The 52,333-nt window shown below is 73.0% G+C and carries 47 protein-coding genes and 3 pseudogenes; 29 read left to right on the top strand and 21 right to left on the bottom strand.

Annotated elements, in window-relative coordinates; all coding sequences use genetic code 11:
- Both ACWC9T_RS26905 and ACWC9T_RS26900 read left to right on the top strand, forming a co-directional pair.
- Nucleotides 1-352 (top strand): annotated as a pseudogene (locus ACWC9T_RS26905) (hypothetical protein); the annotation flags it as partial.
- An 88-nt stretch (nucleotides 353-440) separates the two neighbouring features.
- Entirely contained in the window at nucleotides 441-2,033 is a 1,593-nt protein-coding gene (locus tag ACWC9T_RS26900) for a tryptophan halogenase family protein (RefSeq protein ID WP_449823626.1), read from the top strand.
- Nucleotides 2,034-2,093: 60 nt separating this feature from the next.
- Here the strand turns inward: ACWC9T_RS26900 and ACWC9T_RS26895 are convergent, their stop codons facing one another.
- Genes ACWC9T_RS26895 through ACWC9T_RS26885 form a run of 3 tightly spaced genes read right to left on the bottom strand, consistent with a single transcriptional unit; the run spans nucleotide 2,094 to nucleotide 6,219 of the window.
- On the bottom strand, nucleotides 2,094-2,498 hold the full coding sequence (locus tag ACWC9T_RS26895) for a nuclear transport factor 2 family protein (RefSeq protein WP_449823625.1): 405 nt from the start codon (nucleotides 2,496-2,498) through the stop codon (nucleotides 2,094-2,096).
- A gap of 11 nt (nucleotides 2,499-2,509) precedes the next feature.
- Nucleotides 2,510-3,463 (bottom strand): NAD-dependent epimerase/dehydratase family protein, encoded by a 954-nt coding sequence (locus tag ACWC9T_RS26890; protein ID WP_449823624.1) that lies wholly within the window; start codon nucleotides 3,461-3,463, stop codon nucleotides 2,510-2,512.
- Entirely contained in the window at nucleotides 3,460-6,219 is a 2,760-nt protein-coding gene (locus tag ACWC9T_RS26885; RefSeq protein ID WP_449823623.1) for an AMP-binding protein, read from the bottom strand. Before ACWC9T_RS26885 ends, ACWC9T_RS26890 begins: the two co-directional genes overlap by 4 nt.
- A 568-nt stretch (nucleotides 6,220-6,787) precedes the next feature.
- Here ACWC9T_RS26885 and ACWC9T_RS26880 point away from each other — a divergent pair.
- The 3 genes and pseudogenes from ACWC9T_RS26880 to ACWC9T_RS26870 form a co-directional block, all read left to right on the top strand.
- Nucleotides 6,788-7,534: a LuxR C-terminal-related transcriptional regulator gene (locus tag ACWC9T_RS26880; RefSeq protein ID WP_449823622.1), complete on the top strand. Its 747-nt coding sequence runs from the start codon at nucleotides 6,788-6,790 to the stop codon at nucleotides 7,532-7,534.
- Between the two features lie 97 nt (nucleotides 7,535-7,631).
- Nucleotides 7,632-8,381 carry a LuxR family transcriptional regulator gene (locus tag ACWC9T_RS26875; RefSeq protein WP_449823621.1) on the top strand — a complete coding sequence of 250 codons (750 nt, stop codon included), beginning with the start codon at nucleotides 7,632-7,634 and terminating at the stop codon, nucleotides 8,379-8,381.
- 248 nt (nucleotides 8,382-8,629) lie between these two features.
- Nucleotides 8,630-9,049: pseudogene (locus ACWC9T_RS26870) on the top strand (AfsR/SARP family transcriptional regulator); the annotation flags it as partial.
- Nucleotides 9,050-9,123: 74 nt separating this feature from the next.
- Here the strand turns inward: ACWC9T_RS26870 and ACWC9T_RS26865 are convergent.
- A complete protein-coding gene (locus ACWC9T_RS26865) occupies nucleotides 9,124-9,324 on the bottom strand; it encodes a hypothetical protein (RefSeq protein WP_449823628.1) in 201 nt (66 codons plus the stop codon).
- A 96-nt stretch (nucleotides 9,325-9,420) separates the two neighbouring features.
- Entirely contained in the window at nucleotides 9,421-9,648 is a 228-nt protein-coding gene (locus ACWC9T_RS26860) for a DUF6269 family protein (protein ID WP_449823620.1), read from the bottom strand.
- 385 nt (nucleotides 9,649-10,033) lie between these two features.
- On the opposite strand from ACWC9T_RS26860, the gene ACWC9T_RS26855 reads away from it, so the two are divergent.
- The 9 genes from ACWC9T_RS26855 (at nucleotide 10,034) to ACWC9T_RS26815 (ending at nucleotide 18,016) form a co-directional block, all read left to right on the top strand.
- Nucleotides 10,034-10,351 (top strand): hypothetical protein, encoded by a 318-nt coding sequence (locus tag ACWC9T_RS26855; RefSeq protein ID WP_449823619.1) that lies wholly within the window; start codon nucleotides 10,034-10,036, stop codon nucleotides 10,349-10,351.
- A 2-nt stretch (nucleotides 10,352-10,353) separates the two neighbouring features.
- The gene (locus ACWC9T_RS26850; protein ID WP_449823618.1) at nucleotides 10,354-11,931 is read left to right on the top strand and encodes a hypothetical protein; all 1,578 of its coding nucleotides are present in this window, start codon (nucleotides 10,354-10,356) and stop codon (nucleotides 11,929-11,931) included.
- 31 nt (nucleotides 11,932-11,962) lie between these two features.
- Nucleotides 11,963-12,334, top strand: coding sequence for a hypothetical protein (locus tag ACWC9T_RS26845; protein WP_449823617.1), 372 nt, complete (start codon nucleotides 11,963-11,965; stop codon nucleotides 12,332-12,334).
- Nucleotides 12,331-12,798: a hypothetical protein gene (locus ACWC9T_RS26840; protein WP_449823616.1), complete on the top strand. Its 468-nt coding sequence runs from the start codon at nucleotides 12,331-12,333 to the stop codon at nucleotides 12,796-12,798. Before ACWC9T_RS26845 ends, ACWC9T_RS26840 begins: the two co-directional genes overlap by 4 nt.
- A 115-nt stretch (nucleotides 12,799-12,913) precedes the next feature.
- Nucleotides 12,914-13,756: an ABC transporter ATP-binding protein gene (locus tag ACWC9T_RS26835; RefSeq protein WP_449823615.1), complete on the top strand. Its 843-nt coding sequence runs from the start codon at nucleotides 12,914-12,916 to the stop codon at nucleotides 13,754-13,756.
- Nucleotides 13,741-15,729, top strand: coding sequence for a hypothetical protein (locus ACWC9T_RS26830; RefSeq protein ID WP_449823614.1), 1,989 nt, complete (start codon nucleotides 13,741-13,743; stop codon nucleotides 15,727-15,729). Before ACWC9T_RS26835 ends, ACWC9T_RS26830 begins: the two co-directional genes overlap by 16 nt.
- A 97-nt stretch (nucleotides 15,730-15,826) precedes the next feature.
- Nucleotides 15,827-17,125 (top strand): histidine kinase, encoded by a 1,299-nt coding sequence (locus tag ACWC9T_RS26825; protein ID WP_449823613.1) that lies wholly within the window; start codon nucleotides 15,827-15,829, stop codon nucleotides 17,123-17,125.
- A complete protein-coding gene (locus ACWC9T_RS26820) occupies nucleotides 17,089-17,745 on the top strand; it encodes a LuxR C-terminal-related transcriptional regulator (protein WP_449823612.1) in 657 nt (218 codons plus the stop codon). Before ACWC9T_RS26825 ends, ACWC9T_RS26820 begins: the two co-directional genes overlap by 37 nt.
- Nucleotides 17,735-18,016 carry a helix-turn-helix domain-containing protein gene (locus ACWC9T_RS26815; protein WP_449823611.1) on the top strand — a complete coding sequence of 94 codons (282 nt, stop codon included), beginning with the start codon at nucleotides 17,735-17,737 and terminating at the stop codon, nucleotides 18,014-18,016. The genes ACWC9T_RS26820 and ACWC9T_RS26815 overlap by 11 nt, the downstream gene beginning before the upstream one ends.
- A gap of 19 nt (nucleotides 18,017-18,035) precedes the next feature.
- Here the strand turns inward: ACWC9T_RS26815 and fdhD are convergent, their stop codons facing one another.
- The 3 genes from fdhD to ACWC9T_RS26800 form a co-directional block, all read right to left on the bottom strand.
- On the bottom strand, nucleotides 18,036-18,980 hold the full coding sequence (gene fdhD / locus ACWC9T_RS26810) for a formate dehydrogenase accessory sulfurtransferase FdhD (protein ID WP_449823610.1): 945 nt from the start codon (nucleotides 18,978-18,980) through the stop codon (nucleotides 18,036-18,038).
- 193 nt (nucleotides 18,981-19,173) lie between these two features.
- Entirely contained in the window at nucleotides 19,174-19,653 is a 480-nt protein-coding gene (locus ACWC9T_RS26805; RefSeq protein WP_449823609.1) for a GreA/GreB family elongation factor, read from the bottom strand.
- 18 nt (nucleotides 19,654-19,671) lie between these two features.
- Nucleotides 19,672-21,882, bottom strand: a complete 2,211-nt coding sequence (locus ACWC9T_RS26800; RefSeq protein ID WP_449823608.1) for a UvrD-helicase domain-containing protein — start codon at nucleotides 21,880-21,882, stop codon at nucleotides 19,672-19,674.
- 477 nt (nucleotides 21,883-22,359) lie between these two features.
- On the opposite strand from ACWC9T_RS26800, the gene ACWC9T_RS26795 reads away from it, so the two are divergent.
- Nucleotides 22,360-23,802, top strand: a complete 1,443-nt coding sequence (locus ACWC9T_RS26795) for a glyceraldehyde-3-phosphate dehydrogenase (protein ID WP_449823607.1) — start codon at nucleotides 22,360-22,362, stop codon at nucleotides 23,800-23,802.
- A 279-nt stretch (nucleotides 23,803-24,081) separates the two neighbouring features.
- Nucleotides 24,082-24,897, top strand: a complete 816-nt coding sequence (locus ACWC9T_RS26790; protein WP_449823606.1) for a hypothetical protein — start codon at nucleotides 24,082-24,084, stop codon at nucleotides 24,895-24,897.
- A gap of 40 nt (nucleotides 24,898-24,937) precedes the next feature.
- Here the strand turns inward: ACWC9T_RS26790 and ACWC9T_RS26785 are convergent, their stop codons facing one another.
- Nucleotides 24,938-25,267 carry a hypothetical protein gene (locus ACWC9T_RS26785; RefSeq protein ID WP_449823605.1) on the bottom strand — a complete coding sequence of 110 codons (330 nt, stop codon included), beginning with the start codon at nucleotides 25,265-25,267 and terminating at the stop codon, nucleotides 24,938-24,940.
- A 255-nt stretch (nucleotides 25,268-25,522) separates the two neighbouring features.
- Here ACWC9T_RS26785 and ACWC9T_RS26780 point away from each other — a divergent pair, with 255 nt between their 5' ends.
- From ACWC9T_RS26780 to ACWC9T_RS26770, 3 genes are all read left to right on the top strand, one after another.
- Complete coding sequence (locus ACWC9T_RS26780) at nucleotides 25,523-26,560, top strand: hypothetical protein (RefSeq protein ID WP_449823604.1); 1,038 nt, start codon at nucleotides 25,523-25,525, stop codon at nucleotides 26,558-26,560.
- 112 nt (nucleotides 26,561-26,672) lie between these two features.
- On the top strand, nucleotides 26,673-28,544 hold the full coding sequence (locus ACWC9T_RS26775; protein WP_449823603.1) for an HSP90 family protein: 1,872 nt from the start codon (nucleotides 26,673-26,675) through the stop codon (nucleotides 28,542-28,544).
- Entirely contained in the window at nucleotides 28,544-31,453 is a 2,910-nt protein-coding gene (locus ACWC9T_RS26770; RefSeq protein ID WP_449823602.1) for a hypothetical protein, read from the top strand. The genes ACWC9T_RS26775 and ACWC9T_RS26770 overlap by 1 nt, the downstream gene beginning before the upstream one ends.
- 53 nt (nucleotides 31,454-31,506) lie before the next feature.
- On the opposite strand, the gene ACWC9T_RS26765 is transcribed toward ACWC9T_RS26770, so the two are convergent.
- From ACWC9T_RS26765 to ACWC9T_RS26750, 4 genes are all read right to left on the bottom strand, one after another.
- Nucleotides 31,507-32,820 (bottom strand): carbohydrate-binding protein, encoded by a 1,314-nt coding sequence (locus ACWC9T_RS26765; protein ID WP_449823601.1) that lies wholly within the window; start codon nucleotides 32,818-32,820, stop codon nucleotides 31,507-31,509.
- Between the two features lie 285 nt (nucleotides 32,821-33,105).
- On the bottom strand, nucleotides 33,106-34,086 hold the full coding sequence (locus ACWC9T_RS26760; RefSeq protein WP_449823600.1) for an Lrp/AsnC family transcriptional regulator: 981 nt from the start codon (nucleotides 34,084-34,086) through the stop codon (nucleotides 33,106-33,108).
- Nucleotides 34,076-34,384, bottom strand: coding sequence for a hypothetical protein (locus ACWC9T_RS26755; RefSeq protein WP_449823599.1), 309 nt, complete (start codon nucleotides 34,382-34,384; stop codon nucleotides 34,076-34,078). Before ACWC9T_RS26755 ends, ACWC9T_RS26760 begins: the two co-directional genes overlap by 11 nt.
- A gap of 31 nt (nucleotides 34,385-34,415) precedes the next feature.
- Nucleotides 34,416-35,294, bottom strand: coding sequence for a LysR family transcriptional regulator (locus tag ACWC9T_RS26750; RefSeq protein WP_449823598.1), 879 nt, complete (start codon nucleotides 35,292-35,294; stop codon nucleotides 34,416-34,418).
- A 107-nt stretch (nucleotides 35,295-35,401) separates the two neighbouring features.
- Here ACWC9T_RS26750 and ACWC9T_RS26745 point away from each other — a divergent pair, with 107 nt between their 5' ends.
- The 6 genes from ACWC9T_RS26745 to ACWC9T_RS26720 all read left to right on the top strand — a co-directional run bounded on the left by ACWC9T_RS26745 (nucleotide 35,402) and on the right by ACWC9T_RS26720 (nucleotide 41,630).
- Complete coding sequence (locus ACWC9T_RS26745) at nucleotides 35,402-36,328, top strand: DMT family transporter (RefSeq protein WP_449823597.1); 927 nt, start codon at nucleotides 35,402-35,404, stop codon at nucleotides 36,326-36,328.
- A 123-nt stretch (nucleotides 36,329-36,451) separates the two neighbouring features.
- A complete protein-coding gene (locus ACWC9T_RS26740) occupies nucleotides 36,452-37,396 on the top strand; it encodes a GNAT family N-acetyltransferase (protein WP_449823596.1) in 945 nt (314 codons plus the stop codon).
- Nucleotides 37,389-38,177, top strand: a complete 789-nt coding sequence (locus tag ACWC9T_RS26735) for an aminotransferase class IV (protein WP_449823595.1) — start codon at nucleotides 37,389-37,391, stop codon at nucleotides 38,175-38,177. The genes ACWC9T_RS26740 and ACWC9T_RS26735 overlap by 8 nt, the downstream gene beginning before the upstream one ends.
- A gap of 182 nt (nucleotides 38,178-38,359) precedes the next feature.
- Nucleotides 38,360-38,833, top strand: a complete 474-nt coding sequence (locus ACWC9T_RS26730) for a hypothetical protein (protein ID WP_449823594.1) — start codon at nucleotides 38,360-38,362, stop codon at nucleotides 38,831-38,833.
- Nucleotides 38,830-40,440, top strand: a complete 1,611-nt coding sequence (locus ACWC9T_RS26725) for a multicopper oxidase family protein (RefSeq protein ID WP_449823593.1) — start codon at nucleotides 38,830-38,832, stop codon at nucleotides 40,438-40,440. Before ACWC9T_RS26730 ends, ACWC9T_RS26725 begins: the two co-directional genes overlap by 4 nt.
- Nucleotides 40,441-40,715: 275 nt before the next feature.
- Nucleotides 40,716-41,630: a DUF6891 domain-containing protein gene (locus ACWC9T_RS26720; protein ID WP_449823627.1), complete on the top strand. Its 915-nt coding sequence runs from the start codon at nucleotides 40,716-40,718 to the stop codon at nucleotides 41,628-41,630.
- A 156-nt stretch (nucleotides 41,631-41,786) separates the two neighbouring features.
- On the opposite strand, the gene ACWC9T_RS26715 is transcribed toward ACWC9T_RS26720, so the two are convergent.
- Nucleotides 41,787-42,695, bottom strand: a complete 909-nt coding sequence (locus tag ACWC9T_RS26715) for a diacylglycerol kinase (protein ID WP_449823592.1) — start codon at nucleotides 42,693-42,695, stop codon at nucleotides 41,787-41,789.
- Nucleotides 42,692-44,314: an FAD-linked oxidase C-terminal domain-containing protein gene (locus tag ACWC9T_RS26710; RefSeq protein WP_449823591.1), complete on the bottom strand. Its 1,623-nt coding sequence runs from the start codon at nucleotides 44,312-44,314 to the stop codon at nucleotides 42,692-42,694. The genes ACWC9T_RS26715 and ACWC9T_RS26710 overlap by 4 nt, the downstream gene beginning before the upstream one ends.
- A gap of 20 nt (nucleotides 44,315-44,334) precedes the next feature.
- On the opposite strand from ACWC9T_RS26710, the gene ACWC9T_RS26705 reads away from it, so the two are divergent.
- The gene (locus ACWC9T_RS26705) at nucleotides 44,335-44,985 is read left to right on the top strand and encodes a TetR/AcrR family transcriptional regulator (RefSeq protein WP_449823590.1); all 651 of its coding nucleotides are present in this window, start codon (nucleotides 44,335-44,337) and stop codon (nucleotides 44,983-44,985) included.
- The gene (locus ACWC9T_RS26700; RefSeq protein WP_449823589.1) at nucleotides 44,982-46,562 is read left to right on the top strand and encodes a glycerol-3-phosphate dehydrogenase/oxidase; all 1,581 of its coding nucleotides are present in this window, start codon (nucleotides 44,982-44,984) and stop codon (nucleotides 46,560-46,562) included. Before ACWC9T_RS26705 ends, ACWC9T_RS26700 begins: the two co-directional genes overlap by 4 nt.
- A 239-nt stretch (nucleotides 46,563-46,801) precedes the next feature.
- Here ACWC9T_RS26700 and ACWC9T_RS26695 read toward each other — a convergent pair whose 3' ends face one another.
- The 5 genes from ACWC9T_RS26695 to ACWC9T_RS26675 all read right to left on the bottom strand — a co-directional run bounded on the left by ACWC9T_RS26695 (nucleotide 46,802) and on the right by ACWC9T_RS26675 (nucleotide 48,953).
- On the bottom strand, nucleotides 46,802-47,383 hold the full coding sequence (locus ACWC9T_RS26695; protein ID WP_449823588.1) for an MFS transporter: 582 nt from the start codon (nucleotides 47,381-47,383) through the stop codon (nucleotides 46,802-46,804).
- 82 nt (nucleotides 47,384-47,465) lie between these two features.
- A complete protein-coding gene (locus tag ACWC9T_RS26690) occupies nucleotides 47,466-47,855 on the bottom strand; it encodes a VOC family protein (RefSeq protein ID WP_449823587.1) in 390 nt (129 codons plus the stop codon).
- Between the two features lies 1 nt (nucleotide 47,856).
- A complete protein-coding gene (locus ACWC9T_RS26685; RefSeq protein ID WP_449823586.1) occupies nucleotides 47,857-48,039 on the bottom strand; it encodes a CopG family transcriptional regulator in 183 nt (60 codons plus the stop codon).
- A 114-nt stretch (nucleotides 48,040-48,153) separates the two neighbouring features.
- Nucleotides 48,154-48,567 (bottom strand): hypothetical protein, encoded by a 414-nt coding sequence (locus ACWC9T_RS26680; RefSeq protein WP_449823585.1) that lies wholly within the window; start codon nucleotides 48,565-48,567, stop codon nucleotides 48,154-48,156.
- 92 nt (nucleotides 48,568-48,659) lie between these two features.
- Nucleotides 48,660-48,953, bottom strand: coding sequence for a hypothetical protein (locus tag ACWC9T_RS26675; protein WP_449823584.1), 294 nt, complete (start codon nucleotides 48,951-48,953; stop codon nucleotides 48,660-48,662).
- Nucleotides 48,954-49,238: 285 nt separating this feature from the next.
- Between ACWC9T_RS26675 and ACWC9T_RS26670 the strand changes: the two genes are divergently transcribed.
- A complete protein-coding gene (locus tag ACWC9T_RS26670; RefSeq protein WP_355672404.1) occupies nucleotides 49,239-49,814 on the top strand; it encodes a TerD family protein in 576 nt (191 codons plus the stop codon).
- A gap of 67 nt (nucleotides 49,815-49,881) precedes the next feature.
- Here ACWC9T_RS26670 and ACWC9T_RS26665 read toward each other — a convergent pair whose 3' ends face one another.
- Nucleotides 49,882-51,111, bottom strand: a complete 1,230-nt coding sequence (locus ACWC9T_RS26665; protein ID WP_449823583.1) for an FAD binding domain-containing protein — start codon at nucleotides 51,109-51,111, stop codon at nucleotides 49,882-49,884.
- A gap of 250 nt (nucleotides 51,112-51,361) precedes the next feature.
- Between ACWC9T_RS26665 and ACWC9T_RS26660 the strand changes: the two are divergent.
- A pseudogene (locus tag ACWC9T_RS26660) lies at nucleotides 51,362-52,285 on the top strand (2,4-dienoyl-CoA reductase FMN-binding domain-containing protein); the annotation flags it as partial.
- Between the last annotated feature and the right edge of the window lie 48 nt (nucleotides 52,286-52,333).

The raw sequence follows: 52,333 nt of genomic DNA, 5'->3' as shown, positions 1-52,333 counted from the left end.
CCTGGACCTGACGGGCCACACCGTCGTCCCCGGCTTCGTCGACCTGCACGTCCACGGCGGCGGCGGCGCCTCCTACGCCTCCGGCATCGCCCCCGCGGCGGTCGACCCGGCCGGACCGGTGTCGCGACGATCACCCGCAGCCACCGGCGTGACCGAAGTCCAGACTGCGCGCCGGCATCGGCGCTGCCATCACCAACAGGTCCGGGTCGGTGAGCAGAAGTTCGAGGTCGATGTAATCCGGCCATGCCGGGTCGGTCGCAGCGATGTCGATGGTCGTCGTTTCCATGGTGGCCTCCGGTTCCGTCTCGCGGATTTCCTGGTCGCGAGAAGAGAATCCGCCCGGTGGCTATGACGTCCCTATGAAGGTCCTGCGGCCCGGCGGCGGTCTCCCGACAGCCGCCCTATAGAACTCCTATGGGCCGCTCGGGCAACGTCCCGACGTGGACACCAGCATCAGGGACGTGATCGTGCTCGGCAGTGGGCCGGCGGCCTGGATGAGCGCGGCCTATCTCGGCCGGGAACTCCAGGGCACGGTTTCCGTGACGGTTCTCGAAGAGCCGGAGAGCGCGGTCGGGAACAGCGTGGAAACAGTGCTCCCGTCCTTCTCCGGGGCGTTTCTGGACGTTGTCGGAATCGCCGAGCACGACTGGGTGCGGGCCTGCGCGGCGACCTTCCGCACGGCCGACCGCTACGTGAACTGGCGGACGGCGGGCTCCGCCGAAGCACGCCCCCGCGTGCTGCCCGGAGCCCGGCCCGATGCGTTCTACCACTCGTTCGGGCTGCTCCCAGAGCACGACCGGCTACCGCTCTCGCACTACTGGCAGCACCGCCGGCACCGTGGGGAGACCGCGGAGCCCTTCGACTACGCCTGCTTCCGCGAGCCCCCGCTGCTGGACGCCCGCCGCTCCCCGTGCTGGTTCGACGGTCGGCCCGCGACCCGCTACGGCTGGCACGTCGACCGCCGGGTGCTCACGGGCTTCCTGCGCCGGTACGCGACCGCCCGGCCCGGGGTGCGGCGGGCCCGCGGTGCCCTGGCCGGGGTCGAACGGGACGGGCAGCACGACGTGGTGGCGCTGCGCACCACCGTCGGCGAGCGCCTGAGCGGCCAGCTGTTCCTGGACTGCACCCCCGGGCGCCGCCTGATCGGCGAGGTCCTGGCCGAGCCCTTCCTCGACCTGCGTGGGCAACTGCCCTGCGATGCCGCGGTGTCGGTGGACGTCCCGCAGCCGGACGCCCGCCGCCTGGGCATCGAGCCGCACAGCACGCTGCTCGCGATGCCGGCCGGGCGGGCCGGGCTCCACCCGGTGCTGGGCCGCGCGGGCGCCGACTACGTCTACGCGCGGGAGTTCGCCACCCGCGACGATGCGGCCCGGGACCTCTGCCGGCTCTGGGGCCTGGATCAGGAGCGGACCGAGGTCCACCACCTGGAGCAGCAAGCGGGCCGGGTGCGCCGCGCCTGGGTGCGCAACTGCGTGGCGGTCGGCCCGGCGGCGGGTGTGCTGGAGCCCGGTACGGCGGGCGGACTGCACCTGGTGGTCCGCACGCTCCAGTTGCTGGTGGGCCACTTCCCCGCCGGGCCGCCCCGCCCGGTCCTGACCGAGCGCTTCAACCGGGCGGTGGCCTGTTCGTTCGACGAGGCGCGGGACTTCGTCCAGATCCGCTACGCCTGCTCACCGCGGACGGACACGCCGTTCTGGCGCGCGGCCCGGGAGCTGTCCCGCTCCGGCGGGGTGCGGACCAGGATCGAGCTGTACCGTGCCGGGCTGACCGCCGGATCGGTGCTCGCGGAGGAGGCCCGCTACTACGGGCACAGCCGGGAGGAGCCGATCAGCCCGTGGAGCGACTCCGACTACTACTGCGTCCTGTCCGGCCTCGGCCTGGAGACCGACGGCCCGCCACCCGCCCTCGCCCATCGGCCCGAATCGGTCCGCGGCGCCGAACCGGTCTTCGAACGCGTCCGGCGCCAGCAGCGGAACCTTCTGGACACCCTGCCCGACGCCTACGCGTGCCTGCGCCGGCTGCACGCGGGGTGAAACGCCGAGAGAGGCGCCCCCGGCGGGGGCACCTCTCTCGGCCGGACGGGTCGTCCGGGCTCAGCTGTTGATCAACCGGGTGAACACGACCGTGTCGAAGACGTCCTCCATCCGGACGGCCCGGCCGTCGCGGAACGTCCAGGAGTGGATGAACGGCAGGGTCTCGGTGCGGCCGCTCAGCGCGGTGACGGCGCGGACGCCGAACACCACCACGCGGTCGCCGGAGTGGATGAACTCCTGCGGTTCGAGCCGCATGCCGCCCAGCACGGTCGGGACCTTGGCCAGGAAGTCCAACACCCCCTGGTGGCCGGTCTTGGTACCGCCCAGCCCGTACTCGGCGAGGCCCTCCGGGTGGACCCATTCGATGCCCGGGTCCATGGTCGCCAGCAGCGCGGCCACGTCCCGGTCGTGGAACGCCCGGTAGGCGGCGTGGACGACGGCGAGGTTGGCGTTCTCTCGGGGCACGTGCGGGCTCCTCAGTGCTGGACGTGCGCGGACCCGGCGTGCTCGGGTCGCAGACGATCGGGGTGGAGGGCCGCGAGGGTCCGGCGGATGCCCTCGCGCCAGTCGACCTCGCACGGGCCGGTCAGCCGGCGGCGCAGCGTGGGGTCGAACTGGTACGTCTCCCGGGTGACTTCGCTCGGCACCAGCTGGGCGGGCACCCCGGTCAGCTCCTCCAGGTAACGGACGCAGTCGGTGATCCCGACCGCCTCGTCCCCGCCCCAGTTGACCAGGGTCGCGGGCACCGAGGCGGCCTCCCAGAGCCGGGGCACCTGTCGGACGATGTCACTGGTGTAGATGGGCGAGCACCAGTTCTGGCCCTCCAACGGCACCGGGATGGGCTGGCCAGCGAGCATCCGCTGGAAGTACAGCATCGGGACACCGCCGTACCCCCCGGGGCCGTAGGCGATGTTGAGCCGCGCGATGGTGGTCGGCAGGCCGAGCACCCGGGCCATGGCGCGCACGGCCCCCTCGGTCGCGATCTTGCCGACCGGGTAGGCCGGCAGCCAGTCCGCGACGCCGTCCACCGGATCGTCCTCGGTGTAGGCGTGGTCGAGGGTCTGCCGCGCGTACAGCGCGCCGGTCGACACGAACAGGAAGGCCTCGGCGGTGCGGCAGTGCGCCATCAACCGGCCGGTGGCCGTGGTGTTGACGTCGATCGTCCGGTTGAAGTCGCCGTCGTCGCCGCGCCGGACCGCGGAGTGGATGACGTGGGTGAAGTCCTCCGGCAGGCCCTTGAACGCGTGCTCGGAGTCGTCCTCCATGTCCCACCGCCAGGTCGTGACGCCCCGCGCCCGAAGTTCGTCCGCCACCCCCGGGGTGCCGAAGCGGCCGATGCACCAGACGTCGTTCTCCGCGGCGAGCGCCTCCGCGACCGGCCGTGCGACCTGACCGGTGCCGCCGGTCACCAGGATCTTCTTGCCCCTCACTTGCCCTCTCCCATCGCCCGGTCGAGCTCCTTGCGTAGAATCGCCTGGAAGGCGGCCACGTGCTGCGGGCCCATCAGGGTGTAGTGCTCTCCCGGCACCTCCACGTACCGGTTGGCGCCCTCGGTGAAGTCGTCCCAGCGGCGCAGCTCGTTCGTCAGCCAGTCCTCCTTCGTGCCCCGCAGCGGGTCGGCGTAGAGGACCGTCATCGAGCGGACCGTGCCGCTCGGCCGGTACGACTGGCCCAGGCCGGTGAGCCGGTCGGCCAAGTCCGCCCAGGCGGCGAACTTCTCCTGGTCCAGGTCGAGTTCGGCGATCCGGGCGGGCGGCGCGAGTGCCAGCAGACGGGCCAGCTGCTCCTCCTGCGGCAGACCGCGCAGCTGACCGGGCAGCTCGCGGGACTGCTTCTTGTCGATCAGGGCCATGAAGAACGCCAGGTTGACTGCGGTCTCGATGAAGTCCAGCTCGTCCATCCGGTACTTGATGTGCGGCGGCAGGTTGAAGCTGCCGACGAAGTCGACCCGCTCACCCTGCTCCTCCAGCACCTTGGCGATCTCGAAGGCCACCGCGGCGCCGAAGGAGTAGCCGGCGACGGCGTACGGGCCGTGCGGCTGCCGGGCCCGGATCGCGGCGACGTACGTGTCGACCATCTGCTCGAAGGTCCGGAACGGCTTCTCGCCCTCGTTGAACCCCCGGGCCCGCAGGGCGTAGAACGGCCGGTCCCCCACGAAGTACTGGGCCAGGTTGACGAAGACCAGTACCTCGCCGACCCCCGGGTGGACGCAGAACAGCGGCGTCTTGTCCCCGCTCACCTGCATCGGCACGATCGGGTCGTACGCCGTATCACCCAGCCCCCGCCGCTGGGTGAGCCGGCTCGCGAGCGAGCGGACGGTCGGTGCGGTGAGGACGGTGATGATCGGCAGATCCCGCACGCCCAACCGTTCCGCCACCTGACCGCGCAGCCGCAGGATGTCCAGCGACGTGCCGCCCAGGTCGAAGAAGCTGGCGGTGGCGCTGATCCGGGCCGGGTCCGTGTCGAACAGCTCGGCGTAGATCCCGGTGAGGATCCGTTCCGTCTCGCCCTCCGGCGCGGCGTACCCGCCGAGTCGGCGCTGCGTCAACTCCTCGGCCTCGCACCGTTCCCGATCGAAGCCGCCGGCCTCCAACCGCTTGCGCATCAGCGCCCGCTGGATCTTGCCGAGACTGGTCTTCGGGAAGGCGTCCATCGGCAGCGGCAGGATCAGGGCCGGCCGGAACCCCCAGGTCATCACCGTGGTGCTGCGGATCGCGGCCAGCGTCCGGTAGCGGCCCGCCTCGTCCCCGTCGGGCAGCGAGCAGTGGAAGGCGATCACCAACTGCTCGGTGTCGCTGTCGGCCGGACGGGTGGGGAACGCGGCGACGTAGGAGGGGCTGACCCCGTCCAACTGCTCCAGCACGGTCTCCAGTTCGTGGCTGAAGTAGTTGACGCCGTTGACGATGACGCTGTCCTTGCTGCGCCCGACCAGGGTGAGCCGTCCCTCGTCGATCCGGCCGAGGTCACCGCTGCGGAACCAGCCGTCGGCGGTGAAGGCCTCCTCGGTCGCCGCCTCGTTGTTGTGGTAACCACGGGTGATCATCGGGCCGTTGAGCTGGAGCTCGCCGACCTCGCCCTCGGGCAGCGCACGGTCGTCGGCGTCGGCGACCCGGATCCGCAGCCCGGACACGGGGGTGCCCAGGTTCGCGAACTCCTGGCCCTCGTCCGACTGCGGGAAGGCGAGCGAGTAGATGCTGCCGGCGCAGGTCTCGGTCATGCCGAAGGCGGGCCACAGCGCCGCGGAGTTCAGGCCGTACGGCTCGTACCGCTCCAGGAAGGTGCGCCCGGTCGCGCAGACCACCGCCTCACCGCCGCTGACGATGTGCCGCAGTCGGCTCAGGTCGAGCCGCTCAAGGTCCGCCTCCGGCATCCGGTCGGCGGCGGAATTCAGCATTCCGAGCAGGAAGTTGGGGGTGAACGTCATGGTCACCCGGTGCTCGGAGACCAGCCGCAGGAACTCCAGCGGCTCCCCGAGGACGACCTGGGCCGAGGCGTGGACCTGACGGCAGCCGACCGACAGCGGCAGCAGGTGGCACTCCAGCAGCGCGGCGACGTGGTCGAAGGAGACCCAGTTGAGGGTGGTGTCCGCCTCGGTGAGCCGGTGGTACCCGTTCTTCCCGGCCATGGACGCCAGCAGGTTGGCGTGGCTGAGCTCGACCGCCTTGGAGTTTCCGGTCGACCCGGAGGTCAGGACGAGGACCGCGACGTCCTCCGGCGCGGCCCGGTGCGGCTCACCGGCGGGCTCGTCCCCGCCCTGGTGCAGGGCGTCGGTGGTGGTGACCGTCAGGCCGTCCACCGGGGGCAGTTCGGCCGCCAGCGCCGCATCGGTGACCACCAGCGGCTTGTCCAGGAGTGCGTCCACATGAGCGAGTTGGGCCGCCCAGCGGTTCCGGTCGGCGCGCAGCGGCGCCATCGGGCACGGCACGAAGCCGCCGAGCTGAGAGGCCCAGAACGCCGCGAGGAAGTCCGCAGGGTCTTCCAGTAGCAGCACGACCTTGTCTTGCGGCCGCAGTCCGCGGGCCCGTAGTCCGGTCAGCAGCCGGTGCGCCTCCTGCAGCAGTTCGACGTGGCTCTGGTCGCGGTGTCCGTCGTCGGAACCGCCGGTGCAGTAGCGCGGGCCGTTCGCCGGCTGCCGCTCGGCGGCCCTGAGTAGCAGATCGACGATGGTCCAGGGATGTTTCGTCACGGTTTCTCCTAAGCGTGGCTCTCGTGGTGCCGGGGGGTCGAGCGGGAGAAGTCCCGCGCCCGGACGAGCGGGCAGGGCGGTGAACCATTGAGCAGGGGAAGGCGTGAGGCCCCTGTTGGTCGTGGGGCCGTTGCGGTCGAAACCGTAGGCGGAGTCCCGCCTGGTGGGACGGGGGCTGGCCTGAAGAGACGTGCGGTGCTACGGCAGGTGATGGATGTGTAGCCGCGGGTACCGGAAGCGGAGGGCGGGCGCATCGATTCCGCCGCTGATCGGCATCTTGTTGTCGTGATGACCGTGGGGTGGTGCATTGCGGAACTGCTCTGTTATAAGCACCCAAATCGCGGTGGCAGGAGTCTCGTTGACGGAAGATGATCGTTCGAACTAGAGTGTGATTGATCTTTGTCCCGTTCGCGCGCCTCCTGTCAGAATGGGCATTCCGCTCCGGATGGCAGGTGCTTTCGGCTTCGCTGGAGCGTGCGCAACGGATGAGCGCGGGATGGATCAACGGGGGCTAGGAACAGTGGGTGTCAGGACTTTAACGACCGGATCGGGAGCCGAACTTCCGAAGGTGCACGCGGAGCGTGTCGAGGAGACCTTGTTACAGGCCAGGGCGCTGATCGAGTCGACGGTCTCGCTGCACCGCCGACGGAGCGACGGGCCGGCAGCGGTGTCGCGCACCGACGCCGAGGTGGTCGGCGAGGCCGTGGAGCAGTTGATCACCGGCGCCCGCCGCTCGGTGAGCCTGGCGCTCGTCGCGAACGGTAAGTTCGCCGTCGAGGCGCGCCGGGTACTGGCCCGGCTCCCGGAGGAGGGGCCCGCTCAAACCGGCCCCGCGGTGCGGGTGCTCTGCGTGGGCTCGGCCACCGAAGGCGCCGTCGACCTGCTGGCGAACCTGTACCTGCCGCAGACCGAAGTACGGGTGACCGAGACCGATCTGCGCGAGGTGCTGATCGTCGACGGCCGCGGCGCGCTGGTCCGCTCCGGAGCCGGGCGCGCCGGCGGGGACGCCGTGAACGTCAACGACCCCGCCGTGGTGCGCGCCCTCGATCTGCTCTTCGCCGGAGCCTGGTCGCGCGCCCGGCCGCTGGACCGCCACCTGAGCCTCAGCCCGCGCCTCGACAGCGATCAGACGCGGAGCGTCCTGAAGATGCTCCGGGGAGGCCACACCGACGAGGTCGCCGCGCAGGAGCTGAACGTCTCGCTGCGAACCTACCGCCGCCACGTGGCGGAGATCATGCGCGAGCTCGGCGCCAACTCACGCTTCCAGGCGGGGTTCAGAGCGGTCGAGCTGGGGCTGCTGTCCAACGCGGGGTGATCGGCGCGGGCCCCGTCCGTACACCGCCGGGCGGGGTCCGCGCGCGGACTGTCAGCAAGTCGACGGAGAGGGTTGGGGCACAGTGTCGGAACGGGCCGTGGACGAGCTGGAGGAGGCCCTGCTCGGGGTGAGCGCGCTGATCGAGTCGACGGTCGCGATGAACCGCGACCGCTACTCCACCGATCGGCTCATCACCACGATCACCGGCCCCTACCGGAAGGTCCTCGCCACGGCGGAGGAGATGATCACCGGCGCCCGGTTGAGCATCGACATCGTGCACGCCCGACGGGTCCAGGAGGAGGAGCGGACGGAGCGCTCCGAGCGGGGGCTCCTGCGCCAGGCGGACCCGTCCGTCCCCGTCCAGTTGCTCAGCTCCCCCGAACTGCTCGACGAGGGCTTCGTCCGCGAACAGCTCAACACGCCGAACCCGGTGGCGATCCGGGTGGCCCGGGTCCCCCCGCTCCAGGCGATCATGGTCGACCGGGAGGCGGCCCTGGTGGTCACCGGCATCGCGGTCAACCGGCGGGCCGCGGTGATCCGGGTGCCCGAGGTGATCCACACCCTGCACATCCTCTTCGACAACGTCTGGCGGGGCTCCGTGCCCGCCGGCGAGCGGATCGTCTTCGGCGACCGTGCCCGGGCGGCCTTCGCGCGCCAGATCCTCGGCGCGCTGCGGGCCGGGGTCACCGACGAGGTCGCCGCCCGCGACCTCGCTATCTCGGTGCGCACCTACCGGCGCTACGTCGCCGAGATCATGACCCTGCTCGGCGCCAACTCCCGTTTTCAGGCCGGGGTCCGCGCGGCTGAGCTCGGCCTGCTGCCGCCGAGCCGGCCCGGCTCCGGATGACCGGACCGGGACGCTCGGCGGCATCTTCCTGACAACGCCGTTGTTGCGCCCTCCGGCCCGCTGCGAGACTTCCGGCGAGGAGCGGTGTGAACCCACGTCGCCAACCCGGCTGCCCGGTCGTCGCATCGTCGCGGCCGACCGCAGGAGGGCCGATCGTGCAGCGGGTGGACTTCCGGGTCCTCGGTCCGCTCGACATCCGGGCGGCCGGCCGGTCAATCCAGCTGCACGGAGCCCGTCAACGCACCACCATGGCGGTGCTGCTGCTCGCCCCGAACCGAGTGGTCTCGGTCTCCGCGCTCGCCGACGCGCTGTGGCACGGCCGGCCGCCCGCCACCGCACGCAACCAGGTCGCGATCTGCATCTCCGCGCTGCGCAAGACCTTCAAGGCGCAGATCGGGACCGACGGAATCCTGATCACCCGTCACCCCGGCTACCTGCTGCACACCGAGGGCCACCGGATCGACGCGGTGGAGTTCGAGCGGCTCGTCACCGAGGGGCGGGACTTCACCCGGCGCGGGCGGCCGGACGAGGCGAGCCACCGGTTCGAGGAGGCGCTGGCGCTGTGGCGCGGACCTGTGCTGGAGGGCATCCAGGCCGAGCGGGTCGAGGCGGAGGCCTCCCGGCTCACCGAGCTCGGCCTCACCGTCTACGAGGAGCACACCGGCATCCGGCTCCAGCAGGGCCGGCACCGTGAACTCATCGGTGAACTGCGGTCCTTCCTGCGCGCCCGGGCCCGGGCGCGTCACACCCAGGGGTCGTCGGCCATCAGGTCGGTCCCGGTGGTGGCCGCCGGTCCCGGGGCGGCGGAAGCGTGGTGCGAGCTGTTCCCGGCTGCCGGGAGGGCGACCGTCGCGGCGCCGGCGACGGCGAGCAGCAGGGCGGCGCGGGCCACCTGGTGGGCGAGGCGGGCGCGGGTCGTGGCGGTGATCGTGGTGCGGTTCATCGGATCCTCCTCGGATGGTCGGGGGGCTTGCGGGCCTACTCCCCTGATGCCGAGAACGCTACGGACGTGTGCTTTGGAGGCCGTTTCGATTCTCTTTCACAGGTTGTTTCCGGGTTTGTCGGTCTGCTCGCCCGGCTCGTCGCCCTCGGCGTGCGAGGTGATCAGCTCGGTCAGGACGTCGATGTACGCGGCGAGGACCTCGCCCCACGGCGTGTCGCTGGCCTGGAGGTGGGCCACTTCCTCGGCCTCGTGATCCTGCTCGATCTGGGTCAGCACGGAAAGCGGGTGGGGGATGCGAACGGGGTCGAGCTGGTTGTTGTCCATAGCTCCTCCTGAATGCGGCACGTGTCCCTGGTGCGACCCCCGTCCGGATCATTATCGGCAACCGGCCTATGAGGCGCCTTGAGCCGACCTGTACTGAGACATCGGAACGCGCACACCGTTCCGGACGCCGCTCGTGATCCTCCGTCAGATCGTCGTCGGCCGAACCGACACCGTCCCCGCTCCTGGACGGGGGCCAGGGGCGGGCCGCTGTGTCCGCGTGCGGTTCCCCAAGACTTCCCCTCGATCCTGTGCCCGTTCCGTACAGATCCGGCGGGTTGTGCGCACGCCCCTCCACCCCTCCGTTCCTCCTGGTGGGAGGCGGCGGAACTGCCGCTATGCTGTCCGGCGATCTTCGGACGGTATGACGGGGAATCGGGGGAGCAGCATGGGCAGCGACGGCGCCGGGACGGGGTTCAGCGCGCATCCGGAGAAGCTCGGGGACGCGGGTGACCAGCTGATCGCGGCGGGGCAGGACGTCCGCTCGGTCAAGGACGCCCTGGGCAAGTTGAACATGTCGGACCCGGCGGTGCTCGGAGAGTACGCGGGTGACGCGGCCAAGGCCTTCTGGTCGGCGTGGCAGGACGAGCTCGGGGTGAACCTCGACGCGCTGACCGACCTCGGCGGCAAGGTGCACACCACCGCCGCCAACTACGCCAAGACGGATGGCGGCGTCGAGCAGCAGTACCAGAAGCAGGGGGCCTGACCGTGCCCGACCACGACCTCAATCCGCTCGGTACCGACCCGGGCAGCCAGCGGCAGCAGGCCGAGTCGCTGAAGAAGACCATCGACGAGTCGCACGGCATGTGGGGCGCGGGCGACCTGAAGTACGCCGTCCACGACGCGCTGCAGCTGTCCGCCCCCAAGGGAGACTCCGGCAAGGTCGGCGACCTCGCCGCCGCCTACTACAAGGCGGTCGGCCAGCTCGACCAGATCCAGGCCAAGGTGGGACGGGTCGGCTCCCAGCACCTGCCGGACGCCTGGACCGGGCAGGTCGGTGAGAAGGCCGCCGAGGTGGTCAAGGCCTCCGCCGACGACCTTTCGCGCTGCCGCGACGCGATGGAGAAGGGCCGGCAGCAGCTCAGCACGCTGGCCACCGCGCTGGGCGAGGCGCAGACCCTGCACGGGCAGGGCGCCGCGCCGCTGAGCGAGGCGCTGAAGCTGCTGCACGACATCACCGTCGGTGGGGCGCCGGACCCGTTCAACTGGGACGACGACAAGATGCACCGCGCCCACGCCAAGGCGAAGGACGGCATCAAGTCGATCTACGACGCCGCGGTGAAGGCCGAGAACGCGGGCCGCGCCGCCGCCCGTGAGCTGAACGCGCTGGCGGACAAGGCGCTGGCGGGCAGGTTCAAGAACAAGGGACTCGGCGCGGAGGACAAGCTGGTCCTGGTCGACGCCTCCGTCGGCGGCAACGAGGGGGACGGAGGCATCCTGACCGAGGCCAACGCGGTCCGGGCCTCCCAGCTGATGGACCAGATGAGCGACGCGGACCGGGCCCGGTTCGACCAGCTGCTGGCAGGCACCAAGTCCCCGGAGGAGCGCGCCTACCTGATGAAGGCGCTGGCCGCCGGGCACAGCTACGACGAGATCAAGGCCTTCGACGAGCAGATCCACGACCACGCGGGCGATCCCGGGTGGCTGGCGGCGCGGATCTCCCCGGTCCAGCTGGACTCGGCCACGCCCGGCCAGAACGCGACCGGCTACGGCGGCGTGGCGTGGGACCAGGGCCAGCACAACACCTGCGTGGCCGCCTCGACCGTGACCGCCCGGGCGATGGTCGACCCGCTGTTCGCCTTCCAGCTCACCACCGGCGGCCACCCCGGCGACCCGGCCTACGACAACGGGCAGGCCGCGAAGGACCGCTGGGACAAGGAGACGAACCGCGTCTACGACTCCCGCTCCTGGATGCACCTGGGGGCGGACGGGATGTGGGACTGGGAGTCCAAGGACATCGCCAACTCCGAGATCGGCGACCACACCGGGGCCGGCTACAAGAACGTGGACCTGGAGGGGCCGGACCAGCGCAAGGACGTGCTGGCCCAGGTCGAGTCGTCGGTGGACCAGGGCAAGCCGGTGCCGATCTCGGTCAAGAACGACAAGTTCTTCCCGGACGGCCACCAGATGATGATCATCGCGCACCGCGGCGACCAGCTGGAGATCTACAACCCCTGGGGCTACACCGTCTGGGTCAGCGAGGACGACTTCGTCCACAACCACCTGGGGGGCGCCACCCAGGGCGACGAGCTCCCCATCGCCAGCAGCGTCCGGATGCCCAAGTGAGGCCTGAGAGTTGAGCACCGACCACCAGCCCATGAGCGACGACCGGCTGGCCGAGATGGACATCGAGGTCCTGCTGCGCTTCGGCCTGCCGGCCCCCGGCGTGGTCCGCTCCGTGCTGTTCGGCGACGGCGCGGTCGCCGCCGCGATCACCGCCGACCGGCTCGGCGTGCTGCCGCGTGCCGTGGTCTTCCTGGGCGAGGTGGTCCGCTCCGGCGGCACCGGCTTCGCAGCCGAACTTCCCGAGCCGCTGCCCGGCCCGGCGGCCGCCGTGGCCCGGGGCTGGCTGGCGGCGGCCGCCACGGTCGTGCAGGACCCGCTGGGGGACCAGCTGGTCGCCCGCTGGCTCGACGCTGTCGCCGCCGTGCTGGCACTGCGCGTAACCAACCGGGAGTCGAACTCGTGAAGAAGAAGTGGCAGCGGATCCTCCTCGTCGCGGTCGTCCTGCTGGCCGTCGCGGGTGCGGCGGGCGCGGTGGCGATCCACAGGATGGCCGCCGGCAAGCTCGACCACGGCACGGTGTTCACCGCGACCTCGGGTGAACTGTCCGTCAAGCCGGGTCAGTTGTTCTCGGTCGAGGTGAGCGCCCACCGGAATTGGGGTGACATCTGGAGTGCGGCCGACCCGGCCCCCGATGCCGCGGTGGTGCAGACCGTCGGCGACGAGTACGTCCGGAGCGTCGGTCTGGCCAACCTGGGCGGCGCGATCGGCTCGGATTCCGGCGGCCACTACTACTTCGTCTTCCGGGCCGCCCAGAACCCCGGCCGGACCACCGTCACCCTGCACGTGGACTACCGCGACCACACGGGCGGGACGTACTCCGGCGGTCCGGAGCAGACCAGGCGCCAGTTCACCGTCAACGTCGGCTGAGCCGTCACCGGTTGGGGGTGGGTCCAGGCCCACCCCCAACCGGGGGCTCAGCCGTATTCTGCCGCCCGCCCGCCGTCCCTAACGTGATCACGAGCCGCCCGGAGCACGGGCGGCCGTGGGAGACACGGGGGAGGACGCGGTGCGGGGCAAGGTGCGGGAAACGGTGCACCCGGGGCGAGGGTCCCGTCCGGAAGCGGACGGCGGCGCCCCGGCACTGCGGCTGACGGGCCTGCGCAGGCGGTTCGGCGCGCACACCGCCGTTGACGGCGTCGACCTGGTCGTGCCGAGCGGTTCCTTCTACGGGCTGGTCGGCCCCAACGGCGCCGGCAAGACCACCTCCCTCTCGATGGCCGTCGGCCTGCTGCGGCCGGACGCCGGGAGCTCGGAGATCTTCGGGGTCGACGTGTGGAGCGACCCGGTGCGCGCCAAGTCCCTGGTCGGGGTGCTGCCGGACGGCATGATGCTGCCCGAGCGGCTGACCGGCCCGGAACTGCTGCACTACCTGGGCCGGCTGCGCGGTCTGCCGGCCACGACGGTGGACGCCCGGGCCGAGGAGCTGCTGGCCGTCCTGGAGCTGGACGAGGCCGAGCACACCCCGGTGATCGACTACTCCACCGGGATGCGCAAGAAGATCGGCCTGGCCACCGCACTGCTGCACGCCCCCCGGCTGCTGGTGCTGGACGAGCCCTTCGAGGCCGTCGACCCAGTGTCCGCCGCGACCATCCGGGTCATCCTCCAGCGTTTCACCGCCTCCGGCGGCTCGGTGGTGCTGTCCAGCCACGTGATGGCCCTGGTCGAGCAGCTCTGCGACCACGTCGGCGTGATCGCCGGCGGCCGGGTGCTGGCGGCCGGACCGGTCGACGAGGTCCGCGCCGGGCGCGGCCTGGAGGACGTCTTCGTCGAGCTGGTCGGCGCCCGTACCGGTGGGAAGGAGGGGCTGTCGTGGTTGGCGTCCTGACCGGGATGAAAGTGACCGTCCTGCGACGGTCGATGTCCGGCCCCCGGGCCGCGAGCCTGATCACCGGGGGCGTGTGCGGCGCCCTGGCGGCGGTCGGCACGGCGTTGCTGGGCCTGGTGGACTTCCCCACCCCCGAGGCCGGGGTCGGCACGATCGCCCTGGTGCTGCTGGTGTGGACGGTCGGCTGGGCGGTCGGCCCGACCCTCACCGGCGGTGACCCGACCCTGCGGCTGTCCTACTTCACGCTGGTGCCGCAGCGCCCGGGCAAGCTCGCCCTCGGTCTGCTGGGCGCCTCGTTCGTCGGCATCACCCCGCTGGTCGGCCTGGTCGCCTTCGCGGTGCTGATCGTCTTCGGCGCCGGGCTGGGGCTGCTGCCCGCCCTGGTCGCCGTCCCCGCCGTACTGCTCCAGCTGCTGTTCGTGGTGGTGCTCGCCAAGCTGAGCCTGCAGGGCCTCGGCAGCGTGGCCCGCTCGCGGCTCGGCTGGGAGCTCTCCGCGCTGCTGGTCGGCCTGGTCTGCGGTTTCCTCAACACCGGCTGGTTCAGCATCGGCTTCTTCTTCAAGCTGCTCGGCGGCCACTGGGCCGCCAGCATCGGGACGGTCGTGCGGGCGCTGCCCTCCGGCTGGGCGGTGGTCGCCGTGGACGCCGCCCGGCGCTCCGACTGGGCCCAGGCCGGCGCCTGCCTCGGCGGACTTCTCGCCCTCTGCGCGCTGCTCTTCGCCGCCTGGACCGCCCTGCTCTCCCGGCAGTTGGTGCGCGGCACGGCCGGCGGCGGCCGGTCCACCACCCGGCCCGGCGTCCGGCTGCGGGCCGTCCCGGACAGCCCCGAGGGCGCCGTCCTCGGCAAGGAGCTGTGCCTGTGGGTGCGCGACCCGCGCCGCGCCCGCTTCCTGCGGATCGCCCTGTGGACCGGCCTGTCCACGGGCCTGTTCCCGGTGCTCGGCGGATTCACCACCGTGCTGCCGTGGACCGGCGTGGTCCTCGCCCTGTACGCCGGGGCGCTCAGCTCCAGCCTGTACGGCCTGGACGCCGGCGCGCTCTGGCTGACCCTGGTCGTCCCCGGCGCCGAGCGGATCGACGTCCGGGCCCGGCAGCTGGCCTGGCTGCTGGTCGTCGGCCCGGCTGCCCTGCTGCTCACCGTGGTCGCCACCCTCGCCGTCCCGAACGGCTGGGCCTGGCCCTGGCTGCTCGCCATCCTGCCCGCCGTCCTCGGCGCCGGGGCGGGCCTGACGCCGCTGATGTCCCTGCTCGGCCCGGCGCCGTTCCCGGACCGGCCCGGCGGCAACCCGCTGGACGGCTTCAGCGACGAGAGCGGCGACCAGGCCCGGATGCAGTCCCTGGCCGTCCTGCTGCTCCAGCTCTTCGCCGCGCTGCCCGCCGCCGGTGTCGTGCTGGCGGGCACCCTGCTGCACAGCGCGCCGCTGCGCTGGGCCGGGGTCGTGGTCGGCCTGGGCACCGGGCTGCTGTACGCCTGGTGGGTGGGCCGGGAGGCCCGGCGCCGGCTGGAGACCCGTGGGCCGGAGCTGCTCGACGTGATGCGCAAGGGCGTGGAGCAGGACCTGCTGGACAGCCTCTCCCGCCGTCGCACGACGATCGCCGGCCTGCTGGTGACGGTCGGGGTGCTGAGCACCGCCCCGCAGGGCGGGGTGGCGATGGGGATGTCGCTCCTCGCGCCGACGAACCGGAGCTGGTTCCTCGCCCTGTACCTGCCCTCGGGCTGGCAGGTGCCGGTGGAGGCGGGCTTCATCCTGCTGGGCGCGGTCTGCTTCTTCGGGGTGTACCGGCTGATCCGCGCCAAGCACTCCGCCGCCGGGCCCGTCCCGGCGGACTCCCCGGACTCCCCGGACTCCCCGGACTCCCCGGACTCCCCGGACCTCTCGGACCTCTCGGACCTCTCGGACCTCTCGGACCTCTCGGACCCGGAGGTCGCGCCCGCCGCTCAGGCGCCCTCCGAGCGGACAACGGCCCACTGAACACCGCGCGTTGTTCGGGCCCGGCCCGCCTTGTACCGCCGGCGCGGCGGGCCGGCTGCCATCATGATCATCCGAACTCGACACCCCGGAGCGCCCCGTGAGCACCCCTCGGACCCGAGCCGCCCAGGCGCTGCGCACCGCCGGGAGGGCGCTCGGGCGCCTCGCCGTCCTGACCCTCCTGATCCCGGCCGGGGCGGTGCTGTCCGTGCTCTACCTGGCGTCCTTCCTGCTCTGGGGCTGCCTCGGGATGTTCCCGCTCTTCCCTCTGGCCACCAAGGTGGTCCGCAGCGCCGCCGATGCCGCCCGCTGGGCGTCCGGCCACTGGTCGCAGGTGCCCGTACCGGTGCCCTACCAGCCGCGACCGGCGCTGGAACGCACCCTGCACGGCTGGTTCTGGACCGGCCACGACTACCACAAGAGCCGCTGGTTCGCGGGCATGGCGCGTACCCTCCGCTGGCTCTGGAACGATCCGGCGACCTGGCGCGACGCCCTCTGGGCGATCACCGACCCGCTGGTCGGCGGGGTGATCGCCGCCGCGCCCGTGCTGCTGATCAGCTCCGGCCTGTACGGGCTCGGGCAGCCCCTCGTGCCGTACGACCTGCCGCTCGGCGGCCTGCTCGCCTTCCTCCTCGGCCCGGTCCTGATCGCCGGCGGCCTCGCGCTCGCCCCGCCCGCGCTGCGCCTGCACGGCCTGTGGACCCTCTCCGTGCTCGGCCCCACCGAGCGCTCCCGGCTGGCCCAGCGGGTCGAGCAGCTCACCGAGATCCGGCTCGACGCCACCGAGGCCCAGGCCGCCGAACTGCGCCGCATAGAGCGGGACCTGCACGACGGCGCGCAGGCCCGACTGGTCGCGGTGAGCCTGCGGCTCGGTGCCGTCGCGGCCCTGATCGACCGGGACCCGCAAAGCGCCAAGCAGGTGGTGTCGGACGCCCAGGAGAACGTCACCCAGGCCCTGCAGGAACTGCGCGACCTGGTCCGCGGCATCCACCCGCCGGTGCTCGCCGAACGTGGACTGGCCGAGGGGGTACGGGCGTTGTCGCTGGACGTGCCGCTGAAGGTCGAGGTCCGGGCCGAACTGCCGGGCCGGGCCGAGGCCCCGGTGGAATCGGCGGTCTACTTCGCCGTCAGCGAGGCCCTCACCAACGCCGTCAAGCACGGCGACGCCCGCCACGCCACGGTGGAACTCACCCACGCCGCCGGGCTGATGAGGGCCGAGGTGACCGACGACGGCCAGGGCGGGGCCGACCCCGGCAAGGGCAGTGGTTTGCGGGGCATCCAGCGCAGGCTGGCGGTCTTCGACGGTACGCTCACGGTGACCAGCCCCCCGGGGGGCCCGACCAGGCTGATCGTGGAGCTACCGTGCGTGTTGTCCTCGCCGAGGACCTCGTCCTGCTGAGGGACGGACTGGAACTGCTGCTGCGTGCCCACGGGCACGAGATCGTCGCAGCGGTGGAGAGCGGCCCCGAACTGGCCTCCGCCCTCGCCGAACACCGCCCGGACATCGCCGTGGTCGACGTCCGCCTGCCCCCGACCTACACCGACGAGGGCCTCCAGGTCGCGCTGGCCGCCCGCCGCGAACAGCCCGGCCTGCCCGTGCTGGTCCTCTCCCAGCACGTCGAGCAGCTCTACGCCCGCGAGCTGATCGCCGACGGCACCGGCGGCGTCGGCTACCTCCTCAAGGACCGCGTTTCCAAGGCCGACCAGTTCGTCGACGCCGTCCACACCGTCGCCGCCGGCGGTACGGTCATGGACCCCCAGGTCATCAGCCGCCTCCTCGCCCGCAACGCCTACGACGAGCCGCTCGCGATGCTCACCCCGCGGGAGCGGGACGTCCTGGAGATGATGGCCGAGGGCCGCTCCAACGCCGCGATCGCCCAGCGCCTCCACTTCAGCGAAGGCGCGGTCAGCAAGCACACCTCCAACATCTTCGCGAAGCTGGGGCTCGGCGCCTCCGACGACGACAACCGGCGGGTGCTCGCGGTGTTGGCGTACCTGAACGGGACCCGTGTGGGCTGAGTGCCGCGGCCCCGGGCGGACGGCCGTACGTCGGTACGATCCCTGTACGGGTGGTGCGGAGGAAGAGGCCTCGGACGCGGCCGCGGCCGAGCGGGCGGTGGCCGTGCTGAAGGCGGTGGCCGATCCGTCGCGCTACCGGCTGCTGTGGGCGCTGAGCCGCCGCGAGCTGCCAGTCGGCGAGCTGGCCGAGCTGCTGGGCGCCCATGTCGCGGCGACTTCCCAGCACCTGGCGAAGCTGCCGTACCGGCTACGGAAGCATTGTCCCGGCTAGCCCTTCGGCACGGTCACCTTCAGGTACCTGTGACCGGCTGGTCGCTCTGGGTACTGCAGCCGCCGGCGTCCGAGGGGGGCGGCACCGAGCCGATCCGCAGCCGCCCGCTCAGCCCGGTGCGCGGCGCGTCCACCTCGTCCAGCACGTCGATCCGGTCCGCGCGGGTGTAGACGTTCATCGAGTCGCCGCGCAGGAAGCCGACCAGGGTCAGCCCGCTCTCCTCGGCCAGGTCCACCGCCAGCGAGGAGGGCGCGGAGACGGCGGCGAGCATCGGCACGCCCGCCATCACGGCCTTCTGCACCAGTTCGAAGGAGGCCCGGCCGCTGACCATCAGCACAGTGCCGCGGGCCGGGAGCAGGCCCTCGCGCAGTGCGTGGCCGACCACCTTGTCCACCGCGTTGTGCCGGCCCACGTCCTCGCGCAGGCAGAGGAGCCGCCCCCCGGCGTCGAACAGCCCGGCCGCGTGCAGGCCACCGGTGCTGTCGAAGACCTTCTGGGCGGCGCGCAGCCGGTCGGGCAGCGCCGACAGCAGCTCGGGGGTGACCCGCAGGGCGTCCTCGGCGACGCTCCACGGCGCGGTGGTGCGCACCGCGTCCAGGCTGGCCTTGCCGCACAGGCCGCAGGAGGAGGTGGTGTAGAAGTTGCGCTCCAGCGAGGCGTCCGGGGCGGGCACGCCGTGGGCGAGCACGACGTCCACCACGTTGTAGGTGTTGCCGCCGTCAGCGGTTGCCCCGGCGCAGTAGCGGATCCCGGCCAGGTGGTCGGCGGCGTGCAGCACGCCCTCGCTCACCAGGAAGCCTGCCGCCAGGTCGAAGTCGCTGCCGGGGGTGCGCATGGTGACCGTCAGCGGGCGCCCGCCGACCCGGATCTCCATCGGCTCCTCGGCGGCCAGGGTGTCGGGGCGGTGCGAGGGCACGCCCTTGCGCAGCCGCAGCACCCTGCGCGGTACGGTCACTCGGCCCATCGTCGTCGGCTCCTCGGTGGTGTGCTCATGGCGGACTGTACGGACAATCCTCGCGCGTTCCGGGGCCGGGGCGCCCGGGTGGTCGGCGGCGGGCACGTGGCGGCGGCCGCGTGCGGCGGTGACGGCGAGCACAGCACGCCCACCACCGCCTTGGCGGTGAGCGCGGTCCGGGGCCGGCAAGGACGGCTGACCGCTATCCGCTGTTCCCCGCCGAGTTCCCCACCGACAGCACCACCGCGCTCGCCGCGCCGCCCGGCGTCTCGTAGTTCACCGTGTCCCCGGCGTGGCAGCCCAGCAGCGCCTTCCCGAGCGGACTGTCGTAGGTCACCAGGGTCAGCTCCCGCTCCTCCGCCACCTCCGAGATCTCGACCGTCTCCTCGGCCCCGTCCCCGAACCGCACGGTGACCGTCGAGCCCACCCCCACCACCTCCGTCGACGGCGCCCCGGCCACCTCGGCCTCCCGCAGCCGCCCCTCCAACTCGGCGATCCGCCGGTCCAGCCGCGTCACCTCCGACGCCCGCTGCAACTCGTCCGCCGCATCCGCCCGGTCCCCCACCGGCTCCGCGCCCCGCAGCGTCGCGGCCACCTCCCCCCGCTCCATCCGCAGCTGCGCCAGCTCCTCCCGCACGGCACGCAGCCCCTCGGTACTGATCGGTTCCGGCCCACCGCTCATGGGAAGCTCCCGGGTCTCTCACGGAACGCTCGAACACCGGCCGTCTCCCATTACCCCACCCGCCCTGGTGCCCGGCAAATCCCCAGCGAGAAGCCGCGCCGCGACGACTGGTTCGAGGAAGGCGCTGGGCGCCCCGTGCCAGGAGACGGAGAGGGCCTCGCGTGCGCGTGTGCACGCCACGAAGAGCAGGCTCAGCTCGCCGTTCAGGTCCTCCTGGTGCTGCTGCGGGTCCGTTTCCTCCGGGGTGATCGCGTTGCGCATGGGCACCACGCCCTCGCTCACGCCCGCGACGGCGACGCAGCGGAACTCCAGCCCCTTCATCCGGTGCATGGTCCCGATCCGCACGCCGGGGGACGGCGCGTTGCCGAGCAGGTAGGCGGGCGTCCCGGCCTGCTCCAGGGCTTGGGCGATTTCGCGGCCGAGTTGGACGGTCCGGGCGGCGACGCCGATGTCCTCCGGGCTCACGCCCGCGGTGGTCCACTCCTCGATGCGGGCGACGAGTGCCCGGATCTCCTCGGACTTGTCGACGTGTCCGTGCGTCTCGGGGTGCGCGCCGTGCAGGGTCGAGTGGTAGCCCACGAGGGACTCCTCCCCGCCGTCCATGTCGTCGGGGCGTTCGCCGGTGAGCAGGGAGGCGGACCAGCTGAGGATCTCTTGCGTGGTCCGGTAGTTGATCCGCAGCCGGGAGGACCGCCCGACCACCTGGATCCCGAGCGAGCGCAGCGAGACCTTGTTCCCGTAGATCCGCTGGTGCGGGTCGCCGGCGAGGAACAGGTCGTCCGGCCCGGGTGCGACGAGTGCGCGGAGGAACCGCCACTGCGCGGGGTGCAGGTCCTGGGCCTCGTCGATCACCACGTGCCGGAACGGGCGGTCCCCCTGTTCGTCGAGCACTCGCGCGGCCTGCGCGCAGACCTGCAGGAACGTCCACTCCCCGGCCTGCCGCAGCTCCTCCTCGAACGCGGCCACCGCGCGCCACAGTTGGGCCTTCTTCAGTGGTCCGAGGGGCGTGCCCCGGCCGGAACGCGATGCCTTCAGGTACTGCTCCGGGCCGTCGATCGCCTGGGCCAGGACGACCTGTCGCCACTCCTGGTCGAGGAAGACGTTGGTGAAGTCGACCCCGAGCCGCTGGGCGACCCGCCCCCAGCGGGCGAGGACCGCGCGCTGGTTGAAGACGATCTTCAGCGGAGCGCCGCCGCGGGAGCGGCGCAGGACCTCGTTGGCCAACGCGTCGACGGTGACCACCCGGACCTTCGCCCTGATCCGTTCGTCCGTGACGAGCAGGGCGAGGCAGCGTTCCAGCTCCGCGGCGAGGTCCTTGGTGTAGGTGGTGAGCAGTACCGACCCGTCGGGGGCGTCCGGCGGCAGCCGGCGCGCCAGGTGGTAGGTCCGGTGCAGGGCCACCACGGTCTTGCCGGTCCCCGGGCCGCCGGTGACGCGGGCGGGCCCGTTGTACGAGTCCCGGTAGGCGATCCGGTACTGGGCCGGGTGCAGGAAGATCCGCCACGCGTCGAACGGGCGCTCCAGGATCTCCAGCAGCTCCTCGGGGCAGGACACCAGCGCGACCCGGCCACGCGCGTGGGCCATCGCCGAGACCAGCCCGTCCCCGGGCTGCGCGGCGCTCACCGGAGCCGCCGCCCGCGCGTACGCCTGGACGATCTCACGGTCGATGTCGGCCGGCTCCATGCCGCTGGCGAGGCCGATCAGGACGTCGAACTGCTGCTCCGGCAGGACCCGGTGGAGCGCTTCCAGGTGGGCTTCGTCGGGCAGCAGCCGGATGATCGGCAGGATCTCCTCGTCGATGCCCAGGCTGCGCAGGACCTTGTCGGAACGGTCGGCGAAGAGCCGCCGGGGTTCGTCGGAGGCCCGGGTCCTCAGTGACGCGGTGGCACGTTCCAGGGCGACGTCGTTGCGGATCTCGACGCCCTGGGTGGCGGCGTTGACCGAGGCGCGGTGCTTGCACGCCCAGTCGTTGGCCTTGTCGTGCGGGAGGACCTTCAGCAGCAGGTAGCCGTCGCCCCGGTCGGCCTTGAGGACGACGCCCCGCCAGAAGTCGGTGATCCGGATGGTCCGGATCCTGGGGTCCCGCTGGTTGGTGAGCTTCTCCAGGTGCGCGCCGGCGTGCGTCGCCCCGGTGAACTTCTCGAAGGTCTCGAAGACCCTCCGCTGCACCGACTTCTCCAAGCCCGCGAACTCCATCAGGAAGTCCCGGTGCATCCCCAGCGTCGCCACGCAGGCCCCCTCGTGCCTCTGTCCGGTCGGGCAGTGCGATCACTGTACTGGCCCGATGATCATTCGGGGCGCGTACGGACGGCTGCCGTACGCTCCCCCGAGGCGGGAGGAGACGCATGGGGCACATCGGCCGCGGCACCGCGCTCGGGAGGCGCTGCCGGCTGGAAATCCCTCCGGGGCGTGGGTCGATGGGGCACGTGTGGCGGGGCAAGGACCAGTACCTGGGCCGGGACGTCGCCCGTGAAGACCGTCTCGGCCGAGCGCGGTGCGCGGTTTCGAGTGGTTGGGCGTCCGTGCCGTCGGAACGGGCCCGCCGGCGGGATCCGGGGGTGGCGGTGATCACCTTTGGGGGTGGAGCGGCGGGTGAAAGCGCAGGTGGGAGGATCGGGTGAGACGGTCGAAGGAGGGACCGGCCGCTGGGTCGGGGGCGGGCGAAGCTACCATGTGCGCAACACCCTCAGCTCGAAAGATGGACTTGTGACTGTCAACGACGACGTGTTCACGGACTGGAAGAACCGCGAGGAGATCGCGGAGTCGATGATCCCGATCATCGGGCGGCTGCACCGGGAGAAGGACGTCACCGTCCTGCTCCACAGCCGTTCCCTGGTGAACAAGTCGGTGGTCAGCATCCTCAAGACGCACCGCTTCGCCCGGCAGATCGCGGGCGAGGAACTCTCGGTCACCGAGACCATGCCGTTCCTGCAGGCGCTGACCACCCTGGACCTCGGCCCCTCGCAGATCGACCTCGGGATGCTCGCCTCGACCTACCGGGCGGACGACCACGGCCTGTCGGTGGAGGAGTTCACCGCCCAGGCCGTCGCCGGTGCCACCGGTGAGAACAAGCTGGAGCGCCGGTCCGCGCAGGACGTCGTGCTGTACGGGTTCGGCCGCATCGGCCGCCTGGTCGCCCGCCTGCTGATCGAGAAGGCCTCGGGCAACGGCCTGCGCCTGAAGGCCATCGTGGTGCGCAACGGCGGCGGCGACGACCTGGTCAAGCGCGCCTCGCTGCTGCGCCGGGACTCCATCCACGGCCAGTTCCAGGGCACCATCACCGTCGACGAGGCGAACAACAAGATCGTCGTCAACGGCAACGAGATCACGGTGATCTACTCCGACGACCCGAGCAAGGTCGACTACACGGAGTACGGGATCAAGGACGCGATCCTGATCGACAACACCGGCAAGTGGCGCGACCGCGAGGGCCTGTCCAAGCACCTGCGCCCCGGCATCGCCAAGGTCGTGCTGACCGCCCCGGGCAAGGGTGACGTCCCGAACATCGTGCACGGCGTCAACCACGACATGATCAAGCCGGACGAGCAGATCATCTCCTGCGCCTCCTGCACCACCAACGCCATCGTCCCGCCGCTGAAGGCGATGGAGGACGAGTACGGCGTCGTGCGCGGCCACGTGGAGACCGTCCACTCGTTCACCAACGACCAGAACCTGCTGGACAACTACCACAAGGCCGACCGCCGCGGCCGCTCGGCGCCGCTGAACATGGTGATCACCGAGACCGGTGCCGCCTCGGCCGTCGCCAAGGCCCTGCCGGACCTCAAGGCGAAGATCACCGGCAGCTCGATCCGCGTGCCGGTGCCGGACGTGTCCATCGCGATCCTGAACCTGCAGCTGAAGCGCGAGACCAACCGCGAGGAGGTCCTCGACTACCTGCGGGACATCTCGCTGACCTCGCCGCTGAAGCGCCAGATCGACTTCACCGACTCGCCCGACGCGGTCTCCAGCGACTTCATCGGCTCGCGCCACGCCTCGATCGTGGACGCCGGCGCGACCAAGGTCGAGGGCGACAACGCGATCCTGTACCTGTGGTACGACAACGAGTTCGGCTACTCGTGCCAGGTCGTCCGGGTCGTGCAGTACATCTCGGGTGTCGAGTACCCGACCTACCCGGCGCCGGCGGTCTGATCCACCGGTTGGGCTGTTCCCGCGGGGCGGTGACCGTTTGGTCGCCGCCCCGTCGGCGTTCCCGGGGGTGTTCGTGCGGGGGCGGCTCCCGGGAGGGTGAGTGGGTGCTGGGGTGGATGAGTGCGGCTTCCGGGGCGGGTCTTTTTCGGGCGGGCGGGCTTCGCGCTGCGCCCGCGCGGTGGGGCGGGTGAGACGGTTCGTGTGCGGGGAACCCGGGGTGGGTGGGGTGTGGGGCGGTCGCTATCTTGAGGGGTCACGGACAGCCGTAAGGGAGTGGGCATGGGGATGGGTGGTCGGCGGATGGCCGGAGGGGTGGCGGCCGCGGTGCTGATGGGTGTGCTGGCCGGGTGTTCGTCCGGTGGGTCGGAGGATGCCAAGGGGGCCTCGGGGGCGTCGAGTTCGGCGGCGACGGGCGCGGCCGGCGGTACGGTCCCGGCCTCCGCGGCGGCGCCGTCCGCGTCCGCGACCGGGGCGGGAGCCGCGCCGTCGGCGGCAGGTGCCGCGACGGCCGGGGCCACCGCCGGGGCCGGCAGCGGGGCGCCGGTGCCGCCGCCCGCTGCCGCGGAGACGCCCGGGGCGGATCTGGAGGGGGTGCTGCTGGACGACAAGGTCGTCGGGCAGGTGCTGCCGGACGTCAAGGCGATGGCCGGGTGGGACGAGGAGAAGCGCAAGGTCGACACCGCCGACCACGCCACCACCTGCACGGCTTCGGCCCCCTGTGCGGGCAAGCCGCTGAGCGGGTCGGTCCGGTTCTCCTCGGGTGACCTGGTCACCCGCTTCCTGGTGGACACGCTGCCGAGCCGGGACGCGGCCAAGGGCCGGCTGATGGAGGCGTACGCCTCCTACCCCGTCGGGCCGTTCCACAAGGTCGACACCCCGGCGCTGGGCAGCGAGAGCCAGGCCTTCGTCGGACCGCTGTCCGCGGGTGACGGGGTGAGCATCGTGGTCCGCTCGGGCACCGTGGTGGCGAGCGTGACCACCGAGGGTGGTCCGGTGGATGTGAACGCCACCCGGCGGTTCGCGATGATGCTGGTCAAGCGGATCGAGCAGGCGCAGTCGGGGAAGGCGCCGGACGCCGGGCTCGGCCCGGCCTGACCGGGTTCGGGCGCGGTCAGGGCCTGTCCTACGGCCTGCCTCAGGGGCAGGCCGGCAGCTCGTACTGCCCGAGCGCCAGCAGGGTGTCCACCGCGCAGTGCGGTACCCGCCAGCCGGGCAGCAGGCCGCCTGCGCCCGTCAGCTCGGCGCAGGCGGCGGTGACGGCGGCCTCGGCGGCGAGCAGGTGGTCAGCGAGGACGAAGACCACGCCGTCCACGGTGCCCGGGCCGACCAGGATCCGGGCGTGTCCGATCCTGGCGGGACCGTGGACCGCGCGCGCCAGCCCGTCCCGGAAGCTCTCCGGGGTGGGCGGGCGCTCGGTCGCGGGGTCGTCGTCCGGGGCGCTGAGGTGGAAGCGGATAGCGTGCACAGGAGTAAGCCTGACGGATCGTCGGCACGATCGGTGGCCTCGGGACTGTCAGGAAACTGTCAGGCAGCAAGATGTCACCCCGTCCCATCTGGAATGCCATCTCGTGGGAACGTCGCCGCCGCCCCGCGCCGCACCCCGCCCCCGGTCGTCGCTGGGCTGGGGAAACGGATGTCGGTCGCCCGTGATATGTACTCATCTGGGGTGGCCACTGTGCGGCCATGCGAAAGATGCCGATGATGTTCGAGGGGGCCACACATGCCGCTGTTCCGACGCCGCTCGGGCGGGGAGGGCGCGCAGGACCGGGCCGGCCGGCGCGGGTTCGGATTCGGCAGACGGGCCGCCGGGGCGCCCGCGGCCGCCCGTGCCGCGGAGCCGCGGCTGGACCCGACCTTCGGCGACGAGTCCGTCCGGCTGGTGCTCGGGCAGGCCGCGGCCGGGGACTGGACGGCGCTGCGCCCCGCGCTGGCCGCCGCCGCGGACGGGGCCGACCTGACCTGGCTGGCTGGCTCGATCGCCGACGTGTCCGGGGTCGAGCAGTGGACGGCCCGCGCGATGGCCGACGCGCCGGACGACGCGTTGCCGCTGCTGCTGTCCGGCGCCCGGCACGTCACGTGGGCCTGGGAGGCGCGGACCGGCGCCCGGGCCAAGCACGTCACCGAGGAGCAGTGGAAGCTGTTCCACGAGCGGCTGGACACCGCCGAGGAGCAGCTGCTGGAGGTCGCCGAGCGTGAGCCGTCCTGGCTCGCCCCCTGGTACTTCCTGCAGATCAGCGCCCGCGGCGCCTCGCTCGCCCCGGACGTCGCCACCTGCCGCTTCGAGGCCGCCGTCCGGCGCGTTCCCGGGCACCCCGGCTCGCACCGCCAGCGGCTCCAGCAGCTGTGCGCCAAGTGGGGCGGCTCGCACGACGCGATGCACGAGTTCGCCCGCTCCTCGATGCTGGCCGCCCCCGAGGGCAGCCAGCTCGGCGAGCTGGTGGCGCTCGCCCACCTGGAGCGCTGGCTGGACCTCCCGGACGGCGAGGACCACGCCTACCTGTCCAGCCCCACGGTGCTGGCCGAGCTGCAGGAGGCCGCCTTCCGGTCCGTGCTGCACCCGGACTTCGTCCCGGTCCGCGGCTGGCAGGCGAGCTTCAACACCTTCGCCATGGCCTTCTCGCTCGCCGACCAGCGCAAGACCGCGCGCCTGCTGTTCGACGCGCTGGACGGCCTCGTCACCGAGTCGCCCTGGCACTACCTGGCCGGCGACCCGGTCAAGGCCTACCGCGCCCACCGCGATCGTTGCGCCACGTACTGACGCCGAGCCGCGAACCGCTGCCGAGCCGCGAACCGCTGCCGAGCCGCGCACCGCTGGCGCCACGCCGCGTCCCCTGAACCCTTCACCCCCCTCGCGATCGAAAGAGCCTCCGGTGTCCCCATCCGACAACCCGACGAGTGCGCACACCTTTCAGGTGGACCTGCGCGGCCTGGTGGACCTGCTCTCCCACCACCTCTACTCCAGCCCGCGGGTCTACCTGCGGGAGCTGCTGCAGAACGCGGTGGACGCGATCTCCGCCCGCCGCGCCCTCGACCCCGAGGCGCCCGCGGCGATCACCGTCCGCGCCGACGACGAGCTGTCCGTCACCGACACCGGCATCGGCCTGACCGAGAAGGACGTCCACACCTTCCTCGCCACCATCGGCCGCAGCTCCAAGCGCGACGCCGACGGCCGCCTGGACGGCGCCGGACTTGCCAAGGCCCGCGGCGACTTCATCGGCCAGTTCGGCATCGGCCTGCTCGCCTGCTTCGTGGTCGCCGACGAGATCACCGTGGTCACCCGCTCCGCCGCCACCCCGGACGCCCCGGTGATCGAGTGGCGCGGCAGCTCCGACGGCAGCTACACCATCCGCACCCTGCCCGCCGAGGCCAAGCCCGAGCCCGGTACCACCGTCATCCTCGCCCCGCGCGCCGACGCCGCCGAGTGGACCCGCTCCGGCCGGGTGCTCTCCCTCGCCCGGGACTTCGGCAGCCTGCTGCGCCACGACGTCACCGTCATCGACGCGAACGGCACCGAGCACCGGGTCAACCGCACCCCGCCGTGGTCCGAGCGGCACGCCTCCCCGCTGGCCCGGCGCGACGCGCTCGCCGAGTACTGCCGCGCCACCTTCGACTTCACCCCGCTCGACACCATCGAGCTGAACCTCCCGCTGGTCGGCCTGCGCGGCGTCGCGTACGTCCTGCCCGACGCCGCCCCGCCCTCGCGCCGCAACGGCCACCGGGTGCACCTCAAGGGCATGCTGCTCTCCGACCAGGCCGACGAACTGCTGCCGGACTGGGCCTTCTTCGTCCGCTGCGTGGTGGACACCGACGGGCTGCGCCCCACCGCCTCGCGCGAGGGCCTGTACGCCGACGAGACGCTGGCGGCCGTCCGCGAGGCGCTCGGCGCCCGGATCCGTGACTGGCTGACCGGCCTGTCCGCGAGCGACCCGGCGCTGCTGCACCGCTTCCTCTCCGTGCACCACCTGGCCGTCAAGGAACTCGCCCGCTACGACGACGAGTTGCTGCGGATGATGCTGCCCTGGCTGCCGTTCGAGACCACCGACGGCAACGTCACCCTGGACGAGTTCGCCCGCAGCCACCCGGTGGTGCTGGTGACCCGTACGGTCGAGGAGTTCCGCCAGGTCGCCCCGATCGCCGGCGCGGCCGGTCTCGGCGTGGTCAACGGCGGCTACACCTACGACCGCGACCTGGTGCACCGGCTGCCCGAGATCCGCCCCGGCGTCTCGGTCGCCGACCTCGACCCGGGCACCGTCACCGCGCACCTGGACAGCGTGGACCCGGCCGCCGAGCTGGCCGCGGGCGTCTTCCTGGCGATCGCCCGCGAGGTGGTCGGCCGCTTCGACTGCGACGTCGCCCTGCGCAGCTTCCACCCGACCAACGCGCCCGCTCTGCTGCTCGACAACCGGGAGGCCCGGCACGAGCGCACCCGCGCCCAACTCGCCGACGAGGCAGACGGGTTGTGGGCGGACATCCTGGGTTCGCTGCGCGCCGAGGCGCCCCGCGCCCAGCTGGTGCTGAACCACCTCAACCCGCTGGTGCGCCGCGCCGCGACGGTCACCAACCGCGAGTTGGCGGTCACCGCCGTCGAGGCGCTGTACGGGCAGGCCGTTCTGATGACCCGCCGCCCGCTCAAGGCCAGCGAGTCCGCGCTGCTGAACCGCTCGTTCATCAGCCTGCTCGACCACGCCATGCTCGGCCACGAGGCGGCCGGCGCCGCCGGCACCGACGAGAAGGAGGCGTGATGCTGGACACCCCCGACGCGGTGATGGCCGGGCTGCGCGAGAACGACGCCCGCCCGTACGGCCGCACCCGCACCGTCACCGCCGAGGAACTCGTCGACGCCGCCGAGCAGTTCGAGGACACCGGCGTACGGTCGATGGCGCTGCTGGAGCTGATGGAGGCGTACGAGTACGACGGCGAGCGCAGCAAGATCCCGGTGGTCTTCGCCCGCGTGCTCAAGCTCTGGGACCAGGACCCGGACGGCTTCGGCGAGTGGGCCCGGCACCAGGTGTTCTGGCGCTTCAAGTGGGTGGCCGTCGCTCTGCTCGACACCCCGGACGTGCCGCTGGCGGCCATCCGTCGCTGGCACACCGAGCTGCGGGATCGCTACCGGGCGGCCGGCTACGACCTCCAGCCGTACTACGCCCAGCGCTACCACCTGGCCGTGCACGCCGGTGCCGACGTCCAGGATGCCTACGAGCTGTGGGCGGCCCGCCCGCGCTCCGAGCTCAGTGACTGCCACGCCTGCGAGACCCGCGCTCGCGCCGACCACCAGGTGGCGGCCGGCGACGACGCGCTGGCCCTGGAGGTCATGCAACCCGTCCTCACCGGCCGGAGCACCTGTGAGGAGGAGCCCTTCCGGAGTCACGCGGCCGCTCTGCTGCCGCTGCTGCGTCAGGGCCGCCTCGACGAGGCCCGCTCCAGCCACCTGGTCGGTTACCGCTTCGCTCGCGGCAAGGCCGGAATGGTACGACCGGTCGGCCAGCACATCGAGTTCTGCGCTCTCACCGGCAACGAGGCGCGCGGCCTGGAGATCCTCGCCGAGAACCGCGACCTGTTCGCCGTCAACGGCGACCCGCTCGGAGTGCTCGACTTCCTCACCGGCGTCGAGGTGCTGATCGCCGCCCTGGCGCGAGCCGGCCATGGCGATCTCACGGTCAGCGGCCCGGTCGGTACCGCCTGGACGGTGGACACCCTGCTCGCCCACGTGCGTACCGAGGCCGACTCGCTGGCCGCCCGCTTCGACGCCCGCAACGGTACCGACACTGTCAGCGCCAACCGGCGCGCCCGGCTGGCCGTCGAACCGCTGCTGGCCGAGCCGCTGGCGCTCGGCGTGCGGGCGGTTGCCGCGCCCGAGCTGGCCGCCACCGCCCCCGCCGTCGCCCCGGCGCCGCGTCGGACCGTCGAGGCGGAGCCGGAGGACTTCACCGCCCTGGTACTGCGGGCCCGCGAGCTGGAGGTGGTCGGCCACCCCGATGCCGACCGGCTCTGGAAGCGGATCGCCGAGCGTGCCGGCGCCGACGGCTTCGTCCACCCCGAGAGCGTCGAACTCGGCAGCCCCGAGCGGCTGGCCGCCGAACTCGCCGAGCAGCGCGCCCACGAGGCGCTGCAGCGCGACGAGCACGCCGAGGGCAAGGCGGACCTGCTGGCCGCCGCCGAGCTGTACGAGCAGGCCGGGCTGCCCGGTCCGGCGCTGGTGGTCCGCACCCGCACGCTGATCGCCGAACTCGGCGACGTCGACGGCGCGGTGGCCGACTGGACGGCGCTGGACGCCGCGCTGGCCCGGTCCGAGGAACTGCGGGCGGCGGGCACGCTGGCCGACGACGACTACCTGATCATCCTGCAGTCGCGCGCCTACGCCGCCCACCACGACATGGTCGAGGCGCTGCCCGAGCCCTCCGACGGGGCCGCGGCGCGCTTCGAGGCCGCCGTCGGCGCCTACCGGCAGACCGCCGTCGCCCTCGGCTCCGCCCGTCGGGCCGCGACCTCCCGGCAGTACACCGCCGACGCCGCCGCCCGGCAGGGCCGCCTGGCCGATGCGTCAGCCGAACTGCGTGAGGTGCTGGCGCAGTTGGACGCGGCCGAACTGTCCTGGCACACCCCGCGGGTGCTCGGCCTGCTCGGCCAGGTGCTGCTGCAGGACGGCGAACCCGCCCAGGCCGTCGAGGTGTTCCACCGGGCGCTGGCCGAGGCGGTGCGCTGGGGCGACGACTCCTACCCGTACGCGCCGACGTACAAGATGCTCGGCCACGCGAGCATGCAGGTGGAGGACCTCGGCGGCGCGGTCCGGGCGCTCTCGGAGGCCGCCGCGCGCTACGACCGCCAGGGCGGGACCGCCGTCGAGGAGGCCGCCCAGGTCCGGCTGCAGCTGGCCGACGTGCTGCGCGGCACCGGACGCACGGCGGACGCGGTGGCCGTCCTGGAGTCGGTGCTGGACGCCTCGACCGGTGGCCTGGACGTGCGGATGCTCGCCCAGGTCCGGCTCGACCTCGCCCGGGGACTGGTCGAACTGGACGAGCACCGGGACGCCGCCGAGGAGTACCTGCGCCTGGCCGACCTGGTGGCCGACTGGGAGGACCAGCAGACCCACACCATGGTCGCCTGCGAGGCCACCCTCGCGCTCGCCCAGGCGGACCTCTGGGACGCCGCCGAGGCGGCTCTCGGGCGGGCCCGCGAGGCCCACGGCAAGGCCCCGCAGGTGGACCAACTGGCCGCGACTCTGCGCGAGTTGGCCCGGCTCACGATCTGTGGCAAGGGCGCCGAGTGGCTGGACGCTGCGCTCGCCCTGCTCGCCGAGGCGGACGCGCTCGGCGAGGCCGCCGAGCGCAGCGGCGAGGAGTACAACAGCTGGTACCTGCGTGGCGGTTCGCACCATGAGCGGGCGCGCTGCCTGGCCGTCGCCGATCGGCACGAGGAGGCGCTCGCCGAGGTCGAACGGGCGATCGCGGTCTACGAGCAGGGCGGCGCGCAGGCCGAGTCGCCGCGGGCGGAGTCCGTCCGGCTGGCCGCGCTGATCGAGGGCGGCGACCTCGGCCGCCCCCGGGCGGCGGTGGCCCGGCTGACCGCCGGGATCACCCGCTGCGAGGCGGCCGGGCTGCCAAAGGCGGCGCGGATCCTGGCCGAGCTGCGCGAGCGGTTCGCCTCCGACTGACGTGGAGGCGGCGGGCGTGGTGCACGCCCGCCGCTGTTGTCCAGGTGTTCCGGTCAGCAGGGGCCGTCGTCGGCCCAGACGCCCCACTGGCCGCTGGCGCTCGGCACCTCGTTCAGCGTCCACCACTTGGCGTGGTAGTCGTGCCCGTTGTACGAGACCTCGGCGCCCGCCGTGTACGTGGTGCTCGCGCTCCACGCCGGGGCGGTGCAGGTGCCCGGGTTGCCGGTCGGGGTGCCGGGACCGGTCGGCGGGGTCGACGGGGGTGTGGTCGGCGGAGTGGTGGGCGGGGTCGCCCCGGCGAACTTCACCGTGTACTTGGTGAAGTCCCAGTCGCTCTGCGCCACGCTGGAGCAGGAGCCGGACAGCCCCGGGTCCACCGGGCCCGGGCACTGGCGGTCCCGGTTCACCGACCAGAAGGTGTACCGGGCCAGGCCGTGCGCGGTGGCGAAGTCCAGCACGGTCTGGAAGTCCGCCTGGCGGAAGTACTCGGCGGCGTCCGTGCGGCCGTTCATCATCGACACGCCCTCGTGGGCGCACGCGGTGGACTCGTTCCAGCCGAAGGTGGTCTGCAGGATCTGGTTGAACTTCACCAGCGCGTCGGTCTGCGCGGCGGCGCCGTTGAAGCCGCCGTCGAACGGCATGATCGAGTAGTTGTTCGGCGTGAAGCGCTGGGACTTGGCCTCGTTGAGCATCTGGGTGCCGAACCAGCCGGTGCCCGCGTTGGTCCCGGCTGTGGTGATCGAGATGTACAGCCCCGGGTTGTTCTGCTGGAGGATGCGGGCGGCGCCGATCTCGTTGTGGATCGCGGCCGTGTTCTCGTACTCCGGCTCCTCCAGGTCGAAGTCGATCGCCTTGAGAGCGTACTTGGTGATCACCTGCTGGTACCCGGCCGCGGTCGCCTCGGGCGTGCCGCAGACCTGGCCCAGCTTGGTGCCGCCGTACCCGCCGACCGACACCGAGACGTCCCCGCCCTTGCCGCGGATGGTCTGGATGACCCCCGGCATCGTGGTGTCGCTGTCGATCGAGGAGGTGCCGCCCCAGGCGGGCGAGCAGCTGTTGCCCTGGGCGAGGACGAAGGCCAGCTGGAAGGCCTTCTGTCCGGTGGCGTCCATCACGGCGGCGGCGTCCGGCGGACTGTTGTCCTCGGGCATCAGGTACGGCGCCGAGGCGTACCAGTTGCTGCCCAGGCTGCCGGAGGCGACGGTGTCGGCCGAGGCCGAGCCGGTGCCGGCCAGTGCGGCGACACCCCCGGCGACCAGCCCGAGCACCCCGGCCACGGCGAGCGCGGCCCGGCGGGCCCCGCCCGGGCCACGGTGCCTGCGCGAGGTCGGTGCGGTTCGGTGCCGTGGGGGAAGAGCACGTTCCATCGGAGGCCTTTCCAGGAAACGGCGGTGGGGGAAACGGACCTGGTCACGCCGGGTGTGGGGGTGGCGTGACGGCCGAACGGGCCGTCGGCGGCGGGTAGTTGCCGATGGCTGTCACTGGTATAGACCTGTTGGGGAATGGCGGTCAACCCCTAACGGGTCAAGCCGCCGGCTCCGGCGGAGCCCAAGACGCGCCCTTCCACGAGGAGCTGAGCGAGGGTGACGGCTGTCAGCTGGCATCTGTCGGGCGAGTCCACGCCGCGCGCGACAGCGGCGTCCCGCCAGAGGTCACGCCTGGCCGCGCGGCGCCGCAGGCGGCGCCGGAATCGGCCCCGAGGCCTTGAGCGTCCGCAGTACCGGCGCCGACTCCAGTCCGGTGATCGCCGCGACACCGCCCAGCCGCCGGGTGAGATAGCGGTGCAGGTCCGCCGGGTCGGTGCACAGGGCGAGCGCCGCGAGGTTGCTGGGGCCGGTGGTGGCGGCGACGAAAGCGAGCTCCCGGTGGGTGGCCAGGGCGCGGCCGACGTGGTCGAGGTGTGTCGGGGTGACGTTCAGCCAGAGCAGCGCCTGCATGCCGGCCCCCAGCAGCTGCGGGTCCAGCTCCACGTCGAGGAAGACCGCCCCGTCGGCCCGCAGTTCAGCCAGGCGGCGGGCGACGGTGGCCGGGGTGCGCCCGGTGGCGGCGGCGAGTTCGCCGAGCGGCGTACGGCCGTCCACGTGCAGCGCGCCGAGCAGCGCCCGGTCGGCGGCGTCCAGGCCGCCGGACGGAGCGCTCCCGAGCACCGGCCGGAGCCGGGCCTGCTGCTCCTCGCTGAGCACCTCGGTGCTGCCCGGCCAGGCGGTCGGCCCGCCCCGGTAGGTGTGCAGCAGGCAGTGGGCGGTGACGGCGGTGACGGCGCCGGTGCGCGGGATGTCGCGCAGCAGCAGGGTGTGGCCGTCCGGTCCGGCTCCGGTCTCGATGATGGCGGTGATCTCGGTGCCGCCGGAGGTGAGCTTCACCCACGCCGTGTCGCCGCGCCGGACCAGCGCCTGGGCGAGCTGCTGCGCCGTGTGCGGCCCGGCGCTCAGGCGCAGAAGCCACTGCTCGCGCCCGGCCCGGTGCGGGTCCGCCAGCCCGACCACCCGCAGCCCGGCCTCGGCCCGCAGTCGCCGGTAGCGGCGGGCGACGGTTTGCGGGGACACGGCCAGCACGGCCGCGATCCGGCTGAACGGGGCGCGCCCGTCGACCCGCAGGGCGTGGACGAGGGCGCGGTCGAGCTCATCGAGCATGGGTGGGTTCCCGGTGGTCGGAGGCGCTGCCGGTGGCACCGGAGGATGCGGCACCGGAGGATGTGGCACTGGAGGATTCTGCCGCGCGGCGGACGGTCATCCACCGCCCCGGCGGGTCGAGGCCGGGGCGACGCGGGGCGCGGTCCTCGACGAGCAGCGGGGCGAGTGCCAGGACGGCGAGTGAGAGCGGCAGGTTGACCAGGAATACCGCGCGAAGAGTGGCCGGAACGCCGCCACCTTCCGGTCGGGCGACCACCGCCACCAGCCAACGCCGCCCCCGATCCGCGAAAAGCTCCACCCGCCCTGCTCCGGGCGTCGAAAAGCTCCACTCAGACCAGGGCGGTGACCCCCACCCCTGCCAGTAGCCCGCTGACCGCCGGCGACCACGGCCGGCTGGTCGGCCCGGTCAGCGTCAGCGTCCGGTGCACGGCCGGACGGATCGGCACCAGCACGCAGTCCGCCGGCAGCATGGTCAGCGCCAGCGCCGGCATCACCGACACCCCGACGCCCGCGTGCACCATGCCGATCAGCGTGTTGAGGTCGCGGATCCGGTGCCGGGGCGTGAAGCGGGTTCCCGCCCGCCGGTAGGCCTCGCGGATGTGACGCTCGCAGCCGCCCTCGGAGAGCAGGAAGTCGTCGTCCTCCAGGTCGGCCACGTGGATGGTCTCCTGCCCGGCGAGCGGGTGGTCGCGGCGCAGCAGCGCGTGCATGGAGTCCGCGCCGAGCGCGACCGCCCCGGGCGGTAGCGGCCCGGCGTCCACCAGTACGGCGGCGTCCACCGTGCCGGCCTCCAGCCAGGCGGCCAGCTCGGCATCCTCACCCTCGAAGAGCCGTACGGTGACCTGCGGGTACGCCGCCTTCCAGTCCCTCAGCAGCCCGGGCAGCAGCGCCTGGCAGACGGTGGTCGGCGCGGCCAACCGCACGGTGCCGGTCAGGCCGCCGGTGTGCCGGGTGGCGATGGTGCGCACGGCGGCGACGGAGGCCACGGCGGTGCGGGCGTGCGGCAGGATCCGCTCGCCGAGCGGGGTGGGTCGGCAGGGGCTGCCGCGCCGCAGGACGGGCGCGCCGAGCGAGCGCTCCAGCGCGGCGACGGCGTGCGAGACGGCGGACTGGCTGATGCCCAGCTCGTCGGCCGCCGCGCCGAAGCCGCCGGTGTCGGCGACCGCGACCAGCGCCCTGAGCTGCGCCAGGTTGACCTCCGAGGCCATGAGACTTCCTCATCCTTCCGGCACTGCCACTTGTTGGACTCATGCTCCGTCGCCGGGCCACCCTCTGTCCAGAACACAACGGGAGGACGGACGGGGAGGTGGTCGGGGTGCGGCGCTGGTTGCCGGGCTTCGTGGCACTGTCGGCGATCTGGGGCGCGAGCTTCGCCCTGATCAAGGTGGCGGTCGAGGCCGGGGTTCCGCCGGTGTGGGTGGCGCTGTGGCGCAGCCTGCTCGGCGCGGTCACGCTGTGGATCGTCCTGCTGCTGCGCGGCGAGCGGGCCCCGCGCGACCGGGCGCTGTGGGGGCACTCGACGGTGGTCGCGGTGCTGCTCAACACCGTGCCGTTCACCCTGTTCTCCTTCGGCGAGACCCGGGTCAGCTCGGTGCTGGCCGGGGTGATGAACGCGACCACCCCGTTGTTCGCCCTGCTGTTCGCGGTGCTCACCGTCCCCGAGGAACGCCGACCGGGCGCCCGCCGGCTCTGCGGCCTCGCGCTCGGCTTCGTCGGCGTGCTCACCGTCCTCGGGGTCTGGCGCGGCCTCGGTTCCGGCGCGACCGTGGGCGCCCTCGCCTGCCTGTCCGCCGCCTGCTGCTACGGCGCCGGCTTCGCCTACCTGCGCCGCTTCCTGTCCGGCCGCCCGGAGTCGGTGACCACCCTCTCCGCGCTCCAGATCGGCTGCGCCGCCGCCGAGTTGGGCCTGGCTGCCCCGCTCGCCGCGGGCGCCCCGCACTGGCCGGGAGCCGACGCGGCCGCCGCCCTGCTGGTGCTCGGCGGGCTCGGTACGGGCCTGGCGTACCTGCTCAACCTCGGCCTGGTCCGGGCGGCGGGCACCGCCGTCGCCTCCGCCGTCACCTACGTCATGCCGCTGTGGTCCACCGCGCTCGGGGCCGCCTTCCTGGCCGAGCCGGTAGGCTGGAACGCCCTGACCGGGGGCGTCCTGGTGATCGCCGCGGTCGCCCTGACCCGGCCGCGCCGGGAACCCGCCGCCTCCGCTGTTCCTCCGCCCCCGAAGGAACGTCAGCCGGTTGGTTAGAGGGATCGGGTGAACCAGGACCCGCAGCCGGTGGCCGTCCGGGCCGCGCCGCGGGCCCGGACCCTGACGGTCGGTGTTCGGCGGATTACGGCTCGTGCCTGGCGGCCCGCTATCGTGGCGCGTGTGAGGTCGTGGGATGCCGCGGTGGAGCGGGCGCAGGGGCGGTTGGTGGCGGGGGAGCGGCTGCGGGCGGCGGGGGAGGGGGAGGAGCGGCGGTTCGCGCTCTGGGACTTGGCGTCGCTGGTGGAGGGCGAGCTGGGCGAGGTGGTCGACCCGGACACGCTGACGGCGCAGGCCGAGCGCGGGTGGCGGGCGCGGCTGGGGGAGAGCGGGCGGGAGTGGCCCGGCGGGGAGCTGTACCGGCGGCGGTACTGGATCCGGGACGACCGCGCGGAGGTCGTCGGCACCGTCGCGGTGGACAACTGGACCAGGGGTCCGAGCCAACTCGCCGTCAGTTCCCTCTACGTGCGGCCCGAGGCGCGCGGTCGCGGGCTGGCGGCCGCCGCGTTGGACGAGGTGTACGCGGCGGCCACCGCCGAGGGGCTGCCCGGTTTCCGGTTGGAGGCGCACTGGACCTGGCAGCCGGCGGTCCGCTACTACCTGCGCCGGGGGCTGTGGGTGGTGGGCTGGAAGCGGTCGCTGTCGCTGGCCCGGATGCCCCAACTGCCGCTGCACCGGGTGCGGGAGGAGGCCGGGCGGCTGCTCCTGCTGGTCGCCGACCGGCAGCGCGGGTGGGTGCCGATACTGGCCGCCGGGCGGGAGGGGCGCTGGCTGCGGCTGGACGAGACCGCCGACTACCGGGGCTGTGACGGCTGGGTGCACGAGTACGCGCGGTCGACGCTGGCGCTGCACCTGGCGTTGGCGGGGTGGCCGATGGTGCGCGGGCCGCAGTGGTGGGCGGAGGCGTGGCGCTGGTCGGACGCGGGGGAGCCGGAGGGGCTGGCGTTCAAGATCGAGCAGTTCGAGCAGGCCGCCCGGACGAGGGCGGGCCGCGCGGTCGTCAGCCCGAACCGTCCGGTGCCGACGCCGGGGGCGACCCCGCAGCTGGCAGACTCGGGGGATGGCTGAGATCGAGATCGACGGCGCGCCCGCCGACCCGGCGCGGCTCGCCGCCCTGGGGCTGCTCAACTACGGGCACTTCACCACCCTGCGCGCCGAGGCGGGCCGGGTGCGCGGTCTGACGCTGCACCTGGAGCGACTGGTCCGGGACTGCCGGACGCTGTTCGGCGCCGAGTTGGACCGGGCGGTGGTCCGGGAGCGGGTCCGCGCCGCGCTGCCCGCCGACGGCGGGCCGGTGATCGTCCGGGTCACCGTCTACGACCCCGCCCTCGGCCTGGAGCGGCCCGCCGCCCCGGCCGTGCCCGCTCTGCTGGTGACCACCCGCCCTGCCGCCCCGGTCGAACCGGCCCCGCTGCGGGCGCGGACGACGGTGTACCGGCGGGAGCTGCCCGAGGTGAAGCATGTCGGGCTGTTCGGGCTGGTCCATCACCGCCGGATGTCCCAACTCGCCGGGTACGATGACGCGTTGCTCGTCGGCGAGGACGGCCGGGTGACCGAGGGCGCCACCTGGAACGTCGGCTTCCTGGCCGGGGAGCGCCTGGTCTGGCCCGAGGGCCCCAGCCTGCGTGGCGTCACCGAGGCGCTGCTGGCCGGTGCGTACGACGGCCCGCAGTCCCGCGAGTCCGTCCACGCCACCCGACTGGACGCGTTCGACGCGGCCTTCGCCGTCAACGCGGGCGTCGGCGTGCGCCCGATCGCCGCCGTGGACGGCACCGCCTTCGACCCGGCCCACCCCGCGCTCGCCGAACTTCGCGCCGCCTACCGGGGGGTCGCCGCCGAGCCCGTGTAGCGGGCCGGTCTTGCGGCAGGCCCTGGGGACGACCCCACCCCCGTACGGGTGACAAACCCTGGGGGCCGACGCAAATGGGGTGGTGGGCGCCACCGAATTCCTTTGATTCAACTGATCATGATGGTCGATCAGCTACGCTCTCGCCCGCCCCGCCCGACCCGCCGAAGCAGAGAGAGCCCGACATGAGCAGTCCCCCTGCCGCTCCCGCGCCCCGCTGGCCGCTGATCCTGCTGCGCGTCTCCACCGCCGTGCTGGCGCTGCTGGCCCTGCTCCAGGTCATGCTGGCTGGCAGCTTCCTGAACGGCACCTACGAATCCCTCAAGGACCACGAGGCCACCGGGATGACGATCGGCACCGTGGTGGTGCTCCAGCTGGCGGTGGCCGCGCTGGTCCGGCGGCCCGGTCGCGGCCCGCTCTGGCCGTTGTGGACCACCGCCGTGCTCGCCCTCGCCGTGGTCGGCCAGATCACGGCCGGCTACGCCCGGGCGATGGGCGTGCACGTCACCCTCGGCGTGCTGCTGGTCAGCGGCGTTCTGTTCGGCCTGGTCGGCGCCTGGCGGCTGCCGCTGCCGGCCCGGGCGGGCCTGCCCGAGGGCGGCGCGGACGGCAACGGACGGCTGCCGCGCCCCGGCGGTCCGGTGGAGGTGGGCAAGTGAACCGGCGCCGGTTCCTGGGCATCGGCGCCTCGGTGCTCGGTGCGGGCGCGCTGGCCGCCGTCGCCGTTCCCTCGGCGGCCCGGCTGCTCGCCGAGGGGCGCCCCGGCCGGCTGCTGAGCAGCGAACTCGACCTGCCGGAGGCCTTCCAGGTGCCGCTGCCGGTGCCGGCCGTGCTCCAGCCGGTGCGCACCGACGGCACCAACGACTACTACGAGATCACCCAGAAGGTCGCCAAGCTGGAGATCCTCCCCGCGGTCAAGACCGAGGCGTGGACGTACGGCGGCAGCTACCCCGGGCCGACCGTGGTCACCCGGTCCGGGCGGGCGGCGGTGATCAAGCACCGCAACGAGCTGCCGGTGGCGTCCGTGGTCCACCTGCACGGCGGGCACACCCCGGCGGACAGCGACGGCTACCCGGTGGACCTGCTGCTGCCGGTGGGGTCCTCCGGCGCGTCCGCGTCCGTGTCCTCGGGTTCCATGTCCGCAGGTTCCATGTCCGCGGGGGCCATGGACGGCATGCCGGGGATGCGGCACGCGACGGGCCGCAACACGGTCGGCGAGCGCACCCACACCTACCCGGGCAAGCAGCGCGCCGCCACCCTCTGGTACCACGACCACCGGATGGGCTTCACCGGCCCCGGCGTCTGGCGCGGCCTGTCCGGCTTCCACCTGGTCCACGACGACGAGGAGGACGCCCTGCCGCTGCCGCGCGGCGAGCGCGACCTGCCGCTGATGCTCGCCGACCGCTCCTTCGCCGCCGACGGCTCCTTCCGCTACCCCTCCACCGACGCCGCGCTCGCCGTGCCCGGAGTCACCGACGACTACATGAACGGCGTGCTCGGCGACGTCATCCTGGTCAACGGCGCCCCCTGGCCGCGCCTGGACGTCGACCGCGCGCACTACCGGCTGCGGCTGCTCAACGCCTCCAACGCCCGGCTCTACCGGCTCGAACTCGACCCGCAGCCCTCCGGCGGCGACGCGCTGGTCCAGATCGGCTCCGACGGCGGGCTGCTCGCCGCCCCGGTCGCCCACGACGGGATCGAGATCGCCCCGGCCGAACGCTTCGACGTGGTGGTCGACTTCTCCCGCTACCCGCCCGGCACCCAGGTGCGGCTCCTCAACCGCTTCGGCAGCGGGCGGACCGCCGAGGTGATGCGCTTCGACGTCTCCTCCCGGCCGGTGAGCGACGACGCCCGGGTGCCCGACAAGCTGTCCGTGATCGAGGAGCTGGACGCCTCAGCGGCCGTCACCACCCGCGACTTCAGGTTCCGCCGCAGCCGCTCCGACGGCTGGACCATCAACGACGACCCGTACCAGCCCGGGCACAGCCTCGCCACCCCCGCGCTCGGCAGCGTCGAACGGTGGCGCTTCTCCACCGACGTGCACCACCCCGTGCACCTCCACCTCGACCACTTCCAGGTGATCGGGCGCAACGGCAAGGACCCGGGCCCGTGGGACGCGGGCTGGAAGGACACCGTCGACCTGCGCCCGGCCGAGGCGGTGGAGGTGCTGGTGCGGTTCACCGACTACGCGGGGACGTACATGATGCACTGCCACAACCTGGAGCACGAGGACATGGCGATGATGGCCGACTTCACGGTGGGGTGACCGGTCGGCCTCGGCTGGACCACCAGCCCGGCCGGGCGCCACTACTACGGCCGCCAGCTGCGCGACATGAAGGGCTCGGTGGAGGTCGACTCCTCCTGACCACGATGGCCGGGCAGTTCGAGGACGACCACTGGCGCAGCTGCCGCACCGTCGCCGAGGACGACCTGGTCGTCCAGCGGGCCGGCCACTGGGCGGGCGGCGACTTCCTAGGCTTCCCCACCCACAGCGGGGACTACGCCCGGGACGTCGCCTTCGGTCCGTGCAAGGGTGACCGCATGCTGGCGATCGCGGTGCAGACGAACGATACGCGGCACCTTCGGGTGACCGCGGAGGAACTGGCGGGGCTGGTCCGGCGCATCGGCGCGGGGGTCGACTCCTTCCTCGTCGTGCAGCGGATACCGGACCTGCCGGACGTGTACATCCAGATGTGTCACAAGGACGGCGGCGACTACACGTTGGAGCACCGCGACGGCTCCGCCGCCCGGCACTTCGAGGTGCGGGTGGACGGGCCGGAGCCGGTGGTCGCGGCGATGACGGGGTGGGCGCGCCAGGAGCCGGGCTGGGGTGACGGCCTGGACTGGGCGCCGCTCGACTTCGGGCCGCCGGAGCCCGTGCCTGCCCTGGTGCTGGAGGCGGACGAGCGGCGGGAGTTGGAGGATCAGCTGCGGCTGACGCTGGCTTGCGGCTACACCGACCGCGCCCGGCTCGCCGAGCAGGCGGAGGAGTACCTGGTGTCGGGCAAGCGGCGCCCGGTCTCCCGGGCGCAGGCCGAGCAGCTCGCCGACCGGCTGTGGTTGGAGCGGGTCGGCGTGCAGAGCGGCTGGATCGGCGAGACGGATCCGGAGCGCCTCGCCCGCGCCTTCGCCGCCCTGGAGGAGACCGGCATCACCGCGCGGGAGCACTTCACCTGCTGCCGCTCCTGCGGCCAGGCCGAGATCGGCGCGGCCGGGGAGCCGGACGCGCGCGGCTTCGTCTACTTCCACTCCCAGTGCACCGAGTCTGCCGCCGCCGGGCACGGTCTGACCCTGCTCTACGGCGGCTTCGACGGGTCGTCGGAGAGCACCACGGCCGTCGGCAAGGAGGTGGTTGTCGCCCTGACGGCCGTCGGGCTGCCGACGGTCTGGAGCGGTGACCCGTCGGACGCGATCGAGATACGTCCGCTGCTCTGGCGTCGCCGCCTCGTCGGATGAAGCCGGAGCTGGTGCCGTGGAGCAACGCCCGGGAGCTGTGGCGGGAGTTGCCGCGCGGCGTGCGGCGGCAGTGATCGCGGCGGGCCCGCGAGGACAGTGGGGTGGACGGGGTCTGAGTCCCCCGGGCGGCACGGACCGCCCGGGGAACGTCAAGGCTCACGGCACCAGTATCCGCAGGGCCTCGCGCTGGACCGTCACCTCCACCGGGAGGGCGGCGATGAACTCGCCGTCGGCGTAGGCGGTGATGCCCGGGGACTCGATCCGCACGGACTCGGTGCGCAGCGTGGTGACCTCCGGGTGGCTGACGTGGGTGCCCTTGAAGATGGTGGGGAAGAACCGGGCGATCCGCAGTCGGGGCATGGCGTCGACCAGGGTGACGTCGAGCAGGCCGTCGTCAGGGAGGGCGGAGGGGCAGATCAGCATGCCGCCGCCGTAGCTGCGGGTGTTGCCGACGGCGGCCAGCGTGAGGTCGCGTTCGATGACGGTGCCGTCGGCGAGGGTGATCCGGAACGGCAGCGGGCGCAGGTTGGCGAACTCGGCGAGGATGGCCAGGTTGTAGCGCATCCGGCCGCGCGGCCAGCGCAGCCGGTTGGCGCGGTCGCTGACCAGCGAGTCGAAGCCGGTGGCGAGGACGGAGCCGTACCAGCGGACGGCGCCGTCCGGGCCGGTGATCCGGCCGAGGTCGATGCCGCGCACCCGCCCGGCGGCGATCACGTCGGCGGCGGCCTCGGGGGCGGCGATCGGCAGGCCGTACTCGCGGGCGTGGTCGTTGCCGGTGCCGGCCGGTATCACGCCGAGCGGGACGGCGGCGCCGGCCAGGGCCTGGAGGGCGAGGTTGATCATGCCGTCGCCGCCGACCACGACCACCGCGTCCACGCCGTCCGCCGCCGCCTCGCGGGCCAGGCGGACGCCGTCCTCGGCGGAGCGCCCGGCCTGCGGTTCGACCTCGACTCCGAGGGCGCGAAGGCGGGCGACGGCCCGGCGGGCGGCGGGTTCGGCGTGGCCGGTGCCCGCCGCCGGGTTGGTGAGAACGGCGACCCTGCGGACGGTTCTCGTGCCGGTCATGGGATCAGCTTGCCGGGGTTGAGGATACCCGCCGGGTCGAGTTCGGCCTTGACGGCGCGCAGGATGCGCACGCCGAGGTCGCCGATCTCCTCGGTCATCCAGGGCCGGTGGTCGGCGCCGACCGCGTGGTGGTGGCTGATGGTGCCGCCCGCGCCGAGGATGGCGTCCCCGGCGGCGCGCTTGGCGACGCCCCAGCGGCTGAGCGGGTCCTCGCCGAGGGCGGAGACGACGGTGAAGTAGAGCGAGGCGCCGGTCGGGTAGACGTGCGAGATGTGGCAGAGCACCAGCGCGCCGGGCAGGGCGCCAGTCAGTGCCTCGGTGACGGCCGTCCGGAGGTGGGGCAGTGCGCTCCAGCCGGCCGCGGTCTCCAGGGTCTCGCACAGAGCGCCCGCGTTGAGCAGGGCGTCGCGCAGGTAGGGGGCGTTGAACCGGCCGTGCTCCCAGGCCCGGGCGGGCTCCTCGCCGAGCGAGGTGCCGCCGGCGGCGAGCAGTACGTCGCGGGTGAGCTGCTGCCGGGCGGCGACCTGCTCGGCGCTGCCCTCGAAGACGGTGACGGCCAGGCAGCCGCTGACCGCCGGGGCGCCGCCGATCTGCTCGGTCATGGCGAGGTTGATCATGGTCTCGGCCTCGTCGGAGAGCCGGATCACGGTCGGGCCGGTGCCCTGCTGCTCGACGGCGCGCAGCGCGGCCGTACCGGCGGCGAAGTCGGGGAAGCTCCACGCCTCGTACGCCTTGACGGCGGGCAGCGGGTGGATGCGCAGTCGGACGGCGGTGATCACGCCGAGGGTGCCCTCGGAGCCGAGGAAGAGCTGGCGCAGGTCGGGGCCGGCGGCCGAGGCGGGGGCGCGGCCGAGGTCCAGCACCCCGGCGGGGGTGACCACGCGCAGGCCGCGGACCATCTCGTCGAAGCGCCCGTACCCGGCGGAGTCCTGGCCGGAGGAGCGGGTGGCCGCGAAGCCGCCGATGGTGGCGAAGCGGAAGCTCTGCGGGTAGTGGCCGAGTTCCCAGCCGCGCTCGGCGAGCAGTGCCTCCGCCGCCGGGCCGGTCAGGCCGGCGCCGAGGACGGCCTCGCTGGAGGTCTCGTCCAGGTCGAGCAGCTGGTCGAAGCGGCGCAGGTCGAGCGAGACGACGGCCTGGAGGCCGCCGCGCTCGGGGTCGAGGCCGCCGACCACGCTGGTGCCGCCGCCGAACGGGACGACGGCGATCCGGCGCTCGGCGCAGACGGCCAGGACGGCGGCGATCTCCTGCTCGCTGCCGGGCACGACCACGGCGTCGGGCGCGTCCTGCGGCTCGCGGCTGCGGCGACGCAGCAGGTCAGGGGTGGACTTGCCGCCGGCGCGCGGCAGACGGTCGGCATCGGCGGCGCTGACGTGCGCCTCGCCGACGGCGGCGGCCAGCGCCTTGAGGTCCTCGGTGGTGATCCGGGAGGGACGCAGCAGGACCTCCTCGGCGCTCGGCCCGGGGGCGGCGTCGCCGGTGACACCGAGGGCGGCGACGAGCAGTCCCTTGATGTCGGCGGACAGCTCCTTGGCGAGGGCCGGGTCGCCCCAGGCGTTCCACTTCATCGGGGGGAGCGGCAGCGCGGCGTTCGCCGGTCCCGCTTGCGTCTCAGGTGCCATGCGTTACAGTTTCACACATCATGTCAAGTAGTAACGTCGAGCCGACGACAGCAGCCGAGCAGCCCCGCAGTGCCGGGAACGGTGGCGCCGGGAACAGCGGCGCCGAGCAACCCCGCAGCACCGACGACGCGATCCTGGACGCCGCCGCCGACCTGATCGTCCACCTCGGCGCCCGCCGGACCCAGCTGGCGGAGATCGCCCGCCGCGCCGGGGTCAGCCGGCCGACCGTCTACCGGCGCTGGCCGGACGTTCGGGCGGTGATCGGGGCGCTCCTAACCCGGGAGATCCTGGCCACCCTTGAGGGCACCGCGCTGGACGTCCACGACCGGGAGACCTTCGTGGACCGAGTGGTCGAGGTTGCCGTCCGGCTGCGCGACCACCCGGTGCTCGGCGCGCTGCTCCACTCCGACGACTCCGACCTGCTGCTCCAGTACGTGGTGGAACGGCTCGGCACTAGCCAGCGCGGCCTGCTGGAGGCCCTGCGCACCGGCATCGAACAGGGGCAGGCCGGCGGCTCGATCCGGGCCGGCGAGCCGACCGAACTGGCGGCCATGGTCCTGCTGATCGCCCAGTCCACCGTCCAGTCGCACCGCATGGTCGCCTCCCTCCTGACCGAGGCGGCCTGGCGGCGCGAACTGGCCAGAGCACTGAACGGATACCTCGCGCCATGACGTCCACCGCCGGTTCGTCCGCCGGTCCATCCACCGGCCCCTTCGCCGGAACCAGTCGACTCAACGCCGCCCGCCGGACGTTCGAGCTCCACGCACTCGCCGACGACCCGCACATCGACCTGCTGGTGATCGGCGCCGGCGTCACCGGGGCCGGGGCGGCCCTGGACGCCGCCTCGCGCGGCCTGCGCACCGTGCTGGTCGATTCCCGCGACCTCGCCTTCGGCACGAGCCGCTGGAGCTCCAAGCTGGTGCACGGCGGCCTGCGCTACCTCGCCTCCGGCCGGATCAAGGTGGCCAGGGAGAGCGCGGTCGAGCGCGGCGTGCTGATGACCCGCACCGCCCCGCACCTGGTCCGCGCCCTGCCCCAGCTGGTGCCGCTGCTCCCGGACCTGCTGCGCCCCGGCCAGGGCGCGCTGATCCGCGCGGGCTTCCACGCCGGGGACGCGCTGCGGCTCAGCGCCGGGACGCCGGGCGCCCTGCTGCCCCGGGTCCGCCGGGTCGACGCCGCCCGCACCCGCCAGCTGGTGCCCGGCGTGCGGACCTCGGGCCTGCGCGGCGCGCTGGTCGCGCACGACGGCCAACTCATCGACGACGTACGGCTGGTGGTCGCTCTGGCGCGCACCGCCGCGCAGTACGGGGCGAGCGTGCTGACCCGGGTGCGGGCCGAGTCCGTCACCGGGACGTCGGCCCGGCTGGTGGACACGCTGACCGGCCAGGAGCTCACCGTCACCGCGGGCGCGGTCATCAACGCCACCGGCGTCTGGGCGGGCGAGGTGGACACCTCGATCAAACTGCGGCCCAGCCGCGGCACCCACCTGCTGGTCGACGCCGCGACCCTGGGGCACCCGGCCGCCGCGCTCACCGTGCCGGTGCCCGGCTCCATCAGCCGCTTCGTCTTCGCCCTGCCGCAGCAGCTCGGCCGGGTGGCGATCGGCCTGACCGACGAGGACGCCCCGGGCCCGATCCCGGACGAGCCGCAGCCCACCGAGGCCGAGCTGACCTTCCTCCTCGACACCGTCAACGCCGCCCTCGCCACCGAGCTGACCAGGGCGGACGTGCGCGGCGCCTACGCCGGGCTGCGCCCGCTGATCGACACCGGGGGCGGGAACACCGCCGACATCTCCCGGGAGCACGCGGTGCTGGAGTCCCCGTCCGGGGTGGTCACCGTGGTCGGCGGCAAGCTCACCACCTACCGGCAGATGGCCGAGGACGCGGTGGACGCGGCCGTCCGGCTGCGCGGCCTGCCCGCGCGTACCTGCTGGACGGCCCGCCTCCCGCTGGTCGGCGCCCCCGGCCACCGCGACAGCCGCCCGGACCCGGCCGCCCCGGTGCCCGCCTCGCTGCTCGCCCGCCACGGCGGTGCGGCCCACGAGGTGCTGGCGGCGGGGGAGTTGGCGCCGGTGGCTGACGGACTCGACGTGACCCGTGCCGAGATCGCGTACGCGGTCACCCATGAGGGCGCGCTGGACGTGGCCGATGTGCTCGACCGCCGGACCCGGATCGGCCTGGTGGCTGAGGATGCCGAGCGGGCCCGGAAGGCGGTCGAGGAGATCCTTGGGGAGATCGCCGCAGAGTAGGAGATCGCGCGCGACGACCGAGATGCCCAGCCCGGCGGTCGCCGGCACCACCGGCCCCAGCCGGTCGGCGATCCGCCCGGTGTACGGGCCGACCAGCGCGCCGGCCAGGTAGCCCGGCACCAGCAGCAGCGAGGCGGTGATCGGGCTCAGCCCGCGCGGCCCCTGCAGATACATGATCACCAGGAACAGCACGGCGAAGCTGCCCAGACTCTGCAGCATCGAGGCCAGCAACGAGGGCGTCATCGCGGGGATCCGGAACAGCGACAGGTCCAGGGTCGGTTCCGGGTGCCGCAGTTCGATGAGCGCGAACACCCCGAGCAGCGCCACGCCACCGGCCAGGGCGCCGATCTGCGCGGCGTTCGGCGGCTGGACACGTACGTCACGATGACCCCGCCGAGCAGCACGCCCAGCACCGAACCCAGCGAGAACACCAGCGCGTTGAGCCCGTAGGCGCGGCCGCGCTCCTGCGGCGGGTACAGCTCGGAGATGACGGCGCCGCTTTTGGCGGCGATCAGCGCGGCGCCGAGTCCCTGGACGACGCGGAAGCCGATCACGGCCGGGGCGTTCCAGGCGAGCGCGCAGAGCACCGAGCCGATGGTGAAGACGACGAACCCGGCCTCGTACATCCGCACCCGGCCGTACATGTCGCCGAGCCGGCCCACCTGGGTGGCCAGGACGGTGACCACCAGCAGGTAGGTCACCACCGCCCAGGTCGCCGAGGTCAGCGAGATGTCCAGGTCGTGCTGGATCTCCGGGAGGGCGAGCACCACGATCGTGCTGTCGATCGCGGCGATCAGCACCCCGACCATCACCACCAGCATGCCAAGGCCACGGCTCGGCGGGGCCTGCGCCGGGGCGGGGGTGCGCAGTAAGGCACTGTTCCTGCCCCGGCCGACCGTGCTGTCACGCAGGGTCGGGCCCGTCGCCCTCCGGCTGGTCCTTGGCCGGCTGGTCCTTGGCCGGCGCCTGGAGGCTCCAGAGCCGGCCGTCGGGGTCGCGGACGGTCGCCAGCCTGGTCCCGAAGTGGGTGTCCTCGAACGGGGTCACGACCTCCACGCCGTCGGCGGCCTGGAAGGCGTCGGCGTCGGCCACCTTCAGCACCAGCTGCAGCGGGGTCTCGCGGTCCGCGGGGACCTCGGAGATGAAGATGGTGGGACCGTCGCCGTTGCGCAGCTGGCCCGAGTTGTGGCCGGTCTCGAACTCCAGCTCGTAGCCCAGGCTCTGGAAGAACTTCGCGGCCTTGCCCCAGTTGTGGGTCTCCATGAACACGGCTTCGATGCCTTGGGTCGTCATCTCAGTCCTCCTTGGTGGATTCATCGGACGGCTGCTCGGGGGTGGGGACATCGAGGTAGGCGCGCAGCGCCGCGGCGACCAGTGCCGAGAGCGACAGCTCCTCCTCGATGGCGCGGAACTTGACCTGCTTGATCAGGCCGACCGGCAGGTACACGTTGAACTGCTTCACATCGTCGTCTCCCACGGGGACAACGCTAGCAGCTTAGCTTGCTAGCAAGGTAGCCATGCAGGATTTTGATGCGTTTCGGTGCGCTCTTCGGACGGTTTTCGGCGAGTGGCGGCGAGGGGTGGTGGAAGGTCAGCGCGTCCAGGGGAAGGGGGTGAGGTCCGGCTCCACCCAGGCGGTCCGGGCCCGCTCGTCGGCGAGGGTCCCGGGCCGGTAGTGGCGGTCGAGCAGTCGCTGGTCGAGCAGCTCGGGGTGACGGGCGGCGAATTCCTCGAAGTCGGCCGCGCCCTCGGCGTGGTGGGCCACCAGCTCGACCCAGGCCCGGGTCATGGTGACGTGGAACTTCTGCGGCGTCCCGGCCCTGGTGGCGGTGCGCCGGATGCCCTCGCAGACCAGGTCGAGTGCGGCGGTGGCGCCGTGGCGACGCACGGCGAGCCAGGTGAGCCGGACGTGCTGGCGGTGGCCGAAGCGCTCGGCGTCGGCCATCACCTCGCGCAGCAGCTCGTCGAAGGCGTCGGGGGCGGTGGGGGAAGTGGGGGAGGTCATGCTGCGGAGGCCTTCGGGCGGGGAGAGGCGGAAGCGGACGGAGGATTGTAGGTTTTCGCGTATTCGTCCGCAAACCACTCCCGCAGGCGGTTTCAGCGCGCCGTGCGCTCCGGCATCGGCTGCTCGGCGCCCGCGACCGCCAGCACGCAGGCGAGCGGATGCTCCGCCCGGCCCGTACGGTCGAGCGTCACCACGAGCGGTTGTGGCGGCTCCTCGGGCAGCTGGCCGTAGAGCGTCAGCGGGTAGCTGCCGTGGCTGTGGACGCGGTGGAAGGCGCACTCCTTGCCGTCCACCAGCAGCTCGGTCTCGGTGATCCGGCCGGAGCGGACGTTGACGGTGATCGAATGTCCGGCCCGGTCGACGTGGAAGCTGTACCGCTGGCGCATGGGAACCTCCCGCGAGGGCCTCGCATCAGGATCGGGGCGAACCCCGCCAAGGCGAACCCCGAGCAGAGCGGCCAGAGCCAGTCTAGGTCGGCCCTGCGGCCCCGGCGCCCCGGCCGGTACTGTGCCAGGGGCGCTGCGGATCATCGTCGACGAACGTGGGGTGAGGCGGCGGTTCCCGTTCGCGTCCCTGAGAAATTCCCGGGGTGGGGCCCGCCTGCAGGCGGATTCTCGCGATCTCTACAGTGCTGTAGATTCATCCGCAGGGAGAGATCCGAGGAGGGCATTGTGGGAGTTTCGCTGGCCAAGGGCGGCAACGTCTCGCTGAGCAAGGAGGCGCCCGGTCTGAGCGCCGTGATCGTGGGCCTCGGCTGGGACGTGCGCACCACCACCGGGGCCGACTACGACCTGGACGCCAGCGCGCTGCTGTGCAACGCGCTCGGCAAGGTGGTCTCGGACCAGCACTTCGTCTTCTTCAACAACCTGCGCAGCCCCGAGGGTTCGGTCGAGCACAGCGGCGACAACCTGACCGGTGGCGGCGACGGCGACGACGAGCAGATCAAGGTCGACCTGGCCCGGGTGCCGGCCGACGTCGCCAAGGTCGTCTTCCCGGTGTCGATCTACGACGCCGACGCCCGGCTGCAGAACTTCGGCCAGGTCCGCAACGCCTTCATCCGGATCGTCAACCAGGCCAACGGCCAGGAGATCGCCCGCTACGACCTGAGCGAGGACGCCTCCACCGAGACCGCGATGGTCTTCGGCGAGCTGTACCGCAACGGGGCCGAGTGGAAGTTCCGCGCCATCGGCCAGGGCTACGCCTCCGGCCTGCGCGGCATCGCCACCGACTACGGCGTGAACGTCTGATCCGCGCAGTGATCTGACGGGGGTTCGGCGGCCGTCTGGCCGAGCCGGTCCGCCCGGGTGGACCGGCTCAGTCGGTTCGTCCGAGCGCGTGGCCGCCGAAACCCCCGCTGCCGGTGAGCTGTTCCCGCCACCAGGCGGTCATCGCCGGCTCGTCCATGGTCGACCACTCCGGTGCCTCGGTGACCTGCGCCCGGCCGAGCGTCCGGCCGAGGTTCACCAACGCCAGCCCGGCCGCGCTGGTTTCCCGGTCGTACTCGGCCGGCAGGGAGGACCAGGACCCGTCGTCGAGCCGTCGCCCGGCCTGTTCGAAGGCGTGCGCGTCCTGCAGCGCCTTCACCGCGCCGCTGGTGTTGTGCGGGCGGACGATGGTCGCCGCGTCCCCGCCGATGAGCAGTCGGCCGGCCGTACGGCGTGGGGTCGCCAGGTCGTAGACGGGCTGCAGCAGGGTCCGTTCGCGTGGAGTCAGCGCGACCACGCCGGCCCAGTACGGCGGCAGGTGCCGCCGTGCGAACCGCCGGAGCCCGTCCAGCTGTCCGTCGGTGAGGGCGCCCGCCGCGACGGCGGTCGGGCCGTCCAGGCGGAGCCAGTCCGGGGTGGGCGTGTAGAAGACCCAGTTCACCTGTGTGCTCCCGGGGGCGAGTCCGGGGATGCGGTAGATCACGACCTGGCCGCCGCGGTAGCAGGCGGTGATGCACTCCTCCTCCGGCCAGATCCCGGCCCCGCCGGGCAGTTCGGCCAGCAGCGCGGAGTCGTAGCTGCCGCGCCAGCACACGTACCCGGCGTATTCGGGCACGGCCTGCGGGCAGACGGCCGCGCGGACCACCGACCGGTAACCGTCCGCACCGATCACCAGGTCGTACGCCGTACGGGTGCCGTCCGATTCGACCCACCCGCCGGCGTGGTCGCCGCCGACCGCCGTGACGGTGGTGTCCAGCCGGTACTCCACCGTGTCGGGTGTCCGTTCCCGCAGGGCCTGCCAGAGCACGGCCCAGTGGTGGGAGTGGAACGGGAACGGTTGGGCCCAGAGCAGCCGCCCGCGCCCGTCCGGGCCGTCGCTCCCGCCGGCCGGCTCCCGGGTGACCCAGCTGCGCACGGTGAGGCGGTGGCGGCGGGTGTCCGGGGCGAGGTGTCCGGCGTCGACCAGTTCGGCGAAGCGGTCGTTGTGGGTGCAGATTCCCAGGCCGCGGTCCTCCAGCCGACCGGGGCTGCGCTCCAGCACCACGACCCGTTCCGCGCCCAGCCGGGCGGCGGCACCGGCGAACGCGCTTCCGGCGATGCTGCCCCCGACCACGGCCACCGAGCCACCTCGCACAGTCGCCCCCTCTCACGAGTCCCGCGACGTCGGAACACGACGATACGCGGCCCGGCGGGGGCACGGGGGCGGTACGGCTCCTCCCGCGCTTCCTCCTTCCCCGCGCTTTCCCCCGCGCTTCCGCCTTCCCCCGCGCTTCCTCCTGCGCCCGGCTATGCAACTAGTTGCATAGCGCCTCGACCGTCCCCTACCCTGCGGTAACAATCCCCACTGGCCGCCCCTTCAGGAGACGTCGATGAGCTCCACGCCCGGCAGCAGCCGCTACCCGCACCTGCTCAGCCCGCTCGACCTCGGCTTCACCACCCTGCCCAACCGCGTGATCATGGGTTCGATGCACGTCGGCTTGGAGGAGGCCCCCGGCGGCTACGAGCGGATGGCCGCCTTCTACGCCGAGCGCGCCCGCGGCGGCGTCGGCCTGATCGTCACCGGCGGCATCGCCCCCAACGAGGCCGGACGCCCCTGGGAGGGCGGCGCGATGCTGACCACCGAGGAGGAGGCCGACGAGCACCGGGTGGTCACCGACGCCGTGCACGCCGCCGGCGGGAAGATAGCCCTGCAGATCCTGCACTTCGGCCGCTACGCCTACCACCGCGACCTGGTCGCCCCCAGCGCCCTGCAGGCCCCGATCAGCCCCTTCGTCCCCAACGAGCTCACCGCCGAGCAGGTCGAGCAGACCGTCGAGGACTTCGCCCGCTGCGCCGAACTCGCCCGGCGGGCCGGCTACGACGGCGTCGAGATCATGGGTTCCGAGGGCTACCTGATCAACGAGTTCATCGTCGCCGCCACCAACCGCCGCGAGGACGAGTGGGGCGGCCCGTACGAGCGCCGGATGCGCTTCCCGGTGGAGATCGTCCGCCGGGTCCGCGAGCGGGTCGGCGAGGACTTCATCATCGTCTACCGGCTCTCCATGCTCGACCTGGTGCCCGGCGGCTCCACCCTCGACGAGGTGGTCCAGCTCGCCCAGGCTGTCGAGGCCGCCGGCGCGACCGTCATCAACACCGGCATCGGCTGGCACGAGGCCCGCATCCCCACCATCGCCACCTCCGTGCCGCGCGGCGCCTTCGCCTGGGTCACCAAGCGGGTGATGGGCAAGGTCGGCATCCCGCTGGTCACCACCAACCGCATCAACACGCCGGAGGTCGGCGAGCAGCTGCTCGCCGCACGGGGTGGCCACCAGGGGTAGAGTGGCCCCCCCCGGCGCGCCCCC

This window comes from Kitasatospora sp. NPDC001159 (assembly GCF_053598235.1).
The sequence above is the reverse complement of the archived record's forward strand: the minus strand, read 5'-3'. Positions and strand labels throughout refer to the sequence as shown.

Coding starts and splice junctions, on each gene's coding strand:
- ACWC9T_RS26680 (WP_449823585.1), bottom strand. CDS start 48,567: ATGACCTCCCCCACTTCCCCCACCGCCCCCGACGCCTTCGACGAGCTG.
- ACWC9T_RS26845 (WP_449823617.1), top strand. CDS start 11,963: ATGAGCGACGACCGGCTGGCCGAGATGGACATCGAGGTCCTGCTGCGC.
- ACWC9T_RS26705 (WP_449823590.1), top strand. CDS start 44,335: ATGTCAAGTAGTAACGTCGAGCCGACGACAGCAGCCGAGCAGCCCCGC.
- ACWC9T_RS26695 (WP_449823588.1), bottom strand. CDS start 47,383: ATGCTGGTGGTGATGGTCGGGGTGCTGATCGCCGCGATCGACAGCACG.
- ACWC9T_RS26710 (WP_449823591.1), bottom strand. CDS start 44,314: ATGGCACCTGAGACGCAAGCGGGACCGGCGAACGCCGCGCTGCCGCTC.
- ACWC9T_RS26675 (WP_449823584.1), bottom strand. CDS start 48,953: ATGCGCCAGCGGTACAGCTTCCACGTCGACCGGGCCGGACATTCGATC.
- ACWC9T_RS26760 (WP_449823600.1), bottom strand. CDS start 34,086: ATGCTCGATGAGCTCGACCGCGCCCTCGTCCACGCCCTGCGGGTCGAC.
- ACWC9T_RS26720 (WP_449823627.1), top strand. CDS start 40,716: ATGCTGGCGATCGCGGTGCAGACGAACGATACGCGGCACCTTCGGGTG.
- ACWC9T_RS26765 (WP_449823601.1), bottom strand. CDS start 32,820: ATGGAACGTGCTCTTCCCCCACGGCACCGAACCGCACCGACCTCGCGC.
- ACWC9T_RS26700 (WP_449823589.1), top strand. CDS start 44,982: ATGACGTCCACCGCCGGTTCGTCCGCCGGTCCATCCACCGGCCCCTTC.
- ACWC9T_RS26855 (WP_449823619.1), top strand. CDS start 10,034: ATGGGCAGCGACGGCGCCGGGACGGGGTTCAGCGCGCATCCGGAGAAG.
- ACWC9T_RS26690 (WP_449823587.1), bottom strand. CDS start 47,855: ATGACGACCCAAGGCATCGAAGCCGTGTTCATGGAGACCCACAACTGG.
- ACWC9T_RS26715 (WP_449823592.1), bottom strand. CDS start 42,695: ATGACCGGCACGAGAACCGTCCGCAGGGTCGCCGTTCTCACCAACCCG.
- fdhD (WP_449823610.1), bottom strand. CDS start 18,980: ATGGGCCGAGTGACCGTACCGCGCAGGGTGCTGCGGCTGCGCAAGGGC.
- ACWC9T_RS26860 (WP_449823620.1), bottom strand. CDS start 9,648: ATGGACAACAACCAGCTCGACCCCGTTCGCATCCCCCACCCGCTTTCC.
- ACWC9T_RS26735 (WP_449823595.1), top strand. CDS start 37,389: ATGGCTGAGATCGAGATCGACGGCGCGCCCGCCGACCCGGCGCGGCTC.
- ACWC9T_RS26750 (WP_449823598.1), bottom strand. CDS start 35,294: ATGGCCTCGGAGGTCAACCTGGCGCAGCTCAGGGCGCTGGTCGCGGTC.
- ACWC9T_RS26790 (WP_449823606.1), top strand. CDS start 24,082: ATGGGGATGGGTGGTCGGCGGATGGCCGGAGGGGTGGCGGCCGCGGTG.
- ACWC9T_RS26730 (WP_449823594.1), top strand. CDS start 38,360: ATGAGCAGTCCCCCTGCCGCTCCCGCGCCCCGCTGGCCGCTGATCCTG.
- ACWC9T_RS26770 (WP_449823602.1), top strand. CDS start 28,544: ATGCTGGACACCCCCGACGCGGTGATGGCCGGGCTGCGCGAGAACGAC.
- ACWC9T_RS26805 (WP_449823609.1), bottom strand. CDS start 19,653: ATGAGCGGTGGGCCGGAACCGATCAGTACCGAGGGGCTGCGTGCCGTG.
- ACWC9T_RS26780 (WP_449823604.1), top strand. CDS start 25,523: ATGCCGCTGTTCCGACGCCGCTCGGGCGGGGAGGGCGCGCAGGACCGG.
- ACWC9T_RS26865 (WP_449823628.1), bottom strand. CDS start 9,324: ATGAACCGCACCACGATCACCGCCACGACCCGCGCCCGCCTCGCCCAC.